Source organism: Achromobacter sp. (assembly GCF_032102605.1).
Classification (GTDB): Bacteria; Pseudomonadota; Gammaproteobacteria; order Burkholderiales; family Burkholderiaceae_B; genus Achromobacter.
The window spans coordinates 115,343-170,668 of the sequence record NZ_DAMDGT010000007.1; the positions used below are offsets into that span (position 1 = coordinate 115,343).

60 protein-coding genes and 1 pseudogene (2 of these 61 only partly in view) are annotated in these 55,326 nt (G+C 65.0%); 23 read left to right on the forward strand and 38 right to left on the reverse strand.

All coding sequences use genetic code 11. From position 1 onward, the window contains the following. Positions 1–862, reverse strand: partial view of an EAL domain-containing protein gene (locus RT614_RS17125; RefSeq protein ID WP_313623518.1) — the 5' portion only. Its footprint begins 731 nt before the window's first position; the window shows 862 of its 1,593 coding nt (coding positions 1–862); its start codon is at positions 860–862; its stop codon lies beyond the left edge, outside the window. A gap of 297 nt (positions 863–1,159) precedes the next feature. Between RT614_RS17125 and RT614_RS17130 the strand changes: the two genes are divergently transcribed. From RT614_RS17130 to RT614_RS17165, 8 genes and pseudogenes are all read left to right on the forward strand, one after another. Then, on the forward strand, positions 1,160–1,627 hold the full coding sequence (locus RT614_RS17130; protein ID WP_313623322.1) for a hypothetical protein: 468 nt from the start codon (positions 1,160–1,162) through the stop codon (positions 1,625–1,627). Beyond that, positions 1,617–2,363, forward strand: coding sequence for an acetoacetyl-CoA reductase (gene phbB / locus RT614_RS17135; RefSeq protein WP_313623323.1), 747 nt, complete (start codon positions 1,617–1,619; stop codon positions 2,361–2,363). Before RT614_RS17130 ends, phbB begins: the two co-directional genes overlap by 11 nt. A gap of 52 nt (positions 2,364–2,415) precedes the next feature. Next, positions 2,416–2,640 carry a hypothetical protein gene (locus tag RT614_RS17140; protein WP_313623324.1) on the forward strand — a complete coding sequence of 75 codons (225 nt, stop codon included), beginning with the start codon at positions 2,416–2,418 and terminating at the stop codon, positions 2,638–2,640. Positions 2,641–2,657: 17 nt separating this feature from the next. Continuing rightward, entirely contained in the window at positions 2,658–3,683 is a 1,026-nt protein-coding gene (locus RT614_RS17145; protein WP_313623325.1) for an ABC transporter substrate-binding protein, read from the forward strand. A gap of 110 nt (positions 3,684–3,793) precedes the next feature. Continuing rightward, a pseudogene (locus RT614_RS17150) lies at positions 3,794–4,686 on the forward strand (branched-chain amino acid ABC transporter permease). Continuing rightward, complete coding sequence (locus RT614_RS17155; protein WP_313623326.1) at positions 4,679–5,566, forward strand: branched-chain amino acid ABC transporter permease; 888 nt, start codon at positions 4,679–4,681, stop codon at positions 5,564–5,566. The pseudogene RT614_RS17150 and the gene RT614_RS17155 overlap by 8 nt, the downstream one beginning before the upstream one ends. Then, on the forward strand, positions 5,563–6,381 hold the full coding sequence (locus tag RT614_RS17160; RefSeq protein WP_313623327.1) for an ATP-binding cassette domain-containing protein: 819 nt from the start codon (positions 5,563–5,565) through the stop codon (positions 6,379–6,381). Before RT614_RS17155 ends, RT614_RS17160 begins: the two co-directional genes overlap by 4 nt. A gap of 11 nt (positions 6,382–6,392) precedes the next feature. Then, entirely contained in the window at positions 6,393–7,112 is a 720-nt protein-coding gene (locus RT614_RS17165; RefSeq protein WP_313623328.1) for an ABC transporter ATP-binding protein, read from the forward strand. A 38-nt stretch (positions 7,113–7,150) separates the two neighbouring features. Here RT614_RS17165 and RT614_RS17170 read toward each other — a convergent pair whose 3' ends face one another. Continuing rightward, positions 7,151–7,825: a GntR family transcriptional regulator gene (locus tag RT614_RS17170; RefSeq protein ID WP_313623329.1), complete on the reverse strand. Its 675-nt coding sequence runs from the start codon at positions 7,823–7,825 to the stop codon at positions 7,151–7,153. 417 nt (positions 7,826–8,242) lie between these two features. On the opposite strand from RT614_RS17170, the gene RT614_RS17175 reads away from it, so the two are divergent. Genes RT614_RS17175 through RT614_RS17190 form a run of 4 tightly spaced genes read left to right on the forward strand, consistent with a single transcriptional unit; the run spans position 8,243 to position 12,266 of the window. Next, the gene (locus tag RT614_RS17175; protein WP_313623330.1) at positions 8,243–9,679 is read left to right on the forward strand and encodes a cytochrome ubiquinol oxidase subunit I; all 1,437 of its coding nucleotides are present in this window, start codon (positions 8,243–8,245) and stop codon (positions 9,677–9,679) included. Between the two features lie 4 nt (positions 9,680–9,683). Beyond that, on the forward strand, positions 9,684–10,691 hold the full coding sequence (gene cydB / locus RT614_RS17180; RefSeq protein ID WP_313623331.1) for a cytochrome d ubiquinol oxidase subunit II: 1,008 nt from the start codon (positions 9,684–9,686) through the stop codon (positions 10,689–10,691). After that, complete coding sequence (locus tag RT614_RS17185; RefSeq protein WP_313623332.1) at positions 10,691–10,828, forward strand: DUF2474 family protein; 138 nt, start codon at positions 10,691–10,693, stop codon at positions 10,826–10,828. Before cydB ends, RT614_RS17185 begins: the two co-directional genes overlap by 1 nt. A 25-nt stretch (positions 10,829–10,853) precedes the next feature. Then, positions 10,854–12,266, forward strand: a complete 1,413-nt coding sequence (locus RT614_RS17190) for a PLP-dependent aminotransferase family protein (RefSeq protein WP_313623333.1) — start codon at positions 10,854–10,856, stop codon at positions 12,264–12,266. A 15-nt stretch (positions 12,267–12,281) separates the two neighbouring features. Here the strand turns inward: RT614_RS17190 and RT614_RS17195 are convergent, their stop codons facing one another. The 7 genes from RT614_RS17195 to RT614_RS17225 all read right to left on the reverse strand — a co-directional run bounded on the left by RT614_RS17195 (position 12,282) and on the right by RT614_RS17225 (position 18,814). Further along, on the reverse strand, positions 12,282–12,863 hold the full coding sequence (locus RT614_RS17195) for a WG repeat-containing protein (RefSeq protein ID WP_313623334.1): 582 nt from the start codon (positions 12,861–12,863) through the stop codon (positions 12,282–12,284). A gap of 84 nt (positions 12,864–12,947) precedes the next feature. Continuing rightward, a complete protein-coding gene (locus RT614_RS17200) occupies positions 12,948–13,925 on the reverse strand; it encodes a tripartite tricarboxylate transporter substrate binding protein (protein WP_313623335.1) in 978 nt (325 codons plus the stop codon). 75 nt (positions 13,926–14,000) lie between these two features. After that, positions 14,001–15,230: a tricarballylate utilization 4Fe-4S protein TcuB gene (gene tcuB, locus RT614_RS17205; protein ID WP_313623336.1), complete on the reverse strand. Its 1,230-nt coding sequence runs from the start codon at positions 15,228–15,230 to the stop codon at positions 14,001–14,003. After that, positions 15,217–16,632, reverse strand: coding sequence for an FAD-dependent tricarballylate dehydrogenase TcuA (tcuA, locus tag RT614_RS17210; RefSeq protein WP_313623337.1), 1,416 nt, complete (start codon positions 16,630–16,632; stop codon positions 15,217–15,219). Before tcuA ends, tcuB begins: the two co-directional genes overlap by 14 nt. Before the next feature lie 77 nt (positions 16,633–16,709). After that, positions 16,710–17,636 (reverse strand): LysR substrate-binding domain-containing protein, encoded by a 927-nt coding sequence (locus RT614_RS17215; RefSeq protein ID WP_313623338.1) that lies wholly within the window; start codon positions 17,634–17,636, stop codon positions 16,710–16,712. 3 nt (positions 17,637–17,639) lie between these two features. After that, positions 17,640–18,338, reverse strand: a complete 699-nt coding sequence (locus RT614_RS17220; RefSeq protein WP_313623339.1) for a glutathione binding-like protein — start codon at positions 18,336–18,338, stop codon at positions 17,640–17,642. Positions 18,339–18,382: 44 nt separating this feature from the next. Continuing rightward, on the reverse strand, positions 18,383–18,814 hold the full coding sequence (locus RT614_RS17225; RefSeq protein ID WP_313623340.1) for a hypothetical protein: 432 nt from the start codon (positions 18,812–18,814) through the stop codon (positions 18,383–18,385). A 155-nt stretch (positions 18,815–18,969) separates the two neighbouring features. Here RT614_RS17225 and RT614_RS17230 point away from each other — a divergent pair, with 155 nt between their 5' ends. The 3 genes from RT614_RS17230 (at position 18,970) to RT614_RS17240 (ending at position 21,667) form a co-directional block, all read left to right on the forward strand. Continuing rightward, a complete protein-coding gene (locus tag RT614_RS17230; RefSeq protein WP_313623341.1) occupies positions 18,970–19,803 on the forward strand; it encodes an alpha/beta hydrolase in 834 nt (277 codons plus the stop codon). A 335-nt stretch (positions 19,804–20,138) separates the two neighbouring features. Next, positions 20,139–21,446, forward strand: a complete 1,308-nt coding sequence (locus RT614_RS17235; RefSeq protein WP_313623342.1) for a hypothetical protein — start codon at positions 20,139–20,141, stop codon at positions 21,444–21,446. 56 nt (positions 21,447–21,502) lie between these two features. Then, complete coding sequence (locus RT614_RS17240; RefSeq protein ID WP_313623343.1) at positions 21,503–21,667, forward strand: hypothetical protein; 165 nt, start codon at positions 21,503–21,505, stop codon at positions 21,665–21,667. A 153-nt stretch (positions 21,668–21,820) separates the two neighbouring features. Here the strand turns inward: RT614_RS17240 and RT614_RS17245 are convergent, their stop codons facing one another. Together RT614_RS17245 and RT614_RS17250 are read right to left on the reverse strand one after the other, a co-directional pair. Beyond that, entirely contained in the window at positions 21,821–22,348 is a 528-nt protein-coding gene (locus RT614_RS17245) for a thioredoxin family protein (protein ID WP_313623344.1), read from the reverse strand. A gap of 17 nt (positions 22,349–22,365) precedes the next feature. Then, on the reverse strand, positions 22,366–23,052 hold the full coding sequence (locus RT614_RS17250; RefSeq protein ID WP_313623345.1) for a cytochrome c biogenesis CcdA family protein: 687 nt from the start codon (positions 23,050–23,052) through the stop codon (positions 22,366–22,368). A 174-nt stretch (positions 23,053–23,226) separates the two neighbouring features. Between RT614_RS17250 and RT614_RS17255 the strand changes: the two genes are divergently transcribed. From RT614_RS17255 to RT614_RS17265, 3 genes are all read left to right on the forward strand, one after another. Continuing rightward, positions 23,227–23,358, forward strand: coding sequence for a hypothetical protein (locus RT614_RS17255; RefSeq protein WP_255595163.1), 132 nt, complete (start codon positions 23,227–23,229; stop codon positions 23,356–23,358). 73 nt (positions 23,359–23,431) lie between these two features. Then, positions 23,432–24,172 (forward strand): response regulator, encoded by a 741-nt coding sequence (locus tag RT614_RS17260; protein WP_313623346.1) that lies wholly within the window; start codon positions 23,432–23,434, stop codon positions 24,170–24,172. Beyond that, complete coding sequence (locus RT614_RS17265) at positions 24,169–25,500, forward strand: ATP-binding protein (protein ID WP_313623347.1); 1,332 nt, start codon at positions 24,169–24,171, stop codon at positions 25,498–25,500. Before RT614_RS17260 ends, RT614_RS17265 begins: the two co-directional genes overlap by 4 nt. A gap of 5 nt (positions 25,501–25,505) precedes the next feature. On the opposite strand, the gene RT614_RS17270 is transcribed toward RT614_RS17265, so the two are convergent. Beyond that, a complete protein-coding gene (locus RT614_RS17270) occupies positions 25,506–26,252 on the reverse strand; it encodes a 5'-methylthioadenosine/adenosylhomocysteine nucleosidase (protein WP_313623348.1) in 747 nt (248 codons plus the stop codon). A gap of 283 nt (positions 26,253–26,535) precedes the next feature. Between RT614_RS17270 and RT614_RS17275 the strand changes: the two genes are divergently transcribed. Beyond that, entirely contained in the window at positions 26,536–26,961 is a 426-nt protein-coding gene (locus RT614_RS17275; RefSeq protein ID WP_313623350.1) for an organic hydroperoxide resistance protein, read from the forward strand. 319 nt (positions 26,962–27,280) lie between these two features. Then, complete coding sequence (locus tag RT614_RS17280) at positions 27,281–28,318, forward strand: DUF2235 domain-containing protein (RefSeq protein WP_313623351.1); 1,038 nt, start codon at positions 27,281–27,283, stop codon at positions 28,316–28,318. A 143-nt stretch (positions 28,319–28,461) separates the two neighbouring features. On the opposite strand, the gene RT614_RS17285 is transcribed toward RT614_RS17280, so the two are convergent. The 3 genes from RT614_RS17285 to RT614_RS17295 form a co-directional block, all read right to left on the reverse strand. Further along, positions 28,462–29,316: a hypothetical protein gene (locus RT614_RS17285; protein WP_313623352.1), complete on the reverse strand. Its 855-nt coding sequence runs from the start codon at positions 29,314–29,316 to the stop codon at positions 28,462–28,464. A gap of 267 nt (positions 29,317–29,583) precedes the next feature. Beyond that, positions 29,584–29,991: a hypothetical protein gene (locus RT614_RS17290; RefSeq protein ID WP_313623353.1), complete on the reverse strand. Its 408-nt coding sequence runs from the start codon at positions 29,989–29,991 to the stop codon at positions 29,584–29,586. Between the two features lie 215 nt (positions 29,992–30,206). Next, positions 30,207–30,494, reverse strand: coding sequence for a hypothetical protein (locus RT614_RS17295; protein WP_313623354.1), 288 nt, complete (start codon positions 30,492–30,494; stop codon positions 30,207–30,209). A gap of 215 nt (positions 30,495–30,709) precedes the next feature. Here RT614_RS17295 and RT614_RS17300 point away from each other — a divergent pair, with 215 nt between their 5' ends. Then, positions 30,710–31,288 carry an RNA 2'-phosphotransferase gene (locus tag RT614_RS17300; RefSeq protein ID WP_313623355.1) on the forward strand — a complete coding sequence of 193 codons (579 nt, stop codon included), beginning with the start codon at positions 30,710–30,712 and terminating at the stop codon, positions 31,286–31,288. A 233-nt stretch (positions 31,289–31,521) separates the two neighbouring features. Here the strand turns inward: RT614_RS17300 and RT614_RS17305 are convergent, their stop codons facing one another. From RT614_RS17305 to RT614_RS17340, 8 genes are all read right to left on the reverse strand, one after another. Then, positions 31,522–31,779 (reverse strand): hypothetical protein, encoded by a 258-nt coding sequence (locus RT614_RS17305; protein WP_313623356.1) that lies wholly within the window; start codon positions 31,777–31,779, stop codon positions 31,522–31,524. Between the two features lie 296 nt (positions 31,780–32,075). Further along, entirely contained in the window at positions 32,076–32,216 is a 141-nt protein-coding gene (locus RT614_RS17310; protein ID WP_313623357.1) for a hypothetical protein, read from the reverse strand. A gap of 94 nt (positions 32,217–32,310) precedes the next feature. Further along, entirely contained in the window at positions 32,311–33,144 is an 834-nt protein-coding gene (locus RT614_RS17315; protein ID WP_313623358.1) for a hypothetical protein, read from the reverse strand. A gap of 47 nt (positions 33,145–33,191) precedes the next feature. Continuing rightward, positions 33,192–33,617: an SMI1/KNR4 family protein gene (locus RT614_RS17320; protein ID WP_313623359.1), complete on the reverse strand. Its 426-nt coding sequence runs from the start codon at positions 33,615–33,617 to the stop codon at positions 33,192–33,194. 25 nt (positions 33,618–33,642) lie between these two features. Then, positions 33,643–33,930, reverse strand: coding sequence for a T6SS immunity protein Tdi1 domain-containing protein (locus RT614_RS17325; protein WP_313623361.1), 288 nt, complete (start codon positions 33,928–33,930; stop codon positions 33,643–33,645). Between the two features lie 241 nt (positions 33,931–34,171). Then, the gene (locus tag RT614_RS17330) at positions 34,172–34,453 is read right to left on the reverse strand and encodes a helix-turn-helix domain-containing protein (protein WP_313623362.1); all 282 of its coding nucleotides are present in this window, start codon (positions 34,451–34,453) and stop codon (positions 34,172–34,174) included. Beyond that, positions 34,450–34,782: a type II toxin-antitoxin system RelE/ParE family toxin gene (locus RT614_RS17335; RefSeq protein ID WP_409558489.1), complete on the reverse strand. Its 333-nt coding sequence runs from the start codon at positions 34,780–34,782 to the stop codon at positions 34,450–34,452. The genes RT614_RS17330 and RT614_RS17335 overlap by 4 nt, the downstream gene beginning before the upstream one ends. A 265-nt stretch (positions 34,783–35,047) precedes the next feature. Then, positions 35,048–35,890, reverse strand: a complete 843-nt coding sequence (locus RT614_RS17340; RefSeq protein ID WP_313623364.1) for an IclR family transcriptional regulator — start codon at positions 35,888–35,890, stop codon at positions 35,048–35,050. Between the two features lie 167 nt (positions 35,891–36,057). Here RT614_RS17340 and RT614_RS17345 point away from each other — a divergent pair, with 167 nt between their 5' ends. Together RT614_RS17345 and RT614_RS17350 are read left to right on the forward strand one after the other, a co-directional pair. Beyond that, positions 36,058–37,050 (forward strand): tripartite tricarboxylate transporter substrate binding protein, encoded by a 993-nt coding sequence (locus tag RT614_RS17345; RefSeq protein WP_313623365.1) that lies wholly within the window; start codon positions 36,058–36,060, stop codon positions 37,048–37,050. Positions 37,051–37,115: 65 nt separating this feature from the next. After that, positions 37,116–39,467 (forward strand): cytochrome P450/oxidoreductase, encoded by a 2,352-nt coding sequence (locus tag RT614_RS17350; protein WP_313623366.1) that lies wholly within the window; start codon positions 37,116–37,118, stop codon positions 39,465–39,467. Between the two features lie 72 nt (positions 39,468–39,539). On the opposite strand, the gene RT614_RS17355 is transcribed toward RT614_RS17350, so the two are convergent. From RT614_RS17355 to RT614_RS17425, 15 genes are all read right to left on the reverse strand, one after another. After that, the gene (locus RT614_RS17355) at positions 39,540–40,844 is read right to left on the reverse strand and encodes an ABC transporter substrate-binding protein (RefSeq protein WP_313623367.1); all 1,305 of its coding nucleotides are present in this window, start codon (positions 40,842–40,844) and stop codon (positions 39,540–39,542) included. 36 nt (positions 40,845–40,880) lie between these two features. Further along, entirely contained in the window at positions 40,881–42,005 is a 1,125-nt protein-coding gene (locus RT614_RS17360) for a zinc-dependent alcohol dehydrogenase family protein (RefSeq protein WP_313623368.1), read from the reverse strand. Between the two features lie 79 nt (positions 42,006–42,084). Next, positions 42,085–42,837: a glucose 1-dehydrogenase gene (locus tag RT614_RS17365; RefSeq protein ID WP_313623369.1), complete on the reverse strand. Its 753-nt coding sequence runs from the start codon at positions 42,835–42,837 to the stop codon at positions 42,085–42,087. Between the two features lie 27 nt (positions 42,838–42,864). Next, a complete protein-coding gene (locus RT614_RS17370; RefSeq protein ID WP_313623370.1) occupies positions 42,865–44,301 on the reverse strand; it encodes an aldehyde dehydrogenase family protein in 1,437 nt (478 codons plus the stop codon). Positions 44,302–44,320: 19 nt separating this feature from the next. Then, positions 44,321–44,977: an ABC transporter ATP-binding protein gene (locus tag RT614_RS17375; protein ID WP_313623371.1), complete on the reverse strand. Its 657-nt coding sequence runs from the start codon at positions 44,975–44,977 to the stop codon at positions 44,321–44,323. Between the two features lie 3 nt (positions 44,978–44,980). Beyond that, positions 44,981–45,721: an ATP-binding cassette domain-containing protein gene (locus RT614_RS17380; protein WP_313623519.1), complete on the reverse strand. Its 741-nt coding sequence runs from the start codon at positions 45,719–45,721 to the stop codon at positions 44,981–44,983. Between the two features lie 2 nt (positions 45,722–45,723). Beyond that, positions 45,724–46,704, reverse strand: a complete 981-nt coding sequence (locus tag RT614_RS17385) for a branched-chain amino acid ABC transporter permease (protein ID WP_313623372.1) — start codon at positions 46,702–46,704, stop codon at positions 45,724–45,726. Then, positions 46,704–47,609: a branched-chain amino acid ABC transporter permease gene (locus RT614_RS17390; RefSeq protein ID WP_313623373.1), complete on the reverse strand. Its 906-nt coding sequence runs from the start codon at positions 47,607–47,609 to the stop codon at positions 46,704–46,706. Before RT614_RS17390 ends, RT614_RS17385 begins: the two co-directional genes overlap by 1 nt. A gap of 246 nt (positions 47,610–47,855) precedes the next feature. Next, the gene (locus RT614_RS17395) at positions 47,856–48,446 is read right to left on the reverse strand and encodes a DUF4340 domain-containing protein (protein WP_313623374.1); all 591 of its coding nucleotides are present in this window, start codon (positions 48,444–48,446) and stop codon (positions 47,856–47,858) included. Then, complete coding sequence (locus RT614_RS17400; RefSeq protein ID WP_313623375.1) at positions 48,443–49,825, reverse strand: GldG family protein; 1,383 nt, start codon at positions 49,823–49,825, stop codon at positions 48,443–48,445. Before RT614_RS17400 ends, RT614_RS17395 begins: the two co-directional genes overlap by 4 nt. Next, positions 49,822–50,535 carry an ABC transporter permease subunit gene (locus RT614_RS17405; RefSeq protein WP_313623376.1) on the reverse strand — a complete coding sequence of 238 codons (714 nt, stop codon included), beginning with the start codon at positions 50,533–50,535 and terminating at the stop codon, positions 49,822–49,824. The genes RT614_RS17400 and RT614_RS17405 overlap by 4 nt, the downstream gene beginning before the upstream one ends. Beyond that, positions 50,532–51,491 (reverse strand): ABC transporter ATP-binding protein, encoded by a 960-nt coding sequence (locus RT614_RS17410; RefSeq protein ID WP_313623377.1) that lies wholly within the window; start codon positions 51,489–51,491, stop codon positions 50,532–50,534. Before RT614_RS17410 ends, RT614_RS17405 begins: the two co-directional genes overlap by 4 nt. Positions 51,492–51,500: 9 nt before the next feature. Beyond that, positions 51,501–52,358 (reverse strand): N-acyl homoserine lactonase family protein, encoded by an 858-nt coding sequence (locus RT614_RS17415; protein WP_313623378.1) that lies wholly within the window; start codon positions 52,356–52,358, stop codon positions 51,501–51,503. Between the two features lie 375 nt (positions 52,359–52,733). Next, positions 52,734–54,722, reverse strand: coding sequence for an aconitase family protein (locus RT614_RS17420; RefSeq protein WP_313623379.1), 1,989 nt, complete (start codon positions 54,720–54,722; stop codon positions 52,734–52,736). 10 nt (positions 54,723–54,732) lie between these two features. Then, positions 54,733–55,326 carry the 3' portion of a tripartite tricarboxylate transporter substrate binding protein gene (locus tag RT614_RS17425; protein WP_313623380.1) on the reverse strand. The gene runs 381 nt beyond the window's last position, so only the last 594 of its 975 coding nucleotides appear in the window; its start codon lies off the right edge, out of view; the stop codon is at positions 54,733–54,735.

Genomic DNA, 55,326 nt, shown 5'->3' on the forward strand with positions numbered 1-55,326 from the left:
CGTACACCGGCTGGTAATGCACGCGGAATTCGTCCGCAAGCATTGCGCGCCGCAGTTGTTCTTTGATGGACCGGCGGCTTGCCTGAAGCCGGTACGCGCCTACGGCCAGTCCGAGTCCGAGCAGCGCGGCGGCGGGCAGGTACGTCAGCAATAGCTGCTGCCAAGCCTGAACGACAGCTTCCGGCGGCGCCATGACACGCACCGTCAACGGCGCTTTCCCGCCGTGAACGGTGGTCTGGTTGTACACGAGTTGGCCGGCCGCCGCGGCCGGCCCCTTGGATTCGCTGCGTATGGGCGCGCCATCCTCGCCCACCTGCATCTCGATCCGGTAATCGCGCAGGCTCGCGACGGCGTTCAGCAGATCCTGCACGTGACGCCCGTCGACCACCACCACGCCGCTGTGCCCCGGAACGCCGGGCCGGCCAAGCAGAATCGCGGGCCGCTCAGGCGCAAGCGGCGACCCCGCTACGGTAGAAAGCCAACGGTCCGGCGATATGTCTTGCGGCCAGCGGCGAAATTCCGAGATCAGGTAATGGGTATTGCCTACCGCGGACGAGCAGTAGATGACGTCGCCACGCACTAAAAAAAGCGATCGGAAGTACGGATTCAGCGAGCCCCAGCGCTGGAGGTCGGGCAGCGCCTCGTCGCAGGACATGGCCGTCAGCGGCGCCACCCGGTCCACCATTTGCGAGGCCTGCGCCAGGATGTGCTCGGTCTGCACCCGCACGATGCGGGCGGCGGACTCGGCTTCTTCGCGCTGATCTTCTTGCGCATGCCACCAGGTCCAGGCCACGCAGCCCAGCACCGGCAGCACCAGGGCCAGCGCGACGGGCAGGTAGCGCCATGACGGCACGCGGTCCATCAAGCCCGATGTCGGCAAAGTCCCCCCGCTGGTAGATGGTACGGATTGCTCAAGCCACCGTGGGATGGGACACCAAGCGTGGCCTGGCGTCAAGAAGCGCGTGCGTCGCGCCGCTTTCTTCGCGGCCAGGACCGCGCCGGACACGAGCATCGCCCTCGCCAGGCGGCGACGATGAAACTGGCCGTTCGGCCTTGCGCTGCGCTATTGTTGAAAAAGTCCTTCGCAGTACCCTCTGCCGGACGGCACGAGGCCCGTGTGTATTCGTTCCCCCTTATCACTCTTTTAAAAGGACGGATGATGAAGAAAACAACTGCCTCCATGCCCCAGGACCTGGCCTCCGCCAACGTCGCGTATTGCCAGCGCCTGGCTCAACTTGCCCAGGAAAGCCAGCAGCGCTGGATCGAACTGGGCCAGCGCCTGGCCAGCGACAACGCCGGCCAGTACCTCGCCGCCCTTCCCCCCCTGCAACCCACCGACAATTGGCAGCAGCTGGCCCCCGCGCTGGGTGAACTCACCCGCAAACGCTGGCAGGCTCAGCTGGAAGCCGGCCAGGCCATAACCCATGCCGCGCTGCAGGAACAGGCCACCCTGGCCGCCGGACTCGGCGCCGCCATGTGCGAATGGTTCAAGCACGCCAACAGCTCCGGGGCCAACGCCGACAACTCGCCACTGGGGCAGATGTGGTCCGCCATGTCCAATCAGATGGCGGCCGCCTGCGCGGCCATGCACGACGCCAGCCAGCCGGGAGCGCGCCATGACCGCTAAGCGCACGGCCTTGATAACCGGCGGGGCTGGCTGCCTGGGCCGCGCCATCGCCGTGGCGCTGCACGACGCAGGCCACGATGTCATCGTCACCTACCATTCCAGCGAATCGGCCACGCGGGAATGGATCAACGAAGAAGCCGCCAAGGGACGCAAGTTCGGCATGTACAAGGTGGACGTGGCGGATTTCGACTCCTGCCAGGCCCTGGCCCGCCGCCTTGAAGAGGACGGCCGCCAGATCGACATCCTGGTCAACAACGCCGGCATCACGCGCGACGCCAGCCTGCGCAAGATGTCGGCCGAGAACTGGGCCGAGGTCATGCACAGCAACCTGGATTCGATGTTCAACATGACGCAACCGCTGTGCGGACCCATGGCGGACCGGGGCTGGGGCCGCATCATCAACATCTCGTCGGTGAACGGCAGCAAGGGCGCGTTCGGGCAGACCAACTATGCCGCTTCCAAGGCGGGCATTCACGGCTTTACCAAATCGCTGGCGCTGGAAGTGGCGAAAAAGGGCGTGACCGTGAACACCGTGTCGCCGGGCTACCTGGCCACGCGCATGGTGCAGGCGGTGCCCGACGAAGTGCTCAAGGAGAAGATCCTGCCGCAGATTCCTCTGGGGCGACTGGGCGAGCCCGAAGAAATCGGCGCGCTGGTGGCGTTCATCTGCAGTGACGCCGCAGGCTTCATGACCGGCAGCAATGTGGCGATGAACGGCGGCCAGCACATGTACTGACCGCCAGGTGCGCGCGGGCCGGCAGGTTCGCCCGCGCCCCTTTTCCCTTGCCATGAGCCGCAACGCCGACCTGTTCCTGACCGCGCTGGCGCCCGCCATCTGGGGCAGCACCTACGTGTCGCGGCGGCGATGGCCGGCTTGGCCGGCGTGGCGCTTCTGGCTCACGCCGAAGGCGGCCCTGGACCCCGTCGGCATAGCCACCTGCCTGGGCAGCGCGCTGTCCATGGCGCTGGGCACGGTGCTCAGCCGGCCCCTGCTCCCGGATCCCGCCCGCTGAACGCCCGCTTCGAGAAGATGGGCGCCGTCCTGTCGCTGACCGGCGCCAACGCCACCGTGGGCGAGGACGTGCGTCGCGCCGTGGACCTGGCCGTGGAAAAGGTCAATGCCGACGGCGGCGTGCTGGGCAAGAAGTTCGCCGTGGTCATCGAGGATTCGGGCGGCAACCCCACCACCGCGCTGAACGCGGCGCGCAAGCTGGTCAGCGTGGACAAGGTGCCGGTGGTCATCGGCGAATACTCGTCCGGCATTTCCATTCCGCTGGGCCAATACCTGGTGAAGGAAGGCGTCACCCACATCAACATCGCCAGCACCAGCGTCAAGATCCGCGACCTGGGCGCCACGTCCTTCAACCTGATCGGCCTGGAAGACAAGGGCAACAAGTTCTCGGCAAAGGACACGTGGGACCAGGGCTATCGCAACGTGGCGATCATTGCGCCCAACAACGCCTACGGCCAGGGCGTGGCGCACGGGTACAAGGAAGAATTCGAAAAGCTGGGCGGCAAGATCGTGACCGACGTGCTGTACACCGCCGGCCAGTCGACTTATCGCCGCGAACTGCAGCAGATGTCGCGCAGCAACCCCGACGCCTACATCTACACCGCCTACGGCCAGGAATCCGCGGTCATCAACCGCGAAGCCTTCGAGCTGGGACTGCGCAAGACCCCGTGGTACGGCATCCTGCTGAGCATGTGCCTGAGCGACACGCCCGCCGACATCGCGCAGGGCCAGATCGGCATGGAAGTCGGGTCGGTGCTGGGCCCCAAGGGCCGCGAATATGCGGACGCATTCAAGGCCCGCTACAAGGAAGGCTTCAAGACGTCGTACACCGGCTACGCCTATGACGCCGTGCTGCTCACCGCCGCCGCGATGAACCAGGCCAAGTCGACCGCGCCTGCCGACGTTCAGGCCGCGCTGACGCAGCTTGGCCAGAAGGGCTACGAAGGCGTCACCGGCTTCATCAAGTTCGACGGCGACCGCCAGCGCATCGACCCGCCGTACGCCAAGCTCAAGTCCGATCAGGGCAAGATCGTGGTCCGCTGACAAGGCCTTGGCCGGGCTCGCCGCGGAGCGGGTCCGGTCTTTTTTTCCGCGGGCGGGCCGCAGGAAATTCGCGCCGCCGCGGCGTTTCCGATGTCTTTCGAGCAAACAAGATGATCCAGATTCTGGTCGACACGCTGCTGCGCTGTTCGGACCTGGCGCTGATCGCGCTGGGCCTGAGCATGGTGTACGGGCTGTCAAATTTCCAAACATCGCCCACGTGCAATACGCCATGGTGGGCGCGTATCTCACTTACGCACTGAGCGCCGTGGGGCTGCCGCTGGCGCTGGCCCTGCTGGCAGCCTGCGCATTGACCGGCGCCATGGCGCTGGCCTTTCACCTGCTGGTATTCCGCCGCCTGCTGCGCGCGGGGCCGGCGATCACCATGATCGGCTCGCTGGCGCTGTCGATGCTGCTGATCGCCTTCTGCCAAGGCATCGCCGGGTCCTTCCCGCTGATGTTCAAGCTGCCGCTGGCCACCCCCATCCGCCTGGGCGACGCCAGCATCACGCCGACCCAGATCGCGGCCGTATCCACCACCGCCCTGCTGCTGGCTGGTTTTGCGCTGCTGCTGTTCTACACCCGCGCGGGACGCGCCATGCGCGCACTGGCCTGCAACCCCGCCTTGGCCGACGCCAGCGGATTGAACGCGTCGCGCATCACGTGCCAGGTGGCCTTCTGCAGCGGCGCGCTGGCCGGCCTGGGCGGCGGACTGCTGGCGCTGTCGACCGGCGCGCACATCAATCTGGGCACCGACCTGCTGCTGCCGGTATTCGCCGCGGCAATCCTGGGCGGCCTGGGCAACCCGCTGGGCGCAGTCGCTGGCGCGTTCCTCATCGCGCTGACCGAAACCCTGGTGACCAACCTGAACTTCGGCTGGCTGTATTCCAAGCCGGTGGCCTTCCTGCCCGTGGCCTACATCAGCGCGGCGTCTTTCCTGATCCTGTTGCTGGCCCTGCTGTTCAAGCCCTACGGACTGTTCGACCGCGAGGTGCGCCGTGTTTGATTTCCTGGTTTCATCATTGACGTTCGGCGCCATCTTCGCGCTGATGGCGCTGGGCCTGAATCTGCAGGCGGGCCTGGCCGGCCTGCTGAACTTCGGCCACATCGCTTTTGCAGGCATCGGCGCGTACGGCACCGGCATCGCCGTGCAGGCCGGCTGGCATCCCGCGCTGGGCGCGGCGGCAGGCGTCGCCGTCGCCATGGCGCTGGGTTGGGGCATCGCGCGCCTGGGCAGGCAGCTTGCCGCCGACTACTGGGGCATCGCCACGCTGGCCATCGCGGAAATCATCCGCACCGTCGCCACCAACGAACTCTGGCTGACCAATGGCGCGCAGGGCATCAGCGGCATTCCGGCGCTGTTCGACGGCATGCCGGGCAAAAGCGGTGCGCTGGCTTTCCTGGCCCAGGTGGTCGCGCTGGCCGCCATCGCCGCGGTGCTGTTGCGGCGGCTGGCCTACGGGCGCTTTGGCCGCGCGCTGCGCGTCATGCGCGAAGAGCCCAAGCTTGCCGCGTGCATGGGTTACGACCTGATGTCGCTGAAGTCGCGCGCCGTGATGGCGGGCGCGGCGGTGACGGCCGTGGCGGGATCCCTGTACGCGCACTACATGAGCTTCGTCGGTCCGGACTACCTGCTGGCGTCGGAAACGTTCCTGCTGTGGACCATGTTGATGATTGGCGGCATCGGCAACTTCTCGGGCGTGGTGCTGGGCGTGGTGCTGGTGCAGACCGCCTACACGCTGGTGCCGTTCGCCAAGGATGCGTTCGGCTTTGGTTCCGATATCGCGGGCGCGCTGCGCCTGGGATTGATCGGATTCATCCTGCTGGGATGCCTGTTGTGGCGCAGCGAAGGGCTGCTGCCTGAAAAGATGAGGAAGATGCCATGACGGCCCCCTATGCATTGCAGGTCGATTCCGTGGCCAAGGCCTTTGGCGGCAATCGCGTCCTGGAAAAAGTCGGCTTCAACATCAGGCCGGGCGAAATCGTGGGGCTGCTTGGGCCGAACGGCTCCGGCAAGAGCACGCTGCTCAACACCATCACGGGGTTCGAGGCCATCGACGCGGGCAGCGTCACGTTCGAAGGCCGGCGGATCGACACGCTGAGCGCGCACCGCATCGTAAAGGCCGGTATCGCGCGAACGTCCCAGCTTCCGTCCATGCCGGCCAAGATGTCGGTCGCGGAAGTCGCGATGGCGGCGTCGGTCGAACATCACGGCGTGTGGGAAAACCTGTTGGGGTTGCGCGGCGCGCGCGAGGCCGAGGCTCGCGCCCGTGAGCGGGCCAATGCGCTGCTGTACCAATTGCTGCTGGCGCCGGTGCGGGACCAGCCCGCGGCCGCGATTTCCGGCGGCCAGAAGAAACTGTTGGGCATCGTGTGCGCCCTGATGGCGCATCCGCGCATGCTGATGCTGGACGAGCCCACGGCCGGCGTGCATCCCAACCTGCGCAGCGACATCGTGGGCGCCCTGCAGCGCCTGAACCAGGCCGGGATGACCATCGTGATCGTCGAGCACGACATGCACTTCATCCGCGAAGTCTGCCATCGCTGCATCGTGCTGGACCGCGGACACATCGTGGCTGATTGCCGGCCCGACGAACTGGCCTCCAACGAACGCGTGCTGGAAGCCTACCTGGGCGGCGCGGCCTCCCGGCCCGCAGCCGGCGCCACCGCGAGGCCTGCGCTGCGCATGGGAGTCGCGTGATGAGGGAAAAGATGATCGAAGTGCAAGACGTCGTCGCCGGCTACACCCGCGACGTGGACATCCTGCGCGGCATTTCGCTGCACGCAGGCAAAGCGGAAATCGTGACCTTGCTGGGCCCCAACGGCTGCGGCAAGTCGACGCTGCTCAAGACCATCGCCGGCTATCTGAAGCCGCGCGAAGGACGCGTCATGCTGGGCGAGAAGGACATTTCGCGCTTTCCGGTGCACGAGAAGATCCTGCGCCACGGCCTGGGCTTCGTGCCGCAGACCGAGAACGTCTTCACCGCGCTGTCGGTGCGCGAAAACCTGCAGGTCGGCGGCAACGCGCTGAATAAAGAGGCCTGCGAAGACCGCATCCGCATTCTCTGCCAGCATTACCCGGTGCTGGGCCGCAAGCTTCAGGCGCCGGCTGCGTCGCTGTCCGGCGGAGAACGCCAGATCCTGGCGCTGGCGCGCGCGTTGATGCCGTCTCCTGATCTGCTGCTGCTGGACGAGCCATCGGCCGGCCTGTCGCCCAAGACGCTGGGCGAAGTCTTCGAGGCCATCCAGCGCATCCGCGAAAAGGAAGACGTGACCATCCTGATGGTGGAGCAGAACGCGATGGAGGCGCTGCGGATCTCTGACCGCGCCTACGTGCTGTCGATGGGCGCCGTCGCCATCACCGGCGACGCGCACGCGCTGATGAACGACGACCAGGTGCGGGAGCTGTACCTGGGTGGCCGGGCGGCGTAGCGCCTTGGCCGTGGAAGGCCCGCGCCCGTCGCGGGCCTTCAGGCATCCTGGCGCATGCGGTGCATCGCGACCAGGTTCTTCTTGGTTTCGATGATGTGCTCTTCCACCAGGCGCGCCGCCAGCGCGCCATCCTGCTTCCTACAGGCCTCCAGGATGCGGTAGTGGTCCGCCTGCGGCCCTTCCTTGCCCGTGGCCATCGACATCATCTCGTGCGTGTAGCGGTCGGTGTTGAGACCGTATTCCTCGATCAGCCGGCGCAGCCGCGTGTTGTTCGACGGCGCACACAGCGCCAGGTGGAAACGGCGGTTCAGTTCCGCCCAGCGCGGCACGGAATCCGCTTCGTCGTATTCGCGCAGGATGGATTCCAGTTCATCCAGATCGGCGCGCGCCATGTTGGGCACGGCCGCGCGCACCGCATAGCCTTCCAGCGCGATGCGTATGTCCAAAAGCTCGCAGATCTGGTCCACGTCCATGCGGATGACGACTGCGCCGCGATTCAGGTGATAGGCCACCAAACCTTCGGTTTCAAGCTGGCGCAGGGCTTCACGCACCGGGATCCGGCTGGCCTGGAATCGGGTTGCCAACGCGTCCTGCTTGAGCGGCGTGCCGGCCGGCAGCGCCCCCGTCAGGATCTCGTAGCGCAGCTGGTCCCGGATCCGGTGCGGCAGGGCCTGGGCTTTGCTGGACGAGCCCTTCGTTTTGGTAATGCTCATGACTTTCAGGTATCTCTGGGCGAAGGACGGCGGGCCGCGCGGGAGCCGAGAGGGACGGTTCCGGCGGGCTCTCATCGTAGCCGAATGAGCACGGGCGGGAAACCGTGGCGGCCCGCGGCAGCCTTCCCATAACGCTGCGACCTCCCACGCCGGAGCAGGCGCCTCAACGGCTCGCTCTGTGCTGGGTTTTTTGTAACTTTGCGCCCCGTCCGCCAAAGGGCGAAACAGGCCTTTCCACCGTGAAACACCGGATTTTCACCGCGCGACGACAAATCTGATCCGCTTTTTTAAGCCGTCTCTGAATCTGTACTGTTCAGTGCGGGCGGACTAACTTTCCCATGCAGGTCAAACACCCGTCAGCGCAAGCCGCCTCGTGGCCGCCATCCCGCGCTGATGATGAAAGTCAGGAATACCGCCATGGATAGCGACGTGCTATTGCTCGCCCGAATACAGTTCGGCTTCACCATCTCGTTTCACATCGTCTTTCCCGCCATCACCATCGGTCTGGCCAGCTACCTGGCCGTGCTCGAAGGCTTCTGGCTGCGCACCGGCAAGACGGTCTACCGGGACCTCTACCACTTCTGGACCAAGATCTTCGTCGTCAACTTCGGCATGGGCGTCGTGTCCGGCCTGGTGATGGCCTATCAGTTCGGCACCAACTGGAGCTTTTTCTCGGACTTCGCGGGCAGCGTGACCGGGCCCCTGCTGGCCTACGAAGTCCTTACCGCCTTTTTCCTGGAAGCGGGCTTCCTGGGCGTCATGCTGTTCGGCTGGTCGCGCGTGGGCCCGGGCCTGCATTTCTTTTCGACCATCATGGTGGCGCTGGGCACGCTGGTGTCCGCCACGTGGATCCTGGCATCCAATAGCTGGATGCAGACGCCCGCCGGATACGAAATCCTGGACGGGCGTGTCGTGCCCACCGACTGGCTGGCCGTGATCTTCAATCCGTCGTTCCCGTATCGCCTGGCGCACATGGGCATCGCCGCGTTCCTGGCCACGGCGCTCATGGTGGGCGCTTCCGGGGCCTGGCACCTGCTGCGCGGCGACCGCAGCCCAGCCGTGAAGAAGATGTTCGCGATGGCGATGGGCATGCTGCTGCTGGTCGCGCCGCTGCAGGCCGTGGTGGGCGACTTCCACGGACTGAACACGCTGAAGCACCAGCCCGCCAAGATCGCGGCCATCGAAGGCCACTGGGAAAACGAACCCGGCGCGGGCGTGCCGCTTACCTTGTTCGGCATGCCCGACATGGAGCGCGAGGAAACGCGCTACGCGCTGAACATCCCGCGGCTGGGCAGCCTGATCCTTACGCACAGCTGGGACGGCCAGTTTCCGGGCCTGAAGTCCTATCCGCCCGAAGACCGTCCCAATTCGGCGGTGGTGTTCTGGTCGTTTCGCGTCATGGTGGGACTGGGGCTGCTGATGATCGGGTTGGCGATCTGGGCGCAGTGGGCGCGCTGGCGCCGGCGTCTGTACGAATCGCGCTGGCTGCACCGCTGCGCGCTGTGGATGGGGCCGTCCGGCCTGGTGGCCATGCTGGCGGGCTGGTACGTCACCGAGATCGGCCGCCAACCCTGGATCGTGTACGGCGTGATGCGCACAGCCGACGCCGCCACGCCGCATGGCCTGGGCGAACTCTCGCTGACGCTGGCGCTCTTCGTGGCCGTGTACCTGCTGGTGTTCGGCGCTGGCGTGTCCTACATGTTGCGCCTGATCCGCATGGGCCCCAGCCCCGCGCCCGGACACGCGCCCCTGTCCGGCGGACCGGGCGAGCCGCGCCAACCGTCCCGGCCGCTGTCCGCCGCATCCACACTGGCGGGCATCGAGCCCGCGCAACACACGCATTCCGGAGCCTGAAGCCATGGGCATAGACCTTGCATTGATATGGGCCGTCGTCATCCTGTTCGGCGTGATGATGTACGTCGTCATGGACGGCTTCGACCTGGGCATCGGCATCCTGTTTCCGCTGGTGGCCGACCGCCAGGAGCGCGACGTGATGGTCAATACCGTGGCGCCCGTGTGGGACGGCAACGAAACCTGGCTGGTGCTGGGCGGCGCGGGGCTGCTGGCGGCGTTTCCGCTGGCGTATTCCGTGATCCTGAGCGCGCTGCACCTGCCGCTGGTGTTCATGCTGCTGGGACTGATCTTCCGCGGCGTGGCCTTTGAATTCCGCTTCAAGGCCGATGAGCACCACCGTCCGCTGTGGGACAAGGCGTTCGTCCTGGGATCCGTGTGCGCCACCTTCTTCCAGGGCGTCACGCTGGGCGCCTACATCGAAGGCATTCCGGTGGTGGACCGCGCGTACCACGGCGGCCCCTGGGACTGGATCAGCCCCTTCTCGCTTTTCACCGGCTTCGGCCTGCTGGTGGCCTACGCGCTGCTGGGTTGCACCTGGCTCATCATGAAGACCGAAGGTCGCCTGCATCGCCACATGTGCAGCCTGGCCCGGCCGCTGACGCTGGCGCTGCTGGCCGTCATCGCCGTGTTGAGCGCCTGGACGCCGCTGGCGCAGCCCATCATCGCGCAGCGCTGGTTCACCCTGCCCAACATGTTCTGGTTCTTTCCGGTGCCCGTGCTGGTGGCCGCCGCAGGCTTCGAACTGATGCGCCGCGTGAAGGGCATGCCGGCCGCCGGCCCCTTCGTGCTGTCGCTGGCGCTGGTCTTTCTGGGCTACAGCGGGCTGGGCATCAGCATCTGGCCCGCGATCATCCCGCCGGGCGTCTCCATCTGGGCGGCCTCCGCGCCGCCGCAAAGCCAGGGCTTCGCGCTGGTGGGCGCCCTGGCGATCATTCCGATTATCCTCATGTACACCGCCTGGTCCTACTACGTGTTCCGCGGCAAAGTGCGCACCGGCGAGGAGTTCCACTGATGAATCCGTCCCAAGCTTCCTCGTGGCGCGCGCGCCTCTTCTGGCTGGCGCTGATCTGGGCCTGCAGCGTCGCGGCGCTGGGCGCGGCGGCCGGCCTGCTGCGCCTGGTCATGCGATCCATCGGCATGTCGACCTGAACTCCGCATCCTGCACGGGATACCCATGAAGCGCTACGAACGCCTGACCGAAGAAATCACCGCCTCGATCCTGTCCGGCCTGCTGCAGGTGGGCGACCGCCTGCCGTCGGTGCGGCAGACCAGCGCCAGCCGCGGCGTCAGCCCGTCCACGGTGTTCAAGGCCTACTACCTGCTGGAGGCGCGCGGCCTGATCCGCGCGCGCGACCGTTCCGGCTACTACGTGCAGCGCGCCCCGCGCGCCGCGCTGCCGGAACTGGACAGCCCGTCCAGCGCCACCGCCGGGCGCCATCCGGTGGACGTCAGCGACAACGTGCTGCGCGTGCTGAACGCCCCCCTGCGCCGCGACATGCTGCCGTTCGGCTCGGCGTTTCCCAGCCCTTCCCTGCTGCCCTACGGCCGGCTGGCGCGCTACATGGCGTCGACGGTGCAGAAGCTGGATCCCTGGGGCTCCATCGACGACCTGAGCCCGGGCGACGCCGCCCTGCGCCGCGCCATCGCTCTGCGCTACCTGGCGGACGGCATGAGCGTGCCGGTCGACGACATCATCGTCACCAACGGCGCGCTGGACGCGCTGAACCTGAGCCTGGCGGCCGTCACCAGTCCCGGCGACGCCGTGATCGTCGAATCCCCCACGTTCTACGCGGCGTTGCAGTCGCTGGAGCGCAACGGCCTGCACGCCATCGAAGTGGCGACGCATCCCCGCGTGGGCATCGACCTGGAGGCGCTGGAAGCGGCCATCGTCCGCCACCGCCCCCGGGCGTGCTGGCTGATGACGACATTCCAGAACCCGCTGGGCAGCCTGATGCCGGACGAGAAAAAGGAAGCGCTCGTCCTGCTTCTGACGCGGCACGGCGTGGCGCTGATCGAAGACGACGTATATGGCGAGCTCTACTTCGGCGAAACACGTCCGCGGCCGGCCAAGGCCTTCGACACCGAAGGCATCGTGATGCACTGCTCGTCGTTCTCCAAGACGCTGGCGCCGGGCTACCGCGTGGGCTGGGTGGTCGGCGGGCGATACACGCGCCAGATCATGCGCAACAAGCTCACCACCAGCCTGGCGACCGCCGCCCCCACGCAGGCCGCCATCGCGGCCTACCTGGAAAAAGGTGGCTATGACCGGCACCTGCGGCAGTTTCGCCAGGCGCTGGCGCTGCAGCAAGGCGAACTGCTGCAGGCGGTTGCGCGTTACTTCCCGAAAGGAACGCGCGCCACGCGCCCGGCCGGCGGCTATTTCGTGTGGGTGGAGCTGCCGGCGCACATCGACACCATGAAGGTGCACCGCGCCGCGCTGGACCACGGCATCAGCATCGCGCCGGGGCCGCTGTTTTCGGCGTCGGGCGCATTTGGGAATTTCCTGCGGCTGAACCATGGGCATCCATGGAACGACGGCATGGAACAAGGGATGGCGACGCTGGGGAAATTGATGGCGGGAGGATGAAAGTCTACGCGGGCATCATGGGGCGGCCGCTTCCCGCGCCGCATCCACAGCCGCACGCAGCGACATCGCGTCCCGCCGCAGGGGCAGCACCAACTTTCCCTGCCGGTCGATGGCGCCCCATTCACCGCCCACGACATAACTGTGCTCGCCATCCGGCGTGCGCTCGGTGCGGCAGCCCTGGCACACCACGGCCAGGCCGCCTTCGAATCGTTCCGCCCAGTCATAGGGCGTAGCCAGCACGCGATTGAGCTGCTTGTCGTAGAACGCCATGCCGCCGGCCCAGCGGCCGCGCGTCAGACCTGCTTCAAAGTCGTCGGCGCCGTTGTCGAAGGTCAGCACGGCGACGGCGCGGCCGTCTGGGCGCACCCAGTGCCAGGATCCGTTGGCGGTCGCGGGTGATAACCGGTCATCGCCGAAATCCATGCGGGACAGCACGGCCGGACGGAACTCGACGGAGTCTTCCGTTGCGCGGGCGCAGTGTTCGACGTGTTCCAGGGAACCGCCCGCCTCCTTGTCCGCATAGAAGCATGCAAGGTCGTAGTTGGCGGCATTGCCCGAGGACAGGGCAAGCGAGGTCAGCAAGGCGGCGATCAGCATGCGGGGCATCCTAGCATGTGCAGTGCGCGTTTCCGGCCATGCCGGATGCCCATGAAAAACGGCCCCGAAGGGCCGTCGTTGACATCAGTTGGCGGTGGCGCCGGAGTCCTTGACCGCCTTGGCCCAATTGGCGATTTCCGTCTGGATGAACTTGCCGAATTCGGCGGTGTTCACGCCGGACGCGCGCGCGCCCTCTTCCAGCAGGCGCTGCTTCACCTCGGGCGAGGCCAGGGCGCTGCCCAGGGCTTCGTTCAGGCGCGCCACCACGGCGTCCGGCGTGCCGGCGGGCGCGACGATGCCGTGCCAAGACACCGCCTGGAAACCGGGCAGCCCGGATTCGGCCATCGTCGGCACATCGGGCATGGCCGACGAGCGGTCGGGCGACGTGACCGCCAGGGCGCGCAGCGTGCCAGCCTTCACGTGCGGAAGGACGCCGGGAATGGTCGTGAACATGAAATCGATCTGGCCGCCGATCAGATCCGTGATGGCGGGGCTGCCGCCCTTGTACGGCACGTGCGTGAATTCGAGCTTGGCCGCGCTCTTGAACATCTCGCCCGCCAGGTGTCCGGGCGTGCCCGCGCCCGCCGAGCCCATGTTCGTCTTGTCGCCTTGCGACCGGATGTAGGCGATCAGTTCCTGTACGTTCTTGGCCTTCACGTTCGGTCCCACCACCAGCACGTTGGGCACGGTGGCCAGCAGCGTGACGGGCGTGAAGTCCTTCACCGCGTCGTAGGAAATGCGGGAGTACAACGACGGGTTGATGCCGTGCGTGCTGGCGGTGGCCAGCAGCAGCGTGTAGCCATCGGGTGCGGACGACGCGACCTGCTTGGCCGCGATGGTGCCGTTCGCGCCCCCCTTGTTGTCGATCACGATGGTCTGGCCGAGCGTCTTGGCGGCCTCTGCCGCAACGGTGCGCGCCAGGATGTCAGACGTGCCGCCGGCAGAATGCGGCACGGCCAGCGTGATGGGTTTGGCGGGGAAGGTCTGCGCATGGGCCGCCGGCAGTGCGGGCGTCATACAGGCGGCCAGCGCTACGCGCGCCAGCAGTCGGGTACGGAACATTGAAGTCTCCAGGGTTGTTGACGATTGCGGCGCCTTCGTGGGGCGCCGTCATATCGGTGACGAGGCAGGCCGGTTTCAGTCCGAACCGAGCTGCAGCTTATTGGGCTGGCGCTTTTCGATGGACCACTTCAAGAGGGCCGCCGAGCGGTAGATGCCGTGCGCGAACTTGCCGTAGGGCAAGGTCAGGAACAGCGCCATCACCACGCCCAGGTGGATGGCCAGCAGCAACGCCATTGCGCCGCCGTCGCGGCCGACCAGCAGGGCCAGGCCCGTCGCGCTGGTCAGGAACAGCAGCACGATGAAGCCGCGGTCCATCGGCTTTTGGGCGGCGTCGCCCTGTTGCGGATGGCGCTTGAAGTTCAGCCACAGCAGGCCGGCCGGGCCGATCAAGAGACCGATCCCGCCGGCGGTGCCCAGCAGCACCGGCGCGCTCAGGATCGGATACGGCGCCTGCTGGCCCAGCAGATAGTGGTACAGCGTGGCCACGCAGGTCGCCGCAAAGCACAGCATGAAGCCGTAGAACGTGAAGTGGTGGAAGCGCCGGCGCCACAGCGTGAAGGCGTCGTCGGCGTTGTTGCAGCCCTTGCCGTGGCCGCCATCCAGGTAGCGCAGGCGCAGCGCGTCGTGCGCGGCCTCGGCCACCGCTGCGCCGGACGCTGCGCCCGGGCTGACGTTGCGCCAGAAGCGGGTGACGCCCACGGCCAGCGCCAGCATGGAAAATCCGAACACCACGCCGAACATCAGCGCCAGCGTGTTGTGCGGAAACACGGCGTAGAAATTGCCCGCCAGCGGCTCGTGGAAGAGGCCCCCGGCCATCACCACCGCCAGCACCAGAAACAGCGCCAGGCCAGCGGCGGTGGCCAGCGACAGGGCCAGGCCGTTGCGCTTGTACAGCGTGCCCAGCGCGGCCGGCCACGCGTAATCGGTGTAGGTCTGCACCCGCACCTTGGCCATGGCCTGCGGCACATTGACCGCGAACTCGTGCGGCGGCGCGTACTGGCACGCGTGCAGACAGGCGCCGCAGTTGTGGCACAGGTTGGCCAGGTAGTTCAGGTCCGCCTTGCCGAATTCCAGGCGGCGCGTCATGGCGGGGAACACCGCGCAGAAGCCTTCGCAGTAGCGGCAGGCGTTGCAGATCTGCATGACGCGCGCGACTTCGGTTTCGTCGTCGGTCAGCGTCTCCGTCAAGGGCTTGGCGCCTCGGGCGTGAAAGTGCACGGGCTGTTCGGTTGCCGCCGGCGCTGGGCCGGACTGGCTGCTGGAAAAAGACTGCGCCTCGCGGGCCAGGGCTTCAAGCTGCTTCACGTTGTACTCCCGCGTTTTTCTGGCCGGATGCCGCTGCCGCGGCGCGCGTGCCGGCGATGCGGCCGAAGGCCGTGCCGATGGACATGCCCACGCCCGCCGTATAGCCCTTGCCCAGCACGTTGCCGGCCATCATTTCGCCCGCCACAAACAGGTTGTCGCTGGGCTTGTCGTTGAACCGGACCGCGGCGGTGTCGTCCACCTTTAGGCCCAGATAGGTAAAGGTGATGCCGGGCCGCAAGGCGTAGCCATAGAACGGCGCCGTATCGATCGGACGGGCCCAGTGCGTCTTGGCGGGCGTCAGGCCCTCGGTGTGGCAGTCGTCCAGCGCCGTGTGGTCGAACTTGCCGACACGGCAGGCCTCGTTGTACTGGCGGACCGTCTTTTCGAAGATGACCGGGTCCAGCCCAAGCTTCACAGCCAGCTCCGGCAGCGTATCGGCCGTCACGCCCGGGAAGACCGGCGGCATGAAGCGGCCGATCGCCTTGGCGTCGATGATGGAATAGGCGATCTGGCCCGGCTGCATCGCCGTCAGGCGGCCCCAGATGGCGTACCGCTTGGGCCAGAAATCCTCGCCTTCGTCGTAGAAGCGTTCGGCATCGCGGTTGACGACCACGCCCAGCGACACGCAATCGATGCGCGTGCAGATGCCGCCGTCATACAGCGGCGCGCGGGCGTCGATGGCCACGCAATGCGATTGGGACGGGTCGCCGATGCCGTCGGCGCCGGCGTCCAGCATGAACTTCAGCAGCACGCCCATGTTGAAGCGCGTGCCGCGGATCAGGAAGTTGTCGGCCGGCCATTCGCCGCGCTCGTTCTGGCCCCAGGCCTCGCGCAGCCATTCGCGGTTGGATTCGAATCCGCCGGCGGCCAGCACACAGGCGCGGGCTTCGATGCGCTCTTCGCCGATGCGCGCGGCCACGAAACGGCCGTTGTCCAGTTCCAGCGAATCGACCGGCGCGTTGTAGCGGATCTGCACGCCCAGCGCCTCGGCGCTGCGGTAATAGGCATTGACCAGCGCCTTGCCGCCGCCCATGAAGAAGGCGTTGGTGCGCGCCACGTGCAGCGCGCCCGACAGCGGCGGCTGGAAGTTCACGCCATGGCGGCGCATCCAGTCGCGACAGGTGGAGGATTCGCGGATGACCAGCCGCGCCAGGTGTTCGTTGGTCAGGCCGCCCGTCACTTTGAGCAGATCCTGCCAGTATTCTTCTTCGGGATACGCGTCGATCAGCACATCCTGCGGCGCATCATGCATGCAGCGCAGATTGCGCGTGTGCTGCGAATTGCCGCCGCGCCATTCCTTCGGCGCCGCTTCCAGCAGCAGCACGCTGGCGCCGGCTTCCCGCGCCATCAGGGCCGCGCACAGCGCCGCATTGCCCCCACCAATCACCAAGACGTCAACCATGCCATCTTCCCCAATTCAAGGGGCAGACTGTACGCAGCGGCGAGCCGCTGCGATATCAGGCAGGCGTCAAGGGGTGTTCACGATTCGTGAAGAGCCACCACCGCCCATTTGCCTTCACGGGCCAGGGTGCGGGAGACATCAGCCATTACCAGCCGGGCGGCCAGCGCCGCCGGGGACAGTTCCTCGTCGGACAGGCTGGCCAGCAGGTTGGACCGGAACAGATGGGCGTCGTCGATGCGGGCCATCTGGAATTGCCCGGGCGCGATGCGCGCCGTTGCGGAGCTGGGCTGGATTGTGGCGGCGCCGCCCTGCTGCACCACGTCCATCAAGAGCGACAGGCCGTCGACCTCGGCCACCACACGGGGCGTGCGTCCCAATTGCAGGAAAGCATTGTTGACCAGCGCGCGCAGGCCGTGGCGGCCGCTGGGCAGCACCAGCGGCAGGTCCGCGATCGCTTCCAGCCGGGTCGTCCCGCCAGCCGGAACGCCCGGCATGTCGGGACGGGCAAACAGGAACAGGGGCTCGTCCAGCAGCGGCACCACGCTCCAGCGGCGCGCGGATTCCGCGTGGAAAACGATGGCCAGGTCCAGCAGGCGGCCGTTGAGCATGTCGGCCAGGTGGCCCGACAGCGCCTCGACTAGATGCAGGCGGATGTCGGGGTAGCGCTCGTTCATGGCCTTCAGGAACGGCGCCCCCAGCACCGCCGCCGTCGTGGACGGCAGGCCGACGCTGACGTGGCCGGCCAGCCGGGCCTGCTGCGCCGCCTGGACGGCGTCGTCAGCGTGGCGCAGGGCAAGCTGCGCCTGCCGAAAGAACGCCAGTCCCGCGTCCGTGGGCACCACGCCGCTGGCGCTGCGCTGCAACAGGCGCGTGGACAATTCGCCTTCCAGCCGGCTGATCTGCTGGCTGAGCGCCGACGTGACCATGCCAATAGACATGGCCGCCCGGCCGATGCTGCCCGCTTCGACCACCCGCACGAAGTAACGGAGCTGGCGCAGTTCCATGGATCAGCCCGGAATGGCCAGCCCCTTGACCACCGCGGGCCGGGCGACAAAGGAATCCAGGACGCGCGCAACGTTCTTGAACGCCGAGAAGCCGACCAGATCGCCGGCCTCATAGAAACCCACCAGGTTGCGCACCCACGGGAAGATCGCGATATCGGCGATGGTGTATTGGTCGCCCATCACCCAGTCGCGCCCTTCCAGGCGCTGGTCCAGCACGGCCAGCAGCCGCTTGGACTCGTCGACGTAGCGGTCGCGCGGACGCTTGTCCTCGTAATCCTTGCCCGCAAAGCGGTGGAAAAATCCCAGCTGGCCGAACATCGGCCCGATGCCGCCCATCTGGAACATCACCCATTGCAGGGTCTCGTAGCGCCCCGCCGTGTCCTCGGGGATGAATTGGCCCGTCTTGCTGGCCAGGTACACCAGGATGGCGCCGGACTCGAACAGTCCCAGCGGCTTGCCGTCCGGCCCGTTGGGATCGAGGATGGCCGGGATCTTGTTGTTCGGGCTGAGCGAGAGGAATTCGGGCGAAAACTGATCCTTGGAATCGAAGGCGACCCGATGCGGCTCGTACGGCAGCCCGGTTTCTTCCAGCATGATCGACGCCTTCACGCCGTTGGGCGTGGTCAGCGAGTAGAGCTGGATGCGGTCGGGGTGCTGGGCGGGCCACTTTTTGGTGATGGGGAAGGCGTCAAGAGAGGACATGCAGGGAATTCTCCGAAAGGAGGCGGGGTGGGGTGACGACAATCCTAGCGCAAAAGCCGCTGCAGGCCCCACCGCAGGGCTGTTACCGCCAGCGCAATGGGCAGCACCATGTGAAGTTGCGCCAGGAACAGTTCGCGGCTCGCTTCGCCAGGCGCCCAGGTATTGCCGAACACCTGCGGGGAAGGCGGCGCCAGGTACAGGGCAAGCAGCGCGGCGGCGAAGGTCGCCAAAGCGCGTCCGGGGGAAGATTGCCGCAGCCGGACAAACCGCTCGGCCAGCGCCAGCACGATCAGGCCGGCCAGGCCCGCCAGGACGGCATCGGCGTAGAAATCGGGGGGTTCGTACACGTAGGGCGCGTCGGGGATCATCCAGCCGTAGGCGCCCGTCGAAAGCACGGAGGTCAGGCAGGCGCCAAACAGCGCAGCGGCGAAGGACAGAAGCAGGAGATCGAGGAGTCGCGACAGGATTTTCGGCATTCAAGGATTGCGTGACCGCGCGCTGGAGGGTTGAAAGTGGCGGCAGCATGCCACAGCTTGGGGCCGCACGCGGGTGCCGCCGGTCGACGCGTTCGGTGATGCCGGTCTGCCCGCGACCGGCTACATTCCCTTCTGGCCCTTCCTCCTGAACTTGCATGCGCGCTTTCCGCCCTTCCATTGCCCTGTTGCTTGCCGCCCTGTGTTGCCAGGCCGCTGCCGCGCCCCTCATGGACCAGCCCTATGGGCCGGACGCTGCGCAGCTTGCCGACGTCCATCTGCCTGACACAACCGACGCCACCGCCGAGAGCGGTTCGCCCATCCTGGTGGTCGTCCACGGCGGCTCCTGGAAAGGCGGCGACAAGGCCGCCTCAGACGTTGTCGACGATAAGCTGGCGTATTGGCTGCCCAAAGGCTTCATCGTGGTGTCCGTCAACACGCGGCTGCTGCCGGCCGCGCGTCCCGAACAACAGGCGGAGGATCTGGGCAGCGCCCTCGCGTGGATCGGCCGGCAAGCCGCAACCTGGAATGCCGACCCAAACCAGATCATCGTGATGGGCCATTCGTCGGGCGGACATCTGGCGACCTTGCTGGCCGCAGACACGTCCATGCAGCAGCGCACCGGCGCGCAGCCGTGGCTGGCCAGCATCATCCTGGATGGCGCCGGATTCGACCTGCTGGACACCCTGCCCAAGCCGCACGCGGCGTTCTATGACGAGGCTTTCGGAACCGACCCGAAGCAATGGGCCGCGGCATCGCCCGCCGCGCAATTGCGCGGCAAGCAGCCTCCTACCTTGTTCGTGTGCTCGACGTTGCGGCCCGATCCCTGCAACCGTGCGCGCCGCTATGCCGCGCTGATCCAAGCGCATGGAAGCGTGGCTGAACTTGCTGGCGTGGCGCGGAACCACGCGCAGATCAACGCCGACGTCGGAGAAGACAACGAGGAAACACGGACGATCGCCGCGTTTATCGATGCAAGGTTGGCCCGCTGAGCCAGGCCGACATGGCCCGCATGATCGGCATCCGTGGGGCGTGACATCGCTGATCGATGCCCACGCCTCGCTCGCAGCGATTCCATTTGTGATGCACAATCCGCGTCGCGCTGGCGCGTGACGCCGTGCGCTGCACGCCATCTCCATTACCGGCGGCCGCGGTCTTCCCGCGGCCCAGCATCACTGGCAGTTTCATGACGCATCCGCAGCACCGATTCGGGCAGGTTCTTTCGCGACAGACACAATCCCATGAGGCGCGTTGCGTCGCGCGCCGAACGGCAAGCGCGCCGCGACCCGGGCCAATCGCCGCGGTTCTAATCGCCGCGCTACTGTCCATGGCCCTGCCGGCCGCGCACGCCGAGTCCCCCGCGGCCGCCTCTTCAGCCAACACTTCCCGCGAAGACGCATCCGGACCGGCCACCGAACGCAGCCTGACCCTGACGCTGCTAAACAGCAAAAGCGCCGCCCCCGCCCCCAACACGCCCTACCGCGTCTTCGTGACCGGCAAGGACGACGCCATCCTCGGCACGCCCGACGGCGACGGCATCGTGCATGGCGTCACCGACGCGCAGGGCCGCACGGCGCCGCTGCGCACCACCCTTCCCCACACCGCGGACGACTTCACCCTGATCCGGCGCATCGGCGACGGGCCATGGGGCCACTTCTTCCAGTTGCAGAGCAGCGGCAACAAGGAGGCGCTTGCCGGCTGGCCGTACATCCTGACCATGCCCCAGCGCTGGGGCGAACAGTGGGTGGATTTGGGCTACACCACCCGCCAGGGCGCGACGGCCTATTTCAGCCACGACGTGCCGGCGGCGTCCCTCTCGCTCTCCATCGACTCGCCGCTCACCTATGACCGCCCCTGCTTCGATGAACTCGACGCCATCGTCCGCAAGTTCGCGCAGGGCGACGCGGACGGCGCTCGCCAATCGATCGCCGCGATGCGTTGCGCCGAGCGGTCCGAGCAGAAGCTCGATCTGGCCCGCGCGCTGCTGGCGGCCGGCCAGCCGGAGCTCGCCCGCGACTGGCTGATGAAGGCGCGGCAGCGTCCCTTCCCGGAATGGTTGAAGCCCGTCGACACGTCCATGCTGCGCGACCGCCTCGACGTGGAACGCCTGCTGGGAATGCCGGACCTCGTCCTGGCGGACGTGACCGCCCTGCAGGCGCGGCGGCCTCGGCATCGCACCGCCGCCGACAACGCAGATCTGGCCAACACGACGGCCTATTACCTGGCGGACTTTCCGGACTATCTGGCGCAGGCCGAGGAACAGGCGCGGCTGTCGATAGCCCAGTTTGGCGAGCGCCCCTACAACCGGGCGACGCTGGGGTGGGTCCTGACGCTGCGAGGCCAGGTCGACGAAGGCTTGCGCCTGATGCGCCGCTCTTATGGCGAAATGCCGCGCGACCAGGAGATGGTGGCCGACTATGGCCTCGGCTTGTGGCGCAACAACCAACACGAGCTGGCGACGCGGCTGTGGGACGAAGCCCAGCGCCAATGCGTGTGGGGGTTGCGCATGCACGCCGCCCTGCGGGAAGCCGGCTACCCCCATCCCTATTTCCAGCCGTCGGGTTCCGACGCAGTGAAGGCCTACCGTAACCGCTGCGAAATGCCGCGGACCAAGGCGAAGACGCGAAGCCTATAATCCGACCATACGCTGCGAGCCAAGCGCCTGCTGAGGGGCAGACGCAGGAGACCTCCATGAAATCCTCGACCACGCGCCTGCTTTCACTCCTGGCCGCCACCCTGCTTCTGGCAGGCTGCGCATCCGGCCCCGGCGGCCCGCCCCATCCCGGCGCCGTCAATCCCTACAGCTCCGGCGGCTTTCGCGACGCCGGGCCCAACTATCCCGATACCGGGCGATAGGGGCAGCGTCCCCGAACTGCAATTGCGCCCGCGCCAACCTGGCGCGGCGCGAATCACATAACAGCTTTGCGCCGCCGGCTGCTCTCTTCGAGCAGCCGGACTTGCGCTATGCGCGGGGTCGCATAGCCGGTCGGTGCTACGGAGCCCGCACACTCAGCCCGGCTGCGCCAGCAACCGCTGGATCTCGGCTTCGGTCTCCTTGTACCGGCCCTCGCCGAAGTGGCTGTAGACCACCTTGCCCTGCTTGTCGATCAGGTATGCCGCCGGCCAGTATTGGTTGCGGTAGGCGGTCCAGGTGGCGTAGCGGTTGTCCTGCGCCACCGGATAGGTGATCCCGAAGCGCTGCAAGGCCTTCTCGACGTTGGGCGTGGACCGTTCAAACGGAAACTCCGGCGTGTGCACGCCCACGACGACCAGCCCCTGGTCCTTGTACTTCTGATACCAGCTGGTGACGTACGGCAGCGTGCGGATGCAGTTGATGCAGGTGTAGGTCCAGAAATCCACCAGCACCACCTTGCCGCGCAGCGACTCCATGGTCAGCGGCTCGCTGTTGAGCCATTTTTCGATGCCGGTGAATTCCGGCGCTTGCTGAGCGGCGGCGGGCGCGGCCTGCGCGGCGCCTTGCATCAGGGAGGCGGCGATCAGCGCGCCCAGGGCAATCTTCTTGAACGTGGCAAACATGGTGAGCTCCTTGAGGGTCAGGCGAAGAGGTTGCTGATCCAGGCATAGGCCAGGACGTCGTACTGGAAATAAATGGCGATGGCGGTCAGGACCAGCAGCACGCCGAAGCCCTGCTGCAGACGGTGGGTGTGGCGGGATAGCCCCCTCACCCGGGTGGCGATGGCCTGTCCGCCATAGGCGATCACCAGCATGGGAACGCCGGCGCCGATGGCGAACACCAGCAAGAGCGTGCTGGACTGCACCAGGTCCTTGGCCTGGGCGGCCAGCACCAGGATCGACGCCAGCACCGGCCCCGCGCAAGGCGTCCACACGGCGCCCAGCGACAGCCCCAGCACGAATCCGCCGGCGTTGCCGCTGCCAGCGCCGCCTGCGGCGGCCAGGCGCTGCAAGGGGCCGCCCACCCGGGCGATCAGGCGGTCGTAAGGTTCAGGCCAGATCCGGACCAGGCCGAACAGCGCCAGCAGGACGATCGACGTCGAGCGCACGGCTTCGTGCACGGATTCGTTCAAGTTGGAAAGCAGGCTGAGCGCGATGCCCAGGCCGGCGAACGCCAGCACGAAACCGGACACGACGAACAAGGGGCGCAGCCGGTCGGAACGTTCCAGCGAGGTGCCCAGCAGCACCGGCAACAGGGGCAGCACGCAGGGAGACGCGATGGTCAACATGCCGGCCAGCAAAGCGATGGGGGTATTGATGAGGTCCATGGGGGTCGTCCTTTGGAAAGTGACCCCATTGCACCCGCCGCACGTATCCGGCATGTGCCGGATAGGCGGTTTTTTTCAAGCGCGTGTATCCGCCCCCTGGGCGTATACAGTACGACACACTCCAGGGAGCCGCCGGCGCTATAAAGCGATCACACCCCGTATCCGGAGCCTCACATGAAGCGCTTTCTTGCCGTCCTGCTGCTGCTCTTTGGCGGTTTCACCGCCGAAGCCGCCAAGCCCTTCCAGTGCCAGCTGATCTCGAATACCCGTCCACGCCGCGATCCCCTGCCCCCGGGCGAACGCTAGGCTTGGATAGAATCCCGATACCCACCCGGCGCGTCCGGCGCGCCGCCATCCCCGAACAACAAGGCACCCGAAAATGGATCACATTGACCACGTCATGATCGTGGACGACGATCGGGAAATTCGCGAACTCGCCGGCGGCTTCCTCAGGAAGAACGGCCTGAACGTCACCCTGGCGGCCGACGGGCGGCAGATGCGGTCCCTGCTGGAAAGCCTGTCCGTCGACCTGATCGTCCTGGACATCATGATGCCCGGCGACGACGGCCTGGTGCTGTGCCGGGAATTGCGCAGCGGCAAGCACCGCCGCATCCCGATCCTGATGCTGACCGCCCGCAGCGACGACATGGACCGCGTGCTGGGCCTGGAAATGGGCGCCGACGACTATCTGGTCAAACCCTTCGTGGCGCGCGAACTGCTGGCGCGCATCAAGGCGATCCTGCGCCGCACGCGCATGCTGCCCCCCAATTTCCAGGTGACCGAACCGGGACGCGAAATCGCCTTCGGCGCCTGGCGGCTGGACACCACCGCCCGTCACCTGCTGGACGCGGACGGCACCATCGTGTCGCTCAGCGGCGCGGAATACCGGCTGCTGCGCGTCTTCCTGGATCACCCGCAGCGCGTGCTGAATCGCGACCAGTTGCTGAACCTGACACAGGGCCGCGACGCCGACTTCTTCGGCCGCTCGATCGACCTGCTGGTCAGCCGCCTGCGCCAGCGGCTGCGCGAGGACGCGCGCGAGCCCATGTACATCAAGACCGTCCGGAGCGAGGGCTATGTGTTCTCCGCCGCCGTCGACGTTTCGGAATCCGACCAGTGACCGCCGCCGCCCCGCGCCTGTCTGCCTGGCCCCGTACGCTGGTCGCGCGGCTGTTCCTCATCTTCGCGGCGGGCCTGGTCCTGGCCTATGGCCTGTCGTTCTCGTCGCTCTTCTACGAACGCTACAGCGCCACGCGGAACATGATGCTGGGCGACCTGGAGCGCGACGTCGCCATCGCCATGGACATCCTGGACCGGCTGCCCGCCGCCGAACGCCCCGCCTGGCTGCCGCGCCTGTCCAGCAACAACCGCCAGTACCTGCTGGGCGACGGCAAGGCGGACCAGCCGCTGGGCAACGACGCCGCGCGCACGGCGGCGCAATCGATCGAGGCTGCGTTGGGGCCCGAACGGCCGGTGACGGTGCGCGCGATGGCGGACGATCCCCGCCACATCCAGGCGCGCGTCGTGCTGTCCGACGGGCAGCCGGCCATCCTGGACATCGAGCTGTCCCGCATGCGGCCGGCGCCGTGGCTGTTTGGCGTGCTGGGTATTCAATTGCTACTGCTGGCCGGCTGCGCCTGGCTGGCCGTGCGCCTGGCCGTCCGTCCGCTGACGCGGCTGGCCCGCGCGGCCGAAGAGCTGGACCCCGACAAGAAAAGCCCGCTGCTGGACGAAGCCGGCCCTGCCGAGGTCACGCATGCCGCCGTCGCCTTCAACGCCATGCAGGACCGCATCGCGGCCCACGTCGCGGAGCGCATGCAGATGCTGGGCGCGATTTCGCACGACCTGCAAACGCCGATTACACGCATGAAGCTGCGCACGGAATTCATGGATCCGTCCACCGACCGCGACAAGCTGGCGCAGGACCTGAACGAAGTGGAAAGGCTGGTGCGCGAGGGCATCGACTATGCCCGCAGCGCGCACGGCAAGACGGAGGTTCCCGTGCGGATCGACCTGAACGCCTTCCTGGACAGCCTGGTGTGTGACTACCAGGACACGGGCAAGGATGTCAGCCTGTCAGGCGACACGGTCCCGCCGCTTTTGACCCGTCCGCACGCGCTGCGGCGCATCCTGGGCAACCTCGTCGACAACGCCCTGAAGTTCGCGGGCGCCGCCGAGGTCCGCGTGGCGGCGCGGGACGACTCGGATCTATCCATCTTCGTGCTGGACCGCGGACCAGGCATCCCGGCCGCCGAACTGGACGCCGTGCTGCAACCGTTCTACCGCCTGGAAAGCTCGCGCAGCCGAGATACCGGCGGCACGGGGTTGGGACTGGCTATCGCGCACCAATTGGCGCAGGCGTTGGGCGGATCGCTGATCCTGAGCAACCGCGATGGAGGCGGGCTGTCGGCCGAGGTCAGGATCGCGCCTGCCGCCCTTCAACCCTAGACGCTTCAAGCGTCGCGCAGCGCGCCCGACGCCAGCAACGGCTTGAGGATGCCCGCCGTGTACACCCGCGCCAGGTTCACCAGGAAATCCGTGAAATCCGTCTTCGCGGCATGATCGGCGCTGTCGGAGATCACGCGCATCACGGCGAACGGCACGCCGAATTCGTGGCAGACCTGCGCCATAGCGGCGCCCTCCATTTCCAGGCACAGCGCCTCGGGCAGGCGCTTGCGCAGCGCATGGGCCAGGTCGTTATCGTTGACGAACACGTCGCCCGTCGCGATCAGGCCGTGATGCACTTGCGGCGGCGCGGGCGTGGCCGGCAGTCCGCCGTTGCTCGCGAATTCCCGGGCGCTGTCCAGCAGCAGCGCGCTCAGGGCCGGATCCGCATCGAAGCGATCCCGTCCCAGCAACGGGATCTCATGGCGGCCGAACAGCGGCCGCGCGTCCATGTCGTGCTGCATCAGCGCGTCGGCCACCACCACGTCGCCCACCCGCACTTGAGGATGCAGGCCGCCCGCCAGACCCGTGAAGAGCACCCGCGACACCCCGAATTCCTGGATGACGATGGACGCCGTCGCCGCGGCCGCCACCTTGCCGATGCGGCTCAGCGCGATCACGCAGGGCGTGCCCCACAGGGTTCCCACCTGGAAGTCGCGCATGGCGATGCGGCGCGTTTCCGCGCCCGGATCCATGGCCGCCAGCAGGTCGGCGATCTCTTCGTGCAAGGCGCCAAGAATGGCGAGACGTCCCATGATGTGCTTGTTCCCTGATTGATGCGAAGCCGCGGCCGCGTGCCGCCAGGGCGCAACATACTCCAATGCCGCCGCGGCCGCCAACATCCACGGCTCGGTTTCCGACCGCCGTCGTGGCCGGTGGCGGGATCCGCTCTGTATCGCAGCGTATCCGGCGGCCGCGCCGATACGCCGCGATGCAATCCGCGCACGCACCCGACACATGACCGATACAGCCGCTTGCTGCAATGCAGGCTCCTAACCCACTGGCACGGCCACGCCGAGCCGCCAACCTGGAGCCATCATGGCCAAGCAACTCGAGCAAGTCCTGTACACCGCGCACACCCACACCACCGCCGGCCGCGAAGGCACGGGGCGCAGCAGCGATGGCGCCCTGGACGTCACGCTCAGCACGCCCGGATCGGGCAAGCCCGGCACCAACCCGGAACAGCTTTTCGGCGTGGGTTATTCCGCCTGCTTCATGGGCGCGATGAAGCGCGCCGGCGCCACCCACGGCATCACGGTGCCGAGGGATGTCGCCATCGACGCCAGCGTGTCGCTGGGCAAGGTCGACAATGGCGAGAACTTCGCGCTGGGCGTCACCCTGGCCGTGTCCCTGCCTGGCCTCACCGCCGAACAGAAACAATTGCTCGTCGAATCGGCGCACCAACTTTGCCCCTATTCGCGCGCCATCCGCGACAACATCGATGTCCGGTTCCAAATCGTGTGATCCGGCGCTTATTGCGTCCCTGGAAAAGCGGCCTAGAGGCCGCTTTTTTGTAGGTCTTCAGATACCAACCGATATCGATATGGATTGCTGCTGATTCCGTAGTAAAGGCGTACTCTGAAAAGCTACACCGCACGCGATGACTCGGAAAACGATCCCTGCTCCGTTCTCGGGCTAGGCAAAAAGATGGTGTACATCCATGCAGCAGGGAAACCACGCGCCTTTTTGGCGCGGCGCTGCGTGATAGCTTGCGTCACGCAGGCGTTGTCCCAGCCGGCAGCATAGGTATCGCAAGACTCTATCTGTGTGTGGGGAGACGATCATGGTGAAGAACCTTGCCGTATTCTTCGACGGAACGTGGAACGAACCCAACGACCGCACCAACGTCTACGAGCTATACAAAGCCGCGCCCGAGACCAGCACGCAGGAAACGCTCTATGTCGAGGGCGTCGGCACCCAGGGCCAGGGCCTGTGGGCCGCCGTCGACAAATTCATGGGCGGCGCCTTTGGCGCGGGCCTGTCGGCCAACATCCGGCAAGGCTACCGCTGGCTCTGCCAGCGCCACCAGCCCGGCGACCGCATCTTCCTCTTCGGCTTCAGCCGCGGCGCCTACTCCGCCCGCAGCCTGGCGGGCATGGTGCGCAAATGCGGCCTGCTGAACCAACCCACCGACGACCTCGTCGGCGAGGCCTACGCGCTATACCGCGACGACTGCACCCCTTCGTCACTTGAGGCGGCCTCCTTCCGAGACAAATTTTCACGCGACACCGATCTGCACTTCGTCGGCGTCTGGGACACCGTGGGCAGCCTGGGCATCCCGGTGGGCGGCATCTCCTTTCCGGGCTTCTCCGGCTTCTACAACTTCCACGACACCGAACTGAGCAACCACGTCCTGAACGCGTATCACGCCATCGCCACCAACGAATACCGCGAACCCTACTTCCCGACCCTGTGGACCCGCCAGGCAGGATCGCCTCCCCGCCCGGCGCATTTGCCCGTAGAGCAGCGCTGGTTCATCGGCGCCCACTCCGACGTCGGCGGCGGATATCAGGATGGGAGTCTGCAGACGCTGCCAGCCTCATGGCTGCAGGAAAAGGCCCGGCAAGCGGGGTTGGAGGCCGGTACGGTGCAGCGAATCTCCACGGATTACGAACAGTGCGAACCGCACGACTCGTACAAGGAATTCACCGAGAAGGTGCCGATTCCGGTGAAGAAGCGGCCCAGGCTGTGGGATCGGGAGACGGTGTTGAATCTGACGATCGATGACCGGTTGGTGAAGCGGTTTGAACGGAATCAGGCGTTCTTGAAGGAGTATCCGGATTTCAGGGATGCGTTGGGGAAGTTGGAGGTGGGGCGGTAGAGGGTAGCGCCTGCGATGATCGGTTACGTACCAAGCGGAGCGCTATGGAAAGCCGTCATCCTCGCTGATCCGATATCTTGGCATTTGAAGGCCTTCCGCCCTCCTTTTTCTCAGACCTCTGGTTCCTCATATCCAATCAAGAATCAAGCGTCCCCGATGAGCCTTCTTGAACTATTGAGCAGCTCAAAATATTCACCAGCGTCTCGCGAGATGAACTCGTGCGGGAGAAGGCCAATTTGGTCAGATATGGACGTAAAAAAACCGAGGCTCGTAGACCTATCCCATTCTTTGAGTGAGTAGCGGGAAACAGTTGAGCCGCTCGTTAACGAAAAAGCTGCGCAATCCCCCTCCTCATTTCCTGGATTCGTATCCCAAAAATACATAGACCGCAGCACAACCTGATTTAGCTGGACCTCTGAAAGTGTGCCAACGAGCGCCTCCGTCCGCAACGCAGAAGTGAGCCACTTACCATGCCAAAGGGCATATCCTATGGCCTCTGTACGATAAATATCCGTTACATAGTCAGACTCATCCACCCCAAAAGAGCGCGAAGCCAACAAATCAGAAGGTCTCGAAAAATACGAATCTTTTGGCTGATACTTAACCAACTGCTGAAACGCGTGATATTGCCAGTAATAAATCGGGCCAATTGAAACCCATCCGACTGTCGCCTTGCCAAACCCCGGTGGATTGAAGGTCTTTACCATGAAACTCAATTCAAATGGATCAAACCACACGTCCGATGGCTGCGCGTTCAGGGGAGGCATTTTCGTCAAGTAACACGAAGAGGCCACCCATGGCGTCGGAAGTACCAACTCACCTACACATTCACCCTTTTCGAGATAAGTCGACAAGGCCTTCGCGTGAAGAGGCAAATTGTAGTGCTCCAGGGCCTCCCTTAAGGCCATTCCACTTGCTCCACTGCCACCCGCCCTCAAATAATTTATATATTTGACACACAAATCAATTAAGGCCTCCCCTCGATTATGCGCGTTCATTTATCGCCCACCCATTTCAAATGATTTAAATATCTAGCCCAGTCATCTTCCGTTTGCAGAACAACTCCAACTCCGAAGGGCTTTCCAGGCTTGAACTCAAGCTGCTTTCCGAGGCGGCGACATCACGCCTGTACACGGCATCAAAAGCATTAAACATTCCTCACCCCTGACAATGGACGGATAAACCTCAAACCACTTTTCGCGGCAACCTGTTATGCATGTTGATACGTAGCCAGATTAGGGGCCACCCCAGCACCAAATCGACCTTCACCCCGCGAGAATCTTCGCTTCAGTCCTCGTAACCAGATCTTCTGCACTACGCAGCGGAAATTCCTGTCCCTTCTGGCGGAAGAATTCGAACGCCATTGCATTCGCACCACGCAATGAATTTATGATGAACGCGAAGAATTCCCCACCATCAATGATCTTTCTAGACATCGCGACTTTGACAACCACACCTTTGTTCGCTCTTGAGCAATCTCCGTACTCCAAACCATCAAAATCCACATGAGCCAAAGAGCCAGAGACGACGAATACAGCATTGACCCACGGCGTATCGATCGCTTCGAGCCCGCCTCTAAACCCCCTAAGCGCTTTACTCGCTTCCATAAGGCTGCGGTTAACTTCGGAGACTTCAAGCTCTGGGCCGTGATATACCGCACCGATCGAAATCATGGTTTTTTCCTTGTACCGACGCGCTGACTGATGCATTAGAAACGCGCGAGCGTGCTCCCACGCCGATTCGAGCGCCGACACCTCGCGTCGTCCCAGTTGCTGTTACCGCACCATAGTTAGTGTTTGAGTCACCAGTGCTACTCGAGATCAAACCTCTGAGAACGGTTTTGTTCCAAACCTGGCGAGAATCGCCATCAATTCTCGAGTTGCCCATTTCACCTTTCCAGACCATCTTCATTCCAGAATTTCCATTCTCCGACCTCGCTTCCCCGATCGTAAAGCCCTTCGGCCGCTTTCTTGCCATTCGCGTGGAAATCGCACCAAGGACCATGTTCCGCGCAGTCTTGGTAGTGCCCCTCTGACGCCGCCTTTCCGTTCTCATGAAATGCAACGAACAGGCCATGACGGATCCAGCGAGAGCCATCATCAGCCAGGTACCGGGAGTATCGATATTGAACTTCTCCCGACTCATACATGATTTCGGCAATATTCAGGTCTGGCATGATTTCCCCATCGATAATGTAAAGTTGGAAGACTCAATCGGGCTCCTCCGCCGACCGGGATTCCTCACAAATTGCTGTCGACAATCCCGTAAATACAGGCAACACCGACTTCCGAATGCACGGCCGGAAAATCCCCGCGCGTATCGACGGGAGTTACGCGGCTCGCTCCCGGCAGCCGCCACCTTAACGGAAAATCCCCCGTGCCGGACATTGGCATGACTAGTCAGCTGCGATACAACAACGACATGAGCAACCAATACACTGAAACCAGCAAATTCCTCAGCTACGTGCTTCGACATAAACCGCAGGCCATCGGCATTGCTCTCGATACCGAAGGCTGGGTTGATATAGCGGCGCTGATTGCTGGCGCCGGACAATCGGGGCGGGCGCTCGATATGGCGTTGATCCGGGCCGTGGTCAGCAGCAACGACAAGAAGCGCTTCGCGATCTCGGGCGACGGTCTGCGCATTCGTGCCGTGCAAGGCCACTCCACCGAGGCTGTCGCCATTCAGCATGAGCCCAAGCAGCCCCCGGAGTTTCTGTATCACGGCACCGCGACGCGCTTTTTGGATTCGATACTCGCGGAAGGACTGCGAGCTGGCGAACGCCATCACGTGCATCTGTCGGAGAATATTGCGACCGCAACGTCTGTCGGCCGGCGTTATGGCAATCCGGTAGTCCTAAAGATCGAAGCCCTGCGGATGCACCGGCAGGGCTTCGGTTTTTTTCAGGCGGACAATGGCGTGTGGCTGACCGCGAACGTACCGAGCGGCTTCCTGGCGGTTGACTCTTAGCCGTCAACGACCTCGGCAATGGCTGCCCGCGTTGGCATTGGAGCTGGGGCGAAAGCCATCCGCAACACTTGGGACGTTCTCAACCAGTTCAAGCTTCGTATTGAACATGGCTCCTTGAGATAGAACCTGGACGCAGCAGAGCCGGCCTGCCGATCGGGGAGCGCGCCTTCACATCGCGCAATGCCGCCTAAGGCTGTCTGCCCCAAATATACGTCACGCTAAGCGCCCAATCGTCAATCAACAGGGTGCCACGGCACGCCCAACGCTTTTCTGATACGGATGTCCATCTCAACACTTTCGACGCCAACAATCGGCCTATCCGTTGTCAACAAAAATGCCCCTCCGTCAACTTCTTTGGTCAATTCACAATGGCCGGCCAGTCGCGACACCACCTCTGATGCCGACATCCCGAATGCACGAACACACAGATCATTATCAAAAAAGTTCGCAGGATTGAAACGGAAAACACCATCCCGACCATCTATATCCACGCTGCCTAAGCGACTAGCCAACACTATTCTATTCGTAGTCGTCTAGGTATAGATCGACATCTGTCACTACTGCCGCACGGTAGGCACCCAATGCATGCACGATCTCTAAAAAGAAGCCGGTACAAAACTCAATAAAATTAATACTATCAAGCTCAATTTTTAGCCAGATCGAATCATCAGATGTGGCTTGGTCCCTCATCATCCCAGGCACACGAGAGGCAAACAAAATACCCCCACCCATGCCTTCAACCAGAAATTTTGAGAGGCTTGTGACGGCACTCTCTCCGGTTCCCGGATCAAAAATACCTGCCCCCTTCTTTATACCTTTCAGAAAAAAAGCCGCCGATCTTGGAGAGTTTTTTTATTAAATTTAAATTTAAATCCGCCGCGCGCTCGGAAGCTTCTGCCCGCCGTCGAAATATCGCTTCAATTTTCATAGCCACCCCTATTTTCTGACCCCGGCAATTATATTACCCATTCATCCGATCAGTGTTGGATGCAATACATCAAGCATGACGCGCCGGACAACATTTACAAACAACAAAGATGGTTAGTCACAGTTATATATTCATCGGAAAAATGGTCCTCCAGTCGATTTCGGTTTAAACCGATGCTTTCGGCAACACAAGACACCATTCCAATTTCCGGATGGCGAAACCACTCATCGCACTCCTTTACTGAAATACCCCTCTTCCTCCCCCTGCCTGATCCGTTAATGACGGTACGCTTATCCTCCATCGCAACAGCTCCATCCCATACACTCAGGCCTTCAGGAAGAGCTTCAAGAAAAGCGCTCAGGCTCAAGTCTCTAGCCACGACCTCCATATCGAAATGTGAAACGAGCCCTCTCCCGTGCCAGGCGGCATAGGCTTTCGCTTCTTCATGGTAGACATTAACTACAAACTTAGATGAAATTTCCCCAAAGAAGCGGCCCTTCATAAAATCGTCAACTTCGCTAGCACCGGGGTACTTTTTCGGGACTTTCGCCAGTTTCAAAAATACTAGGTATTGCCAAATTCGCACGGGTTCCACGCTCACCCACACTACCCGTCCAGCTATCCTTGGAAAGACTCGGCTTTCCGTTCTAACGGAGAAATCAAGGCTGAGCGGATCAAACCAACGATCGTTGTGAGACGAAAGTTCTGGCAATTCAGTGGAGATGACGCACTGTTCACCCGGGAACCCAGGTAACCGGCTCGTATCGAGCTCCCCTCCCGTCTCATGGAAGTAGACATTCAGCGCTTCAGCATGCGCAGGCAATCCCGCTTTACCCAACGCAATAACAAGGCTCGAGCATTCCGCCTTGGCGAAGCCGCTTCTAATATAGAGAGAATATGCTTCACACAGCTGTATAAAATCATCCACTGCGCCGTTCCTTGGCCATTTTTAGCCAATTAAGATATCCAATTTCCTCACCACTTTCTCGGCAAGTATGGCGACTTCGGCCAGGAGATTTCTAGTATTTTATTTCTGATGAACGAGTGAAATGTGGGCGCTATTTCGTAGACTTCCTTACTAACTGGATCTATCTCCACAACCTTCCAATCACTGAGTCGAAATCCAGCGCAATATCCCTGAAAATCGTCTCCAAAAAGCAGAACATCGTAATCCCCACCGTTTGGCTCGCCAAATATCTCATCGCTCTCAACCAAGCCACCGTAAATCACATACGCGTAATTTCCCAATTTCCCCGCGCCGATTTCGAGCAGAAAATCAACGTAGTCTTTCGGCGGATTCAGATTGAAAGGGTTCACACCTAGCTGAAACCGGACTCTGATCAAATCATCAAACGGTGTGCCGCTTCCTTTCCGAGCGACTAGATCAAGATATGTATCCACGATTCCGTACTCTTTAGATTTGCACTCACGACGCTGGTTCATCCTTTAGCGTGATCGCCCCAATCGCTGTACCGACCGGAAGTCCCCGTGTGCGCGCTATCAACTGCGACGACACACACGAATACACATCTAGATCCGACAGTTCCAGATTCGAAATGTCGTCTTTCCCGCCCAAGAATAGCGGCAGTTTGTACCCCACACACTGATCGAATCTGGGCGCACAGCCTCCGCTAGCGATCCACTTTTTGAAAAAATTCTCGGCTAGCGCCGCTTCCGAGAGGTTGAGCAGCACGCCATTGTGAAATGTGAACATATTCCCGGGAACTTCGAAAGAATCGCCGGTTCCTGGTTCGAACAATACAACGCCTGCGAAAGTACCAAGGACTTGCTTGGCAGTTGCCGGCACAACAGGAAAGACGGCGTTGGACCTGAAGATTGGCTGATGAAACGGTTTGAACGGTATCGGGCGTTCTTGAGTAAGTATCCGGATTCCAGGGACGCGTTGGGGAAGCTGGAGGTGAGGAGGTAGGGGGAGCTGAGAGCGCCGTTAGCCGTCAGGCAGCTTCCCGCACCCGCATTTCGACGTGCAGACCAGCGGCCGCCGCCATGTTCACCAAGGCATCCAGGCCGAACAGGTTGATTTTTCCTCGCATCAGGTCGGAGACACGCGGTTGAGTCACCCCGAACAACCGGGCGGCCTGCGCCTGACTCATTTCGGCCTGCGTGATGTGATTCTTCAAGGCCATCATCAACACGGAGCGCAGCTTCATATTCTCTGCTTCCGCCGGGGTGTCTTCGATGGCGTCCCACACGCTGGCGTATTGTTGCTTGCTCATTGGTTCAGCTCCCTTAACAGGTCACGGTAACGCCGCGCAGCCAGGTCCAAGTCCGTCTTGCTGGTTTTCTGGGTCTTTTTCTGGAAGCAATGGAGCACGTAGATTGCCTTGGAAAACTTGGCGATGTAGATCACCCGGAATACGCCGGCGTCCCGAATTCGTATTTCCCGCACTCCTGGTCCAATGGTGTTCATCGGCTTCCAGTCGTCTGGCTCCAGCCCATGCTGCACCCGGTCCAGCTGATGGCCCGCGTCACGTCGGACCGCTAGTGGCAAGGCTCGCAAGTCGTCCAATGCACGGCCAAGGAACGCAACAGGCTTTGGCTCCATTACGACGCAATTATACAAATATTTGTATATCGCGCCGATCCGTTGTATTGAGCTGCGGCCGCAGCGACGCGCCGCTGAACGGACGCGAAGAAGGGCCCCCGCCCTCGCCAATAAATCGGCGCCTTCAAAACAACTGTAGACGCTAAGCGGATGTGTGGAGCTTCGATCATTTGTTTGCTCAGTCTGGTGATGAGCGACAAATGTCGCGAAACGCCCCCTTGCCGTCGATCAGGTTGGTCTGATACTGCGGGAACCCGGCGGGAATCTACCCCGCCACGTACCCCAACGCCACGCTAGCCGCCAACGCCTCCCTTTTCACCGCCTCCACCACCGCCCCATCCGCCGACACGTCAAACCCGCCCGTGGCCCCCAGCGCAGTCAACACCGCGCAGACCCGCCCGGTGTGGTCGTACAGCGGCGCCGACACGGCGCTGATGCCGCGCAGGTTCGTGTCTTTGACGGTCGCGCAACCCGCGGCGCGGACGTCGCGGCGTAGGGCGCCGATGGGGTCGTCGCGATCCAGCAGTGCGCGCTGATCGGCCGGCGCGCCGGCCAGCTCGGCCTCGGCCAGCGCTTGCACCGGCGCCTCGTCCAGCAGGCCCAGGAAAGCTCGGCCCGTCGCCGACCACAGCATCGACAGCACGGACCCCACACGCACGTTCACCGTGACCGGCAGGCCTGGCTCTTCGAAACGCACGATGGTCGGGCCCTTGTTGCCCATGACGGCGATGAAGCAGGTGACGGCCAGGCTTTCGCGCAGGCGGACGAGTGCGGGTTCGCCGATGCGCAGGGGGTCGGCCTGGCGCATGGCGGCCACGCCGACGTACAGGGCTTCGAGGCCCAGGTGGTATTGCTGGGTGGCGACTTCCTGGTCGACCAGGCCCTCGGCGATCAGGCTCATCAGGTAGCGGTGCACCTTGGCCGGGCTTTCGCCGACGTGGGCGGCCAGGGCGGTCAGGCTGGCGCGGCCGCCCAGGCGGGCAAGCCCCTTCAACACCGTCATGCCGGTTTCGGCGGCCTGCACCCGCTGGCGGCGTTCGCGCGGGCGGGCAAGCGGGTCGGCGGCGGATTCGCGGTCGTTTTCGGGCGGCAGGCGGACTTTGCTCATAGGGAAATGGGGCTCCGGAACAGGCGCCCGCAGGGGGTCATACGGACCCGAAGCCTGGAGCGGCATCAAGGTTAACCCTTCTTTAAAAATTACGCATTGCGTATATTCTTTACGCAAACGCAAACGAGGAATGCAATTTTGACATTCCACAAAGAGGAGACTTGCCCATGCGCAGCGTTAAACACCATGTCCTGGCCGGCCTGCTGGCCCTGTCCCTGCTGGCTTGTGCCAGCGCGTCCGCTCAGCAGCCGGCCGCCGCCAACTATCCGTCCAAACCGGTGCGTTGGATCGTCCCGTACGCCGCGGGTGGCGGGTCGGATTTCCTGGCGCGCAGCATTGGCCAGGGACTGACCGGGCGGCTGGGCCAGCCGGTCGTGATCGAGAACAAGCCGGGAGGCAACACCGCCATCGCGGCGTCGGAAACGGCGCGCGCGCCCGCCGACGGCTACACGATGCTGTCCGCCGACAACGGCACGCTGGTGTTCAACCCCGCCCTCTATAAGAAGCTGTCGTACGACCCGGCGAAGGACCTGGCGCCCGTCACGCTGATGGGGCGGTTTCCGATGATCCTGGTGGTCGGTCCGGCCATGAAGGTCAGCTCGGCCAAGGAATTCCTGACCGAAGCCAAGGCCCGCAAGGATGGGCTGGACTACGCGTCGGCCGGCGCGGGCAGCCCGCACCACTTGGCCATGGAATTGCTGAAGGTTGAAGCCGGCCTGACGCTGACGCACGTGCCCTATCGCGGCGCATCGCCCGCATTGGCGGACGTGGCCGGAGGGCAGGTTCCCGCGATGATGGTGGACCTGGCGGCAGGCGCCGGTTTCATCAACGGCGGCAAGGTGAAGGCGCTGGCGGTTGCCAACCCGACCCGGCTGCCGCAACTGCCCGACGTCCCGACCTTCGCGGAAATCGGCCTGAAGAACGTGGAAGCCGCCGCGCAGGTGGGCGTGGTGGTGCCTGCCGGCACGCCGAAGCCCGTAATGGACGCGCTGAACAAGCAGGTGGTCGACACCATCAATGACCCCGCCACGCGCCAGCGCCTGGTGGAGTTCGGCATCGAGCCCGTGGGCAACTCGCCCGCCCAATACGCCGACATGCTGACGACCGAACGCGCCCGTTGGCAGAAGCTGATCAGCGATCTGGGCATCACGCTGGACTGAGCCGCACCGGCCCGCAGCGCCACGGCGCGTTGCGGGCCCGCAAGACGAACACACGGAAGAACCGCATGAATCACGCACCCGCCTCCCCGACCGCGTCGGGCTGTCCCATCGACCACGCCGCGCTGGCTGCCGCGAAAAGCCCGACGGGCTGTCCCATCAGCGCGCGCGCCGCCGCGTTCGATCCCTTTGGCGACGGCTACCAGCAGGATCCGCCCGAGTACGTGCGCTGGGCGCGCGACCAGGAGCCGGTGTTCTACAGCCCGCAACTGGGCTACTGGGTGGTGACGCGCTACGACGACATCAAGGCGATCTTCCGCGACAACATCACCTTCAGCCCGTCCATCGCGCTGGAGAAGATCACGCCGACGGGACCGGAGGCCAACGCGGTGCTGGCGTCCTACGGCTACGCGATGAACCGCACGCTGGTGAACGAGGACGAGCCCGCCCACATGCCGCGCCGGCGCGTGCTGATGGATCCGTTCACGCCCGAGGAACTGAAGCACCATGAACCCATGGTGCGCCGCCTGACGCGGGAATACGTGGACCGCTTCGTCGACAACGGCCGCGCCGACCTGGTCGACGAAATGCTGTGGGAAGTGCCGCTGACGGTGGCGCTGCACTTCCTGGGGGTGCCGGAAGAGGACATGGACCTGCTGCGCCAGTACTCCATCGCGCACACGGTCAACACCTGGGGCCGTCCCAAGCCTGAAGAACAGGTGGCCGTGGCGCATGCGGTGGGCAATTTCTGGCAGCTGGCGGGCAAGATCCTGGACAAGATGCGGCAGGATCCTTCGGGCCCGGGCTGGATGCAATATGGCCTGCGCAAGCAGCAGACACACCCGGATGTCGTGACCGACTCGTACCTGCACTCCATGATGATGGCGGGCATCGTCGCCGCGCACGAAACCACGGCCAATGCCTCGGCCAATGCCATCAAGCTGCTGCTGCAGCACCCGCAGGCCTGGCGCGAGATCTGCGAAGACCCCAACCTGATTCCCAATGCCGTCGAGGAATGTCTGCGCCACAACGGTTCGGTCGCCGCATGGCGGCGCCTTGCCACGCGCGACGTGGACATCGCCGGCGTCGCCATTCCCGCCGGGTCCAAGCTGCTGATCGTGACGTCGTCGGCCAATCACGACGAAGGCCAGTTCGCCGATGCCGACCTGTTCGACATCCGCCGCGAGAACGCCAGCGACCAGCTCACGTTCGGTTATGGATCGCACCAGTGCATGGGCAAGAACCTGGCCCGCATGGAAATGCAGATCTTCCTGGAAGAGCTGACGCGCCGGCTGCCGCATCTGAAGCTGGCGGATCAGGCGTTCACCTACGTGCCCAACACGTCCTTCCGCGGGCCGGAACATCTGTGGGTGGAATGGGATCCGGCGCAGAACCCGGAGCGCGCCAATCCAGCCCTGTTGGATGGCCAGCACCCCGTGCGCATCGGCGAACCATCGTCGCACGCCATCACACGACCGGTCGTGGTGGAGAGCGCCATCCAGGCCGCCGACGGCATCCTGCGCCTGCGTCTGGCCTCGCCCGACGGCAAGCCCCTGCCTCGCTGGTCGCCGGGATCGCACATCGACGTGGAATGCGGCGATACGGGCCTGTCGCGCCAGTATTCGTTGTGTGGCGACCCGGCCGAAACCGGCGTCTTTGAGATCGCGGTGCTGCGCGAGGCCGATGGCCGAGGCGGATCCGCCTGGATGCACGCAAACGCCCGGACCGGCGCCCGCCTGCGCATCCGCGGACCGCGCAATCATTTCCGGATGGACGAATCCGCCGGCAAGCTGATCCTGATCGCGGGCGGCATCGGCATCACGCCGATCAGCGCCATGGCGCGCCGCGCGCGGGAACTGGGCAGAGACTACGAACTGCACTACAGCGGTCGTTCACGCCGCTGCATGGCGCTGGCGGATGAGCTGGCGGAACTGCACGGCGACCGCCTGCATCTGCACATCAAGGACGAAGGTGGACGCGCCGACTACGCGGCGATGCTCGGCACGCCCCGGGCCGATACGCAAGTCTATGCCTGCGGTCCGCAAGGGCTGCTTGACGCGCTGGCCGGCTGCTGCGCCGCATGGCCGGAAGATGCGCTGCGCGTCGAACACTTCCACTCCACGCTGGGAACCCTGGATCCGTCGAAGGAGCAGGCCTTCGAGGCGGTGCTGAAGGATTCGGGCATCGTCATCATGGTGCCGGCCGACCAGACGCTGCTGACCGCGCTGCGCGGCGCCAACATCGACGTCCAGAGCGATTGCGAGGAAGGCCTGTGCGGCTCTTGCGAAGTGCGCGTGCTGGAAGGCGACATCGACCACCGCGACGTGGTGCTCACGCGCGCCGAGCGCGAGACCAACAGCAAGATGATGGCCTGCTGCTCGCGGTCGTGCGGGGGGAAGAAGGTAGTGCTGGAGCTGTAAAAAAAATGCCCCGGCGATTCACGCCGGGGCCATCCCTGCACCACACACTGCTGCTTGCTCAATCCGTCCCGTTCAGTTCGGGAACACCTTGATCTGGTCGCTCTTCAGAACTTCTGGCGTCAGGCTCTTTTCGATCCAGCCCATCGACGTGTCCGTCACCCCCGGCGTCACCAGCTCGGCCGGCACGATCGTGATGTCGGCCAGCACCTTGAAGGGGTACTTGTCGCTCTTCTTGGTCACGCCGAAGAGCTGCGCTTCCAGGGCCTGGCCGTCGGCGCGGTGCATCTTCACTTCGCGGCCGTAGCCCTTGAAGCTGACGTCATGCATGGCGGCGGCCACCTGTTCCGGCGTGGGCCAGTTGCCGCCGTTGGCCTTGATGGCCTTCTCGTAGCCCGCCTTCAGCCCCTGGATGCCCTGCACCATGTGATAGACGGAGTAGATCGGATAGGCGCCCGTCTTGTCGTGGAACTTCTTCACGAAGGCCTGGTGCTGCGGATCGTCCTTGGTTTCCGGATGCAGGAAGTAATGATCGCCGCGCGCGCCGACCAGCACGCCCTCGGGCAGTGCGTTGCCCAGGCGTTCCAGCGAGCTTTCCGCCAGCGACAGCACGAAGGTGGAGTTCTTGAACAGGTTGCGCTGCGACGCCTGGCGCACGAAGTTGTCCAGGTCGCCGCCCCACGACGTAGACACGATGACATCCGGGCGCAGTGCCTGCAGGCGGCTGATTTCCGTGGAGAAATCCGCGGCGCCAAACTTGGGGAACATCTCGGCCACGACCTTGACGTCGGGCTTGAACTTCTTCAGCGCGGCCAGGAAGATGTCCCGCGAATCGCGGCCCCAGGCATAGTCCTGGTTGACGATCGCGATGGTCTTGAAGTCGGGCTTCACCTTCATCAGGTACAGCACCTGCGCCACCATTTCGGTGGTGGCGTTCGCCTGCGTGCGCACCACGTATTTGTAGTTCTTGCCTTCCAGCGCCTTCTCGGTGCCGCAATCCCACAGCACGTTCAGGACTTTCAGGTCTTCGGCCACCGGCGCCACGATATTGCAGTGGCCGCTGGAAATGGCCGACAGCATGACGCGCGTGCCGCCTTCCGCCAGGCGGCGGTATTCGGACAGCAGCTTTTCACCGCCGCCGCCTTCGTCGATGTAGCTGGGCACGATCTTCACGCCGTCGATGCCGCCGTTGGCGTTGATCTCCTGGATCAGGATGTCGGCCGCGTCGCGGGCTGGCACGCCGAACACCGACGCCGAGCCCGACAGGAACGTCGAGATGCCGACGTTCAGTTCCTTGGGCTTGTCCGCGGCGCCCGCGATGGCGGTCAGACCGGACAACAGGGTGGCGCCCAGCAAGGCCGCCAGTCTTGAGGTTTTCATGGTTGTGTCTCCAGTGTTGTAGTCGGGTCTCTGCCCTTAGAAAACGATGGCGTCGCGAAGGCTGCCGCCGGTGGCGAGGTGATCGAACCCCTCGTTGATCTGGTCCAGCGAAAAGGATTGGCCCATCATCCGGTCCACCGGCAAGCCGCCCGCCTTGTACAGGTCGATATAGCGGGTGATGTCGATGGCCGGCACGCCGGAACCCAGGTAGCTGCCCCGGATCTCGCGCTCTTCGCCCACCATCTGCGACAAGGACAGCGGGAAGCTGAGCTTGGGATTGGGCAGGCCCGAGGTGACGGTGGCGCCGCCGCGGCGGGTCAGCTTGTAGGCCGTTTCGAACGCGGGCACGGCGCCCGCCATGTCGAAGCCGAAGTCCACGCGTCCGCCGGCCAGGTCCATCAGGTCGTCGTCCGACTTCACCTGCTTCGGGTTGACGGTGTGGGTGGCGCCCAGTTCTTTGGCCAGCGCCAGTTTTTCTTCGCTGAGGTCGACGGCCACGACACGGCGCGCGCCAGCGGCCACCGCCGCAAGCAAGGCGCTCAGGCCCACGCCGCCCAGCCCCACGATGGCGGCCGTGTCGCCCATCTTGATGCGAGCGCGGTTGATGACGGCGCCCGCGCCCGTCAGCACGGCGCAGCCGAAAAGCGCGGCCTCGCGATGGCTGAGTTCGACGTTGACCTTGACGCAGGACCGCCGCGACACCACGGCGTACTCGGCAAAGCACGACACGCCCGTATGGTGATTGATGTATTCGTCGCCGATGTGCAGGCGGCGTTCGCCGCCCAGCAACGTGCCTTTCGTGTTGGCCACCGCGCCGGGTTCGCACAGCGCCGGCCGGCCTTCCATGCAGGGGTTGCAGCAGCCGCAGCTGGGCACGAACACCATGGCGACGTGATCGCCCGCCTTCAGGTCCGTCACGCCGGGGCCGGTCTCCACGACCTCGCCGGACGATTCGTGGCCCAGCACGATGGGCACCCCGCGCGGACGGTCGCCGTTGATGACCGACAGGTCCGAATGGCAAAGGCCCGCGGCCTTGATCCTGACCAGGACCTCGCCAAATCGGGGCGGATCCAGCTCGATGTCTGCAATGGTCAAGGGCCGGGTCTTCGCGTAAGGGCCTTCCACCCCCACTTCCCGCAATAACGCCGCTTTGATTTTCATGCGCCTTCATCCACAGAAAGAGATCTGGACCGGGCTGGCCCGGAATGCGGGACCACCCGGACCCGCCGGCCTGGAAGCCTTACACGGTGCGCCCGCCGTCCACCGGGAACTCGACGCCGGTGATGAACTCGGCGGCATCGCTGGCCAGGAACAGCGCGGCGGCGGCCACGTCGGACGGCTGGCAGAAGCGTCCCAGCGGAATGGTCGACACGAACTTGGCGCGGTTCTCGGGCGTGTCCGGCAGCCCCATGAAGAGCTCGAACATGCCGGTGATGCCCATCACCGGGCAGATGGCGTTGACGCGGATGCCGTCGGCACCGAGCTCCACGGCCATGGACTTGGACAGCACGTTGACCGCGCCTTTGGACGCGTTGTACCAGCTGAGCCCGGGGCGCGGACGGATGCCGGCGGTGGACCCGATGTTCAAAATGACGCCGCGCTTCTGCTTGCGCATCACCGGCACCACGGCCTGCGCCATGTGATAGATGGACTTCACGTTGATGTCGAACATCCGGTCGAACATGGCCTCGTCCACGTCCAGCATGGGCTGGTTCTTGTGTGTGATGGCCGCGTTGTTCACCACGATGTCGACCGAGCCGAACTTATCCAGGCAGGCGCGCACGGCGTTGTCGATGTCGGCCCGGCTGGACACGTCGGCCTTCACGGCCAGCGCGGCGGCGCCAACCTCGGCCGCCACGCGATCGGCCGCCTCCTTATTGATGTCGGCGATGACCACCTTGGCGCCTTCCTTGGCGTACAGCTTGACGATGCCCTCGCCGAAACCGCTGCCCCCGCCCGTGACGATCGCAACCTTGCCTTGCAACTGGCTCATTTTCTGTCTCCGTATGATGCGTGGCGATCATTCGCCATAGAACTGAATCAGGGTCTTGGTCGTGCTCATTTCTTCCAGCGCGATGAAGCCCTTCTCGCGGCCATGGCCGCTTTTCTTCACGCCGCCGAAAGGCAGCTCCACGCCGCCGCCCGCCCCGAACCCATTGATATAGACCTGGCCGCACTTGATGCCGCGCGCCACGCGTTGCTGGCGTCCACCGTTCTCGGTCCAGACCGCGCCCAGGAGGCCGTAGTCGGTGGCGTTGGCCAGGCGAATGGCCTCGGCCTCGTCCGCGAACGGCAGCGCAACCAGCACCGGCCCGAAGATTTCCTGGGTCAGCAGATCGCTGTCATGGCTGTCGGCGCTGAACAGCGTCGGCTTCACGAAGTAGCCGCCCTTGGGCACGCCGTCGGCGATGCCGCCCTCGGCCGCCACCTTCAGGCCTTCGGACAGGCCCTTGGAGATGTAGCCATTGACGCGGTCGTACTGCGCCTTGTTGACGACGGGGCCGCAGGTCAGGTCCATGTCCGGCGTGCCGGCGCGCACCTTCGAAAACTCCTCGCCCAGCGCTTTCATGAAGTCGGCGTAGATGCCCTTCTGCACCAGCAGGCGGCTGCCGGCCGTGCAGGTCTGCCCGGTGTTGTGGACGATGCCCTTGACGATGGCGGGAATGGCCAGCTTGTAGTTGGCGTCGTCGAACACGATGTGGGCCGACTTGCCACCCAGTTCCAGCACGCACTTGACCGCATTGACGGCCGCTGCCTGCTGGATCAGCACGCCGACCTCGTTGGATCCCGTGAAGGTGATGAAGTTGATGCCGGGGTGCCGCGACAACGCCGCGCCGGCCTCTTCGCCCAGGCCGGTCACGATGTTCAGCGCGCCCGCCGGGAAGCCCACTTCCAGCGCCAGTTCGGCGACGCGGATGATCGACAGGCACGCGTCTTCGGCCGGCTTGACGACGGCGGCGTTGCCCATGGCCAGCGCCGGCGCCACGCTGCGGCCGAACATCTGGGCGGGGTAGTTCCACGGAATGATGTGCGCGGTCACGCCCAGCGGTTCGCGGATGAGCTGCACCGAATAGTCTTTCTGGAACGGGATCGTCTGGCCGTGCACCTTGTCGGCGGCGCCGCCGTAAAACTCGAAATAGCGCGCCAGCACGGTGATGTCGCCGCGCGCGGTGGACATCGGCTTGCCGGTGTCGCGCGATTCAAGCTGGGCCAGCTCTTCGTGGTGCGCCAGCACGCTTTCGCCCAGGCGCAGCAGCAGCCGGCCGCGTTCCAGCGCAGTCATCTGGCCCCAGCCGCCGTCCAGCGCGTCGCGCGCCGCCTGCACGGCCGCGTTCACGTCGGCCTGCTGGCCGCGGGGAATCGTGGTGAAGACTTCGCCGTCCACCGGCGAGACCACCTCGATCGTGCGGCCGTCGTGCGCGTCGACCTGGCGGCCGTTGATGATCATCTGCGTCATTTCAGTTGTCTCCGGGATATCAATTCAGCGTGATCGAGCCGCGCTCGATCGTCCATATCTGGTCTGGGATGTCGCCCAGCAGCTTCACATTGGATTCGGTGATCACCACGCACAGCTCGGGCTGTATCTCCTTCAGCCGGCCCAGCGCCTCGGTGTAGTCGCGCGCCAGCTTGGGCGCCAGCCCCTGGAACGGCTCGTCCAGCATCAGCAGGCGCGTGCCCACCATGACGGCGCGCGCCAGCGCCACCATCTTTCCCTGCCCGCCGGACAGGGCCGACCCGGACCGCTTCAGCATGGGTTCCAGCTGCGGCACCACCTTCAGCACCGTGGCGATGCGGGCGTCGATCTCCGTCTTGGATTGCCCCTGCACCTCGCAGGGCAGCGAGAGGTTTTCCTCGACGGTCATCGTGGGGAAGATCACCCGGTCCTCGGGTGCGTAGCCGACTTTCATCGCCGCCCGCTTGTAGCCGGGCAGCGCCGTCAGGTCCGTGCCGTCGAAGGCGATCTTGCCGGAACGGATCCGCGTCAGGCCCATGATGGTGCGCAGCAGCGTCGTCTTGCCCGCGCCGTTGCGCCCGACGATGCCGATGGTCTTGGATGCTTCGAAACTGGCGTTGACGTCGCGCAGGATGCGATTTCCCGCCAGGTCGACGTTGATGGCCGATAGATTCAACATGGTTCAGGCCCCCAGCACTTCGCTTCTGATCTGCGGATTGTTCAGGACGTCTTCGGGCGACCCGTCGGCCGCGACCTTGCCCGCGATCCAGGCCGCCACCCGCGTGGCATAGCGCGACACAATGTCCACGTCGTGCTCGACGAACCAGCTTGTCACGCGGCGTTCGTCCAGCGCGTGCATCACGGTCTCCATCAGGCCGAACTTGTCTTCGGACGCCACCCCGCTGGTGGGCTCGTCCATGATCAGCAGCTTGGGCTGCAGCGCCAGGGCCATGGCCACGTCCAGCAGCTTGCGCTTGCCTTCCGGCAGCTCGATGCAGGCCTCGTCGGCGTCGGGCAACAGGCCCACCAGATCCAGCGTGGCGTCCACCTCGCGCGCGTCGATCGTGCTTTCCAATGACCGGAACCAGCTCAATTCCTTGTTCCGCCGCGCGGCGGCGATCTGCACGCACTGGCGCACGGTGTGCTCGGTGAACAGTTGCGGCAGCTGGAACGAGCGCCCCATGCCCAGCCGCACGATCTTGCGCGGCGCCATGGCGGTGACGTCCTTGCCGTCGAAATAGACCTTGCCCTTGGAGGGCGTGAGGTACCCCGTGCAGATGTTGATGAACGTGGTCTTGCCCGCGCCGTTCTGTCCGATCACCGCCAGGCGTTCGCCCTCGTGCAGCTCGAAGTTGATATTGTCGGCGGCCACCACGCCGCCGAAGGCCAGGTAAAGGTCGGTGGTTTTAATGAGGGGTTTCATCATCAGTTCCTCGCCGGCGCCTGCACGGGAGCCTGCGCGCGGCGCTGGGCGCGCTCGCGCGACTTCATGCGCTTGGTGATCTGGCCGACAAAGCCCGTGGGGAACATGAAGATCACCAGGATCAGCGTGAGACCCAGCAGGAACTGCCACAGCCCCGGAAAGTAGGCGGCGGAAATCAGCTTGACGGATTCAAAGCCCACCGCGCCCAGGAACGCGCCGGCGGCATGGCCCGCGCCGCCCAGGATGGTGATGAAGACAAACTCGCCCGACCGCAGCCACGACCCGATTTCCGGCGTGACCAGTCCCTGCATCAGAGCCAGGATCCCGCCCGAGAATCCCACCACCACGGCCGACAGCAGATAGCCCTTCCACATGATGAAGTAGGCGGAAAATCCCAGGTATTCGATACGCGTTTCATTGGTCTTGATGGCCGACAGCGCCTGGCCGCTGCCTGATCGGAAGTAGCGCTGCACCCACCACGCCAGCACCAGCGACAGGACCAGCGTCAGCACCAGCAGCGCGCGCTCGAAGGATTCGCGCTCCATCACGATGCCGGCCATGGTGGGACGCACGATGCGCATGCCGTCGGAGCCGCCCGTCAGCGTGTACAGCTTGCCCAGCAGCGCAAACAGCACCATGCTCAGCGCCAGGTTCAGCATGCCGAAGAAAATGCCGCGGTAGCGCACGACGAACAGGCCGATGATCACGGCGGACACAAAGCTGGCCACGACGCCGGCCAGGATCAGCACCAGCGCATCCAGGCCGGGCACGGCCTTGGCCAGAAAGGCGACGGTGTACGCCGAGATGCAGGCGAACATCGCGTGGCCGAAAGAAATCTGGCCGGCGCGCGCCATCACCGATACGCCCAGCGCGGCGATCGCGTAGGTCAGCCCGATGACGATCGGCGTGATGGTCCAGGAATAGGTATAGCCAAGGAACAGCGTGACCAGCGCGGCCAGCAGGCTCAGGACAGGCACTTTCATCAGATCGTCCTCGCTTGGGCCACGGTGAACAGGCCGTGCGGCCGGATGATCAGCACCAGCACCATGATGATGTAGGGCACCGCCACTTCCAGTTCCGGCGCGGCGTACACGGCGATGGCGCGGATGATGCCGATCAGCAGCGCCGCAATCAGCGCGCCGGTGATCTGGCCCAGCCCGGCGGTGGCGACCACCGCGAACGACAGCACCGTCATGTCGGTGCCAGCCCCCGGCACCAGCGACGTCGTGGGCGCGGCCAGGGCCCCGCCCAGGGCGCCCAGGATGGTGGCGATGACAAAGGTGACGTAGCCAATCTTCTTGGCGTTGATGCCCAGCGACGTCGCGACCTCGCGGTTATGCGTGGTGGCCACCGTCTGCTTGCCCAGCTTGGTGTGGCGCAGGAAATATTCCAGGCACACGTAGGCCAGCAACGCGGTGACAGGCACCACCACCAGTTGGTAGGTGGTGTAGGTGATGTCGCCGATTTCGATGTTGCCGAGGCGATTCACGACCTCGCTGGCGCTGTAGGGCTGCGCGCCCCACAGCATGCGCTGGATGTCTTCCAGCATCAGGAAGCCGCCGAAAGTGATCAGGAGTTTGAGGATGGGGTCGTAGTTCTGGGCGCGGCGGATCAGCACGAATTCCATGATGCTGCCCAATGCCAGGCCCACCGCGATGGCGGCCACGAACAAGGCCGCGAACAGCAGGACGGGAGAGTCGGTCTTGGGCGCCAGGAACATGACAAGGCTGGCTGCGGCATAACCACCGAAGGCGTAGAAGGCGCCGTGGGCGACGTTCAATATGCCCATCACACCAAACACCAGGGTTAACCCCATCGATACCAGGAACAGCAGACTGGCGTACGCCACGCCATCCACCAAGGCGAGAGGCAGTAGATCCAAGGTCAAGCGTCTTCTCCCAATACGCTGAGCACGGACGCGGCGTTCTTCATGCGCCGCGCGGCGTGCGGGCTTGCGCCCTGGACGCGCCCGGCGCGTCCTTGTCTCGTTATCAACCTGTCCGTGCCCCCGCCGCCGTGCAGGCGAAAGAGGCCGGAAGGCCCTTTATTCCAGGGGGTTCGCCAGCCCCGCTCCGGCGCCGGGCAGACCCGCCTGTGTATGTGTGCGAAGTATAGGTAGCGGTTTATCGGCCAGCTATTTATCTTTGTGCAAGGCGGGTTTAACAAGCGATGGAGTGACCGCGGACGGTGTGTCGTGCTGCCCTGCCGCCGCCAGCGGCGCCCGGGTTTGATAGTCCGGGATAATCCGGATCTGCGCCTCGTCCGGCAGGCGTACATAACGGCCTAGGCCATCCGGCGCAAGCGCGCCGACGTCCAATTGGGCAAGCCTCGCGCCCGCTGCGTCGCGCACGTCGATGCGCATCTGCGGCGGCGCCAGGCCATAGGTCTCGCCAGACTCCGGGGTCAGGATGCGATCGCTGCGGGCCTGCGAGAACAACGCAACGAAGTCGGCCACATCGAAGCCCTGCGCCGCGCCCGGCGGCGATGCAATCCAGCCCTGCGAACCGCGCGTCAGGTCCACCGAACCGGCAGGCGTGGCCAGCGTCACCCGCGCGGCCTGGTCCGCATTCCAGGCGTAAAGCCTGGCGGGCTTGCCGCTGTCGTCATGCAGGTGGGTATGGCCATGGTGGCCGCCCGGCGACTCCACGGCCTCGTGCCACTGCCACGCGGACAGCGCGACGCCCGCCGCCAGCAGCAGGGGCCAGACAGCGCGCGCCGCCTTCAACGGCGCCTCCACCACAGCAGCAGTCCGGTCAATAGCGCCAGCAATGGCAACGCCACCGTGCTGGTCCAGAACACCGCGCGCATCTGGCGATTGGTCAGTTCGACGCGGCGGATCTCGTAATGGCGGGGCCGGATCGTCAGCAACGCGTCTTCGCCGGCCAGCAGGGTGACCGCATTGGTGAACAGCGCGCCGTTGCCCAGCGTGGCGAAATGCCGGTTGATCGCGAAGTCGCTGTCGCCCACGACCAGCAGCGTGGGACGCGCGGCGCCGTCGTCATTGGCGGCCTGGCCGCTGCGCGTGGCCAGCGCCATCAGCGTGTAGCGGGAAGGCGGCCGTCCGGGCGGATGCGCCTCGGCGGATGTCTGCGCCAGTGGCGTCACCACGACGCCGGGCGGCAGGGCATCGCCGGCCGGTTCCAGCCCCGCTGCGCCCGGGAAGAAGCTGAGCGGCAGGCCCCGCGTCATCTTGTGGCGCGTGTAGTCGCTGACAGCCGGACTGCCAGGGTCGTTGCGGTAGTGGCTGCCCGGGTCGGCAAGCGGCCCTTGCGCCAGCGCGATACCGAAGTCGGCCAGCAGATCGTCCAGTCCGTGCGGCGTATCGGGTTCCAGCAACAACAGCGTCTTGCCGCCCGCCTGTGTCCAACGGCGCAGCGCCGCTGCGTCATCCTTGCCGAACGCCGTGCGCGGCCCGGCCGCCACCACCACGGCGCAGCGCGGCAAGGCCTGCGCCAGGCTGCCGGCGCTGACCGCGCGCGTGGAAAAGCCCAGCGTCTGCAAGGCGTTGCGCGCCATCGCCATGCCATGCTGCTCATGCACTTCCACGCGCGCCACCAGGTTTTCGTCGCCGTCGTGTTCCTCCAGGTCGTCCAGCGACGTCAGGCTGTCCAGCGTGGCCTCGCGATGGCCCTGCGTGAAGCAGACGGTCTGCGCGCCGTTCTGGCTGATACGGATCAGCGCGTTGGTGAAGTCGGTCTCGGTGCCGCCGTTGATCGTGGTCTTGCGATCGCCCGAAGCCAGCACCGCGCTGCCGGCGAATTGGATGCCGGCAGCCCGGGCCTCCGCCGGCCGCAGCGCCGGGTCCACGGCGCGCACGCGGATCAGCGGATTTTCGCGTTCGTACTGGCGCAGCAATTCAAGGGCATCGACCATGCTCTTGTTGCGCAGGTCATAGAACCAGGTCACTTCCACGGGCTGCCGGACCTGGCGGGCGACCTCCAGGCTTTCCGGCGCCAGGCTGTAGACGCGCTGTGCGGTCAGGTCGATGCGCCCCAGGTTGCGCGCGGTCCACAAGTTCAGCGCCAGCAGCAACGCCGCAACGGCGATCACGGGCAGCCACAACGAAAGGCGCCGGCCGGCGCGGCGCAACAGCGGGCGGCTCATCGCAGTCTCCAGCGCTTCAGGTTGACGGACGCCACCATCAGCGCCAGCAAGGCCACGCTGGCCAGCGTGACGGTCGCGGGCCCGGGCAACACGCCGCGGATGAAGTCCACGTGCTGGGCGGACAGCGACAGCGCCTGGAAGAACGGCGACAGCGCCGGAAAGGTATCCAGCGCGGCCGGGTAATCGATGAACCACAGCAGCACCAGGATGCCCCACGTGGCGCTGGCCGCCACGATCTGGTTCGAGCAGGCGCTGGACACCGCGATGCCGATGGCCAGGAACAACGCCCCGTACAGGAATACGCCGATGTAGCCGCCCATGATGGGCCCATAGTCCGGCTCGCCGTACCAGGCCAGCGGCAGCACCGCCGACATCGTGCCCGCGAGCATCAGCGCCAGCATGGTCAGCCCGGCTGCGAACTTGGCCGCTACCAGCGTGAAGTCCGACAGAGGCAGCGTCAACAGCAGTTCCAGCGTGCCCTGCCGCGCTTCCTCGGCGAAGGCGCGCATGCTGACCAGCGGCATCACCAGGATGAGCAGGATGGTCATGTTGTGAAACGCGGTGACCATCTGTCCCGTGCTGACGAAGAACAGGTTGAAGCTGAACAGGTATCCCGACAAGGCCCAGAACACCGCCACCACGACCAGCGCCACGGGCGAGCCGAAGTCGGTGCGCAACTCTTTGCGGTACAAGGCCGCGAATCCTTTCATGCCCGCCTCCGCATCTGGGGATCGTTCGGCGCCAGCGCCGCCAGCAGGCGGGCCTCCACCGCTTCCTGCGCCGGCAGCACGGCGCGCAATTGCGCATGCGCCAGCGCCGCGCGCATCACGGCGTCGCTGGCGGCGGCGCTCGCGGCCGGGTTCTCCCAGGCGATGCGCCACTTGCTTCGCTCTGCATCCAGGACCGCGACATCAACCGTTCTGACGCCCGCGCAGGCGTACAGCGCGGCGCGCAGGGCTGCGTGCCCGGATAGCGGCAACGCCAGCTCCAATTGCAGCGCGGCGCCGGACTCGTGCAGCACCGCGTCCTGCACCAGTCGCCCCTGGCGCAGGATCGCGATGCGCGAGCACAGCGCCTCGACTTCCTGCATCAGATGGCTGCTGAACACCACCGCGCGCCCTTCGGCGCAGCGCCGGATCATCGCGCGCGCTTCCACGATCTGCACCGGATCCAGGCCGTTGGTGGCCTCGTCCAGCAACAGCACCGGCGGATCGTTCAGCACCGCCTGCGCCAATCCCACGCGCTGGCGCTGGCCTTTGGATAATCGCCCGATCACCGAGCGCGCCACGCCCTGCAGGTCGAATCCATCGATGGCCCGTTCGATCGCCTGGCGCCGCGCCCGGGCGCCGCCCTGGACTTTGACGCCGGCGCCGAATTCCAGGTACTGCGTCACGGTCAGCGCGTCATACAGCGGCGCGCGTTCGGGCAGGTAGCCGATGTCGGCATTGCCGCGCCCCGGCGCCGGCTCGCGGCCGCGGATCGTGATGCGCCCGCTGTCGGGCGTATAGAAGCCCGCCATCAGGCGCAGCGTGGTGGTCTTGCCGCTGCCGTTGGGCCCAAGCAGGCCCAGGATCTCTCCCGGCCTGACGGACAGGCTGAGAGAGTCCAGGACCTGGCGCGGGCCGAACGACTTGCAGACCTCTTGCAAGACAACAGCGGGCTCCATGGCGCGCCTTCAGTCGAAGACTTTGGTCTTGGCGTTCTGCGCGTGCTGCTCCGCGTCATGGCTATACCAGAGCTGGCCCTGGCGCGCGTCGCGGATCTGCTTGAGGCGGTCGATGGCCAGCATGGACGCGGCGGTGTTCCAGGTGATGCCCGGAATGACGCCCGCCTCGTTTTCGCCGGTGTAGATGGCGTCCGCGGCCAGCAGCACCGTGCCGGTTTTCGGCAGCTTTACCTGCAGCGATTGGTGGCCCTGCGTATGGCCCTTGGTGTCCAGCAGCACGATGGTGCCGTCGCCGAACAGGTCGAAGTCGCCTTCCACCTGGATGAAGTCATAGTCGCGCGTGGTGTCGAAATCCTTCATCACGTAGGCGGCGCGCTGGAATTTCTCGGGCCACCAGGCGGCGCGCAGCTCGGCCTTCTGCACCACGTGCTTGGCCTTGGGGAACATCTTGATGTTGCCGGCGTGGTCAAGGTGGAAGTGCGAATACACGACGTACTTTACGTCGCTGACGTCAAAGCCTGCCGCCTTCAGTTGGCGGTCGATGACTTCGTCGCGGCCCTGGATGGAATTGAACGCGCCGCACAGTCCCTGCCCCCAATAGTTGGCGCAATTGCCGTCGGCGGTGGCCTGGTTCATCCCGGTGTCGAACAGCACCAGGCCGCGCGGATGCTGAATCACGTAGGCTGGCACCGGAATCTTGATCTTGGTGCCCACGTCCACCATCGCGGTCATGAAGCCCTTGTCCAGCTCGATCTTGCCCACCGACAACTGCATCAATTTGATATCGGGCGGCGCGTCGGCCGCGTGTGCCCAGCCGCCCGCCATCATCGCCACTGCCCCAACCATCGCCTTCCAGCTCTTGCTCATTGTTGTCTCCTCGGACCAACAGGGGGAAGCCGCAGCCAGGCGGCGGCGGCCGATCAGCAAGCTCCCGGTGTATCCCGGGTTCACATCGTCGACAGGGTGCTCTTTCCGTGCGGGGGCCGTGCGGCAGGCCGCGCAGAACGCACGGCCTGAAACGGCATCTGACGGCCGTTTTCTCTGTTGCGCACTCTGCCGCAGGGCGGAATGGCTGCCAATTAGGGATTCATTAAGCAGGGCTTCGCGGCGCGCGAAGTGGGGGGAACCCTAGTGGACGAGGTGCCACGAATCCGCTGACGCATGGCCGCCACGTGCGCGGTGCGACCAGCGGCGCCGGCAACGGCTGACGCCGCAACGCGCGCCGCTGCCTTCGTCTAAAAGCTACGCCGCGTGCCTTTCCTGCAATTCGGCAAACGAGACCAGCTCGCCAGCCAGCGCGCTGGCCATGACAGTCGGCGGGCTGGCCAACCAGACGCTGCCCGGACCGGACCGCCCCGGGAAGTTCCGGTTGATCGCACTGATCGTCACCTGCGAAGCGTCGGTGGACGAACCCGGTCCGCAATTGGCGCAGGCGCCGCAGGACGGCTGCAGGATGCGCGCGCCCACCGCCGCGAACGTGCGGTCATAGCCTTGCGCGACGCAGTAATCCCGCACCGCCGTGGTCCCGTACTGCAGGTACAGCATCACACCATCCGGCAGCTTCAGTCCGCGCGCCACCGCCCACGCCAGCACCCGGTGGTAGTGGTCGAAGTCTTCGCGCTTGCCGGCGGTACAGGATCCCCCATAGGCGATGTCGATGCGGGGACGTTCCTTCAGCGATGACAAGGGCACGCCGTTGCCCGGATCGCCCGGGGCCGCCACCAGCGGCGACAACGCGCCGCAATCCACCCGCAGGGTCGCGGCGTAGGTGGCATCCGGATCGCTATGCATCCACGGCTCGATGCCGGCGTCCACGCCACGGCGTTCGCGCAGGAAGCGCGCGGTCTCCGCGTCGGGCGCCACGATGCCGGTCAGCCCGCCCAATTCGGCGGTCATGTTGGTCAGCGTCGCGCGCTCGTCTATGGAAAGGCCAGCGATGGCCTTGCCCGTGAATTCAAAAACCTTGCCCACGCCCGCCCCCGCGCGGATCTCGGGCAGCGCCAGCAAGTGCAGCACGATGTCCTTCGCCGTGACGCCCGGAGGCGGCATTCCGTCCAATTCAATGCGCAGCGAGCCTGGCATCGTCAGCCGGACAGCGCCCGTGACGAACGCGTTCGCCATGTCGGTCGTGCCCACTCCGAACGCCACGCAGCCCAGCGCGCCGCTATGCGGCGTGTGCGAGTCCGTGCCCACGACAACCTGTCCCGGCAGCGCGTAGTGTTCGGCCATCATCGCGTGCGAGATGCCCGCCACGATGTCGCCGGGATCGTTGGCGGCCTCGACTTCGGTCAGCGTACGGTGCTGACGCAGCCCATACGCGCTGGCGAAGTCGCGCTGCGCCTGGCACATGGCGCGCACGTTGGGCACGATGCCCGCGCGCACATGATTCGGGCTTTCCTCGACGTAGGAAGTATGGTCCTCGAACACCACGATGCGCTCGGGGTCCACCAACCGCAGGGGCCGGCCAAACCGCGCATGCAGCATATGGGCGGCCATTCCGGTGTAGTACTCATGGATGAAGCGCCAGTCCGCCCGGATGAATACGCCCATGCCCTCGGCCGGCTCGGCGGCGGTGGCCGCGGTGCGCAGCAGATGGCGCACGATGATTTTCTCGAACAGCGTGCGGGGCGGTCCGCCAGCGTTCATCGATGCGGCATCCGAGGCGGGCGCGACGTCGCGCAACTGAGACTGCCCGAAGGCCAGCAGGCCGCCCGCCTTGACGATGGCGGCCGACAGGGCGTCGCGTCCCGCCACGATCTCGTCGACCGTGATGGGCTCGCCCCGTTGCAGCCGTTCCACCAGCCCCAGGTCGGTGCTGGTGTAGAGGCCGATGTTGTCGGCGTTCTGGCGATAGATGCGTTCGAAGCTCTCGGCAATCACCAGCCGCACTCCGGCCGACTTCTCGGCCATCGGACTGTGCTCGCGCGACGAACCCTTGCCATAGCGCTTGCCCGCCACCACCACGTTGATGCCCGCCAGTCTGACCGCATCTTTGCCGACCGGCAGCGCATCGCCCGTGCGAAAGCCGGTATAGGGATAGCGGCCCAGCTTCTCGTCGAAGTGCGTCAGGATGGGAACCGGCGTGATCTCGTCGGTGGAAATATCGTCGCGCAGCGGTCCCGCCTGCGCCCCGGACAGCGTGGCGCCCGCAAGCTGCCGGGCCACGCAATCGGGATTGCGCGCCAGGAACAGCAGGCGCGCGGGGCGGTCGAGTACGAGATCAGCGGTCATGGTGGAGCAGCTATTCAATGGTCACGCCGGCAGCCTTTACCAGCGCCTGGCTCTTGGTGATTTCCGCGGCCAGCGTCTGGCTTGCCTGTTCCGCGCTGCTGCCCTGCGCCACGAAGCCTTGCGGCGACAGCGCCTGCAGCACTGCCGGCTCGTGCATCGTCTTGGCCGTGGCGGCCTGCAGTTTCTGGACGATGTCGGCGGGCAGCTTCGCCGGGCCGATCAGCGAGATCCAGGCATCGTACGAATAGCCCTTGACGCCCGCCTCGTCCAGCGTGGGTACGTTTGGCAGGACGGCCACGCGCTCCGGCGTGCTGACGGCCAGGGCCCGCAGCTTACCCGCCTGCACCTGCGCCAGGGCCGACGGGATAGCCAGGAAGGACACCTGAATCTGCCCGGACATGACGTCGGTGATCAGGGCGTTGCCGCCCTTGTAGGGGATATGCATCATGTCCACGCCTGCCTTGGACTTGAGCAGTTCGCCGGCCAGGTGCAGCACGCTGCCCGTCCCGGACGAGCCGTAATTGATCTTGCCGGGCTGCTCGCGCGCCGCCTTCAGCAGGTCCGCCATCGTCTTGTACGGCGAATTCTCGGCCACCACGACGAC

Bases quoted from the DNA above. Each gene is read 5' to 3' on its own strand.
- RT614_RS17335 (WP_409558489.1), bottom strand. From the start codon at position 34,782: ATGGAGCCAAAGCCTGTTGCGTTCCTTGGCCGTGCATTGGACGACTTG.
- RT614_RS17400 (WP_313623375.1), bottom strand. From the start codon at position 49,825: ATGAGCCGCCCGCTGTTGCGCCGCGCCGGCCGGCGCCTTTCGTTGTGG.
- RT614_RS17345 (WP_313623365.1), top strand. From the start codon at position 36,058: ATGCGCAGCGTTAAACACCATGTCCTGGCCGGCCTGCTGGCCCTGTCC.
- RT614_RS17260 (WP_313623346.1), top strand. From the start codon at position 23,432: ATGGATCACATTGACCACGTCATGATCGTGGACGACGATCGGGAAATT.
- RT614_RS17420 (WP_313623379.1), bottom strand. From the start codon at position 54,722: ATGACCGCTGATCTCGTACTCGACCGCCCCGCGCGCCTGCTGTTCCTG.
- RT614_RS17340 (WP_313623364.1), bottom strand. From the start codon at position 35,890: ATGAGCAAAGTCCGCCTGCCGCCCGAAAACGACCGCGAATCCGCCGCC.
- RT614_RS17255 (WP_255595163.1), top strand. From the start codon at position 23,227: ATGAAGCGCTTTCTTGCCGTCCTGCTGCTGCTCTTTGGCGGTTTCACC.
- cydB (WP_313623331.1), top strand. From the start codon at position 9,684: ATGGGCATAGACCTTGCATTGATATGGGCCGTCGTCATCCTGTTCGGC.
- RT614_RS17300 (WP_313623355.1), top strand. From the start codon at position 30,710: ATGACTAGTCAGCTGCGATACAACAACGACATGAGCAACCAATACACT.
- RT614_RS17165 (WP_313623328.1), top strand. From the start codon at position 6,393: ATGATCGAAGTGCAAGACGTCGTCGCCGGCTACACCCGCGACGTGGAC.
- RT614_RS17310 (WP_313623357.1), bottom strand. From the start codon at position 32,216: ATGAAAATTGAAGCGATATTTCGACGGCGGGCAGAAGCTTCCGAGCGC.
- RT614_RS17365 (WP_313623369.1), bottom strand. From the start codon at position 42,837: ATGAGCCAGTTGCAAGGCAAGGTTGCGATCGTCACGGGCGGGGGCAGC.
- RT614_RS17385 (WP_313623372.1), bottom strand. From the start codon at position 46,704: ATGAAAGTGCCTGTCCTGAGCCTGCTGGCCGCGCTGGTCACGCTGTTC.
- tcuA (WP_313623337.1), bottom strand. From the start codon at position 16,632: ATGGTTGACGTCTTGGTGATTGGTGGGGGCAATGCGGCGCTGTGCGCG.
- RT614_RS17325 (WP_313623361.1), bottom strand. From the start codon at position 33,930: ATGTTCACATTTCACAATGGCGTGCTGCTCAACCTCTCGGAAGCGGCG.
- RT614_RS17370 (WP_313623370.1), bottom strand. From the start codon at position 44,301: ATGACGCAGATGATCATCAACGGCCGCCAGGTCGACGCGCACGACGGC.
- RT614_RS17230 (WP_313623341.1), top strand. From the start codon at position 18,970: ATGCGCGCTTTCCGCCCTTCCATTGCCCTGTTGCTTGCCGCCCTGTGT.
- RT614_RS17190 (WP_313623333.1), top strand. From the start codon at position 10,854: ATGAAGCGCTACGAACGCCTGACCGAAGAAATCACCGCCTCGATCCTG.
- RT614_RS17235 (WP_313623342.1), top strand. From the start codon at position 20,139: ATGGCCCTGCCGGCCGCGCACGCCGAGTCCCCCGCGGCCGCCTCTTCA.
- RT614_RS17360 (WP_313623368.1), bottom strand. From the start codon at position 42,005: ATGAAAATCAAAGCGGCGTTATTGCGGGAAGTGGGGGTGGAAGGCCCT.
- RT614_RS17330 (WP_313623362.1), bottom strand. From the start codon at position 34,453: ATGAGCAAGCAACAATACGCCAGCGTGTGGGACGCCATCGAAGACACC.
- RT614_RS17280 (WP_313623351.1), top strand. From the start codon at position 27,281: ATGGTGAAGAACCTTGCCGTATTCTTCGACGGAACGTGGAACGAACCC.
- RT614_RS17220 (WP_313623339.1), bottom strand. From the start codon at position 18,338: ATGTCCTCTCTTGACGCCTTCCCCATCACCAAAAAGTGGCCCGCCCAG.
- RT614_RS17375 (WP_313623371.1), bottom strand. From the start codon at position 44,977: ATGTTGAATCTATCGGCCATCAACGTCGACCTGGCGGGAAATCGCATC.
- RT614_RS17160 (WP_313623327.1), top strand. From the start codon at position 5,563: ATGACGGCCCCCTATGCATTGCAGGTCGATTCCGTGGCCAAGGCCTTT.
- RT614_RS17195 (WP_313623334.1), bottom strand. From the start codon at position 12,863: ATGCTGATCGCCGCCTTGCTGACCTCGCTTGCCCTGTCCTCGGGCAAT.
- RT614_RS17410 (WP_313623377.1), bottom strand. From the start codon at position 51,491: ATGGAGCCCGCTGTTGTCTTGCAAGAGGTCTGCAAGTCGTTCGGCCCG.
- RT614_RS17285 (WP_313623352.1), bottom strand. From the start codon at position 29,316: ATGAACGCGCATAATCGAGGGGAGGCCTTAATTGATTTGTGTGTCAAA.
- RT614_RS17275 (WP_313623350.1), top strand. From the start codon at position 26,536: ATGGCCAAGCAACTCGAGCAAGTCCTGTACACCGCGCACACCCACACC.
- RT614_RS17145 (WP_313623325.1), top strand. From the start codon at position 2,658: ATGGGCGCCGTCCTGTCGCTGACCGGCGCCAACGCCACCGTGGGCGAG.
- RT614_RS17405 (WP_313623376.1), bottom strand. From the start codon at position 50,535: ATGAAAGGATTCGCGGCCTTGTACCGCAAAGAGTTGCGCACCGACTTC.
- RT614_RS17270 (WP_313623348.1), bottom strand. From the start codon at position 26,252: ATGGGACGTCTCGCCATTCTTGGCGCCTTGCACGAAGAGATCGCCGAC.
- RT614_RS17170 (WP_313623329.1), bottom strand. From the start codon at position 7,825: ATGAGCATTACCAAAACGAAGGGCTCGTCCAGCAAAGCCCAGGCCCTG.
- RT614_RS17355 (WP_313623367.1), bottom strand. From the start codon at position 40,844: ATGAAAACCTCAAGACTGGCGGCCTTGCTGGGCGCCACCCTGTTGTCC.
- RT614_RS17215 (WP_313623338.1), bottom strand. From the start codon at position 17,636: ATGGAACTGCGCCAGCTCCGTTACTTCGTGCGGGTGGTCGAAGCGGGC.
- RT614_RS17250 (WP_313623345.1), bottom strand. From the start codon at position 23,052: ATGGACCTCATCAATACCCCCATCGCTTTGCTGGCCGGCATGTTGACC.
- phbB (WP_313623323.1), top strand. From the start codon at position 1,617: ATGACCGCTAAGCGCACGGCCTTGATAACCGGCGGGGCTGGCTGCCTG.
- RT614_RS17130 (WP_313623322.1), top strand. From the start codon at position 1,160: ATGAAGAAAACAACTGCCTCCATGCCCCAGGACCTGGCCTCCGCCAAC.
- RT614_RS17290 (WP_313623353.1), bottom strand. From the start codon at position 29,991: ATGATTTCGATCGGTGCGGTATATCACGGCCCAGAGCTTGAAGTCTCC.
- RT614_RS17415 (WP_313623378.1), bottom strand. From the start codon at position 52,358: ATGAGCAAGAGCTGGAAGGCGATGGTTGGGGCAGTGGCGATGATGGCG.
- RT614_RS17225 (WP_313623340.1), bottom strand. From the start codon at position 18,814: ATGCCGAAAATCCTGTCGCGACTCCTCGATCTCCTGCTTCTGTCCTTC.
- RT614_RS17295 (WP_313623354.1), bottom strand. From the start codon at position 30,494: ATGCCAGACCTGAATATTGCCGAAATCATGTATGAGTCGGGAGAAGTT.
- RT614_RS17175 (WP_313623330.1), top strand. From the start codon at position 8,243: ATGGATAGCGACGTGCTATTGCTCGCCCGAATACAGTTCGGCTTCACC.
- RT614_RS17245 (WP_313623344.1), bottom strand. From the start codon at position 22,348: ATGTTTGCCACGTTCAAGAAGATTGCCCTGGGCGCGCTGATCGCCGCC.
- RT614_RS17200 (WP_313623335.1), bottom strand. From the start codon at position 13,925: ATGTTCCGTACCCGACTGCTGGCGCGCGTAGCGCTGGCCGCCTGTATG.
- RT614_RS17240 (WP_313623343.1), top strand. From the start codon at position 21,503: ATGAAATCCTCGACCACGCGCCTGCTTTCACTCCTGGCCGCCACCCTG.
- RT614_RS17185 (WP_313623332.1), top strand. From the start codon at position 10,691: ATGAATCCGTCCCAAGCTTCCTCGTGGCGCGCGCGCCTCTTCTGGCTG.
- RT614_RS17350 (WP_313623366.1), top strand. From the start codon at position 37,116: ATGAATCACGCACCCGCCTCCCCGACCGCGTCGGGCTGTCCCATCGAC.
- RT614_RS17140 (WP_313623324.1), top strand. From the start codon at position 2,416: ATGAGCCGCAACGCCGACCTGTTCCTGACCGCGCTGGCGCCCGCCATC.
- RT614_RS17380 (WP_313623519.1), bottom strand. From the start codon at position 45,721: ATGAAACCCCTCATTAAAACCACCGACCTTTACCTGGCCTTCGGCGGC.